This is a genomic window from Nonomuraea basaltis, from assembly GCF_005893125.1.
In the GTDB taxonomy this organism is placed as follows: Bacteria; Actinomycetota; Actinomycetes; order Streptosporangiales; family Streptosporangiaceae; genus Nonomuraea; species Nonomuraea basaltis.
The window spans coordinates 1-53,326 of sequence record NZ_VCJS01000077.1 but is presented as its reverse complement, the minus strand read 5'-3'; the positions used below and the strand labels follow the sequence as shown (position 1 = coordinate 53,326).

Sequence of the window (53,326 nt, the reverse complement as noted above, 5' to 3'; positions counted from 1 at the left end):
TGTCTGCGAAGACAGGTTCCAGAGCGTGCCGCTGAGGAAGCACGGCACGGTGGGTCTGCTGTCCTGCGTGAAACGTAGCCATCAAGGATGCACCTCCTTGCCGGTGATGGCTCGGGCTGGTCAAACAGGGCCCACCCGCCTACGGCGCACGGCCGTCCACGCCGGGCAAGGCCCCCGGCCTTAAGGCCGAGGAGCGTTTGACGAGCATAGATTCGCCACGCTCAGAACGGGAGCCGGCGGCCAGAGGGGGTGCGCAGATCGAGCGGTTGCAGCCGTCGTGTGTACTGGGGGCGGCGGATGACCTGGACTCTCTTCACAACGCATTAGGTACCCAACGGATCGCCATGAAGTCATCATCCTTGGGTAGCGTGAAGTCTGATGCTGGCCGAACCGTTCTCGCACCCGGCGCTCATCTACCGGAGCGACCTGGAGTACGTAGCTGCCACCACGGCCTTCGTGCGAGAGGGACTGGCCGCGGGAGAGCCCGTCGCGGTCGCGGTCCCCGGCAGGAATCTCGCCATGATCGAGGCCGAACTCGGCGCGGACGCCGAGGCGGTGCGGTTGCTCGACATGAGCGTGGCCGGGCGCAACCCGGGGCGGATCATCCCCGCCGTGCTGCGCGACTTCGCCGACCGGCATCCCCACGACCGCGTGCGGATCATCGGCGAGCCGATCTGGCCAGGGCGCAGCGCGGCGGAATACCCCGCGTGCGCCCAGCACGAGGCGCTGATCAACCTGTCGTTCGCGGGCCGGCCCGCCACGATCCTGTGCCCGTACGACGCCGTGGGCCTGGACTCCGCCATCATCCGCGAGGCCGCGCGCACCCATCCCGTGCTGCGCGACGTCTCGGGGGAGTGGCACAGCGACGACTACGCGCCCGATCGGGTGGTCGACGGGCACAACAGGCCGCTGGACGAGCCGAAGGAGTGCCTGTCGCTGCGCTTCGACCACACCAACCTGTCGGCGGCGCGGGGCCTGGCCGCGCGGCAGGCCGCCCTGCTGGGCTTCACCGGCGACCGGCTCGACGACGTCCGGCTGGCCGTGGCCGAGCTGGGCGCCAACAGCCTCGACCACGGCGGCGGCTCCGGCACGATCAGGGTGTGGGCGGAGGCCGGCCTGCTGGTGTGCGAGGTCAGCGACACGGGGCACATCACCGACCCGCTGGCGGGCCGCCGGCCGGTCGATCCGCGCAGCGCGGGCTCGCGCGGCCTGCTCATCGTCAACCTGCTCAGCGATCTCGTGCGCGTGCACACCCGGGCCGGCGCGACCACCGTCCGCGCCTACTTCGACGCCCTGTGACCTCAGTGCTCCAGCTCCGTCACCCTCCCGCCGGGGTAGCGTTCGCCGCGCACCGCATCCACCGGCACGGCCGCCGCCAGCGCCGCCAGTTGCCCGGGCGTCAGCGTGATGTCCGCCGCGGCCGCGTTCTCCTCCAGATACTTCAACCGCTTGGTGCCCGGGATCGGCACGACGTCCTCCCCCTGAGCGAGCACCCAGGCCAGGGCGAGTTGCGCCGCCGTGACGCCCGCCGCGTCGGCGATCTTCCGTACCTCGGCCACCAGCGCCGTGTTGTGCTCGGCGTTCTCGCCCGTGTAGCGCGGCATGCTCCGGCGGAAGTCGTCGGCGGGCAGCTCGCCGGCCGGCGGCAGCGCGCCGGTCAGGAAACCGCGGCTGATCGGCGAATACGCCACCAGGGCGATCCCCAGCTCGCGGGCCGCAGGCAGGATCTCCGTCTCGATGCCCCGGGTGAACAGGGAGTACTCGCTCTGCAGCGCGGCGATCGGGTGCACGGCGGACGCCGCGCGCAGCGTCGCCGCGCTCACTTCGGACAGGCCGAGGTGGCGTACCTTGCCCTGCTCGACCAGCTCCGCCATGGCTCCGACCGATTCCTCGATCGGGACCGCCGGGTTGCGGCGGTGCATGTAGTAGAGATCGATGTGGTCGACGCCGAGGCGGCGGAGCGAGGCGTCGCACGCGGCCCTGATGTACTCCGGGCTGTTCTCGACCGAGCGGCTGCCGCCCTCGCGCTTGACGCCGAACTTGGTGGCCAGCACCACCTCGGCACGCCGGTCCTTGACGGCGCGGCCGACCAGCTCCTCGTTGGCGCCCTGGCCGTACATGTCCGCCGTGTCGAGGAAGGTTACGCCGAGGTCGAGGGCGCGGTGGATGACGGCCGTCGACTCCTTCTCATCGCCCTTGCCGTAGAACTCGGACATGCCCATGCAGCCGAGGCCGAGCGCGGAGACCCGAGGGCCGCCGGTTCCGAGAATGCGCCTGTTCATGCGTGTCCCCCGTAGAGGTCGATCTTGTAGTCCAGCACCTTCAGGTCCTGGGTGAGCTCGGCGATCCTGCTCCTGACGCGCTCCCGGTGCAGCTCCAGCATCTGCCGGCGCTCGTCGGCGGTGTGCCCGCCCATGCGGCGCAGCTCCGCGTAGCGGCACATGTCGGCGATCGGCATGCCGGTCGTCCGCAGCTTGGTGAGGAACTCCAGCCACCGCAGGTCCTCCTCCGCGTAGTCGCGGTGCCCGCTGCCGTTGCGGCCGACGGAGTGGATGAGCCCGATGCGCTCGTAGTAACGAAGCGTGTGAGCGCTCAGGCCCGACCGCTGCGCGGCCTCCTGGATCGTCATGTCTTCAGGTTCGCCCTTCGAGTGCGCTCTAAGTCAAATCAAGGGTGGTTCCCGTACCCACCCTGAGGGGGCAGGCCCTACCCAGGGTTACATCCGCACAGGTCAGTAGGGGTCCTCCCAGCCCGTCAAGACTTAAGTATTAGGGGATGCCTCAGGGCCGTTTCGGGCCGATCTCCGATACTCCGGAAGGCCGCGTTCCACGAGCTTTGAGGCATGAAGGCATTGCTTGTCAGTGGATTCGCGGCCATCGGCACCGGGACCGGCGCCATGCTCACCCTGCACGCCGAGGCCGGCCTCGACCCGTTGCACAGCGTCATCAGCGAGTACGCCTTCCACGCGTCCGGCTGGCTGCTGCCCGCCTCGCTGACGCTGTTCGCGGTGGGCTCGGCGCTCATCGCGGAGGCCATGCGCCGGGCGGACATGAACCGCTGGGTCGTGGGGCTGCTGCTCGCGTGGGGCGCGAGCATGTTCCTGATCGGCGCCTTCCCCACCGACCGGCCCGGCGTGCCGCTGTCCCTGTCGGGAGGCATCCACCGGTACGCCGCCTTCGCGGCCTTCCTGGTGATGCCCCTGGCCGGGCTGCTGCTGGCCAGGGCCAGGATCCGGTACGCCAAGGCGATGCGGATCCTCTGCTGGCTCGCGCTCGGCGCGCTGGTGATGGTCGTGGTCCCGTACGTGGTGCGGATGTTCGGGATCCCGCTCACGAACGACGACATCCCGGCCGGGCTGACCCAGCGGGCCGTGGTCGTGACCGAGCTCGGGGTGCTGGCGGTGGCGGGGCTGTCGATGCTGCGCTCATCGCCTCACTCCGTGAGGCTGGCTCGGTCGCCCTATGCCGCGGCCGTCCGCTAGGCGCTCGCTGGTGGCGCGTCCTGTCGTCCGCCAGGCGTGAAGCGGGCCGCTCGGGAAAGAGGGACGATCCGACCTCTTGCTTCGGGAGTGGCCGACATGACGATTCTGATCGCGTACGACGGGTCCGACGACGCCAAGGCGGCGATCGCCTTCGCGGGCCAGATCTTGAAAGGCCGGTCCGCCGTCGTGCTGACGGTGTGGGAGCGGCTGGCGATGACCTCGGCCAGGACCTCGGCCGGGCTCATGACCGCCATGGACGGGGACCCCGCCGCGGACGAGGCGATCGGGGAGGCGATGCGCGAGCTGGCCCGGCACGGCGCGGACCTGGCCCGGCAGGCCGGGCTGGACGCCACCCCGCGGTGCGAATCGGACGCGGTGGCCGTATGGGCGACGATCGTGGACGTGGCCGACGAGATCGACGCCGATCTCATCGTGACCGGGACCCGGGGGCTGGGCGGGGTGCGTTCGCTGCTGCTCGGCAGCACGTCCGACCGGGTGCTGCACCACGCGCGCCGGCCGGTCCTGGTGGTCCCCGCCCCTGAGACCGGCAAGTGAACCGTTCCTGAAACCGGGACCTGATCCGCCCGTGAGACCGGCGCCTGGAGTGTTCGTCCCTACGTAACAGGCCCAGCGTTCGCGTTGTCGATCGGATGCGGCGGAGTGGGTGTCGCAGGCCCAGGACTTCACTCGGCCGCAAAACCCGACCTTACGGTCAACCACCGTATCAGGCAGGTCGCCATTGGGCTGGAGTTCTCCCATGGCCTCGACTTCACCGTGGACGGCGTCGCCGCGGCGGGAGGCGTGGGCAGGGCGAGCGTGGTCCGCCGCTACGCCACCAAGCGCGGCAGCTGCTCGAAGGCGACCTGCGCGTGGTGATCTCAGACGCCCTCGCTCTCTCGCAGCGCCTCGACATCGCGCGCATGGCCAACCAGGTGTACGTCGAGGCCGGCCGGGACCCCACCGACGCCGAGATCGTCCGCACCGGGATACGCATCCCGGAGGAACCAGCCATGGGTGGTGCACGAGCGCGGCGAATTGCCCCTAAATGATGACTATGGTCGCCAACCGACATGTTCGCCGGATTTGTCGCCCACGAGGGCTCCTAGATCTTTCACTGCCCGAACCGGAGGAAGTTGCGCAGGTCCCGCTGCACGGTTTTACGCCGGCTTGATGCCTGTGGTGTTAGTGGGGTGCAAGTGATGGTCAAGTCACCATCCATAATGTTCCCTTCGTTCGCTTTACCTACGAAGGGCATGGAAATGACTCCCCCTCGCCGTCGTCTGGCCGTCGCGGCCGCGACGCTTACCCTTGCCGCTCTCACCACCGCCTGCGGTGCCCTGGGGAACGCCGTTGACTGCAACACCGCCGCCAACGACGCCAGCAAGATCATGACGGACTGGAGCTCGGAGGTCACCAAGAACGCCACCGACACGAAGGCCATCGGGACGGCCTCGAAGACGGCGGCGGACAAGACCAAGGACCTGGCGGGCAAGTACGACGGCGAGGTCGCCGCCGCGCTGAACGAGCTCGCCTCCGGGTTCGAGTCGCTGGAGGGCGGCGACCTGACCAGCGTCTCCGAGTTCACCGGCAAGATGAACGGCTTCTCCACCAAGATCACCGCCGCCTGCACCTGATGAAGCCCGCGGTCGCCGCTCCGCCTGTGGGGGGCAGGCCGGCGCGGCGGCCGCGTCACATTAGTGCGGATTCGTTCTAGTCTTGCTGCCCGTGACGGGTGACACACTTGCGGCGCGACCGGGGGCGAGCGCCGCCGCCTCTTGGAGGATCCGGCTCAATGGCCACCGCATGCGGGTGGGCGCCATGGCGCTCCTCGCCGCGGTGGCCTATGCCGTGCTGGGGCTGGTCAAGCTGGCCTCCTTCCGAGCCACCACGTTCGACCTGGTGATCTTTGACCAGACGGTGCGCAACTACGCCGCCTTCCGGCCGCCGCACGTTCCGGTGCTGGGCATGTTCCACGGGCGCGGCATGGAATACCTCCAGCTCGCCGACCACTTCTCCCCCATCTACGCGCTGCTCGCGCCGCTCTACTGGATCCACGACGGGCCGGAGACGCTGATCGTGGCGCAGGCGGTGCTGTTCGCCGCCGCGATCCCGTTCCTGTGGCGCTATACCAGGCGCGTGCTGGGCGTGGTGCCCGCCTACCTGGTCTCCGCGGCGTACGCGCTGTCGTGGCCCGTGGCCCAGGCGGTCGCGTTCGACGCGCACGAGGTCATGTTCGTCCCCGTGCTCACCGCGATCATGATCGAGCGCTACCACGCCGGGCGGACGCTGCCGGCGTTCCTGGCGATGCTCGCGCTCCTCCTCGTCAAGGAGGACATGGGACTCATGGTGGCCGGGGTCGGCCTGTGCCTGGTCGTCATGGGCGACCGGTGGCGCGGCGTCCTGTGCGCGATGCTCGGCATCGGGGCCGTGCTGCTCACCCGCGGCCTGGTGACCTCGGTCTTCGGGGGCGAGTCCAGGGACTTCTGGGCTTACGGGCACCTCGGGGCGGACATTCCCGGCGCGATTCTGGGGATCATGCGCGATCCGCTCGCCGCCCTGCTGCTGCCGTTCAGCGAGGAGGCCAAGGTCGACACGCTGTTCCTGCTGGCGTGGCCGACGCTGATGCTGTGCCTGCTCTCGCCGCTGTCGCTGGCGGCGCTGCCGCACGTGCTCGAACGCATGCTGTCCGACCGGGCCCAGTGGTGGCAGGCCGACTTCCAGTACGCCGCGTTCACCGTGGTGATCCTCTTCTGCGCGGGCGTGGACGGGCTGTCCAGGCTGCTGCGCCGGCTCGAACGCTCCGACGACGAGCGGAGGAGCTCGGCAGGAGAGAGCGAAGCCAGCCGAAGCGGCCGCGACCATAAGCACGCCGCGCTCAAGCTGGCCTGGTCCGTGGCCGCCTGCGCGATCGCGCTCACGCTGGTCCCCAAGTTCGCGCTCGACCAGCTCTACCATCCGGCCTTCTACAAGGAGCCCAAGGCGGCCGCCGCCGCGGAGGCGGTGAGCAAGGTCCCCTCGGGCGTCACCGTCGAGGCCGCCAACTCGATCGGCCCCGCGCTGACCTCGCGAACGACCGTCCTGCTGTGGTCGCCCACCCCGCACGGCGCGCCGTGGGTGGTGGCCGACACGGCACGCTGGGAGTATCCCTTCGGCTCGTTCGACGACCAGCTCGCCAAGGTCAACGAGCTCCAGGGCCAGGGGTACGTGAAGGTGTTCGACCGCGACGGTTACGTGGTCCTGCGCCGCGCCCTCTCGTAGGCCCGCTCGAACCCTTCCAGCACCGTCGGCCACGAGCCCGCCGCGGGCGGCGTGGCCCGGTTGTACGCGGCGATCGACTCGCGCAGCCCGGCGTCCGCGCACAGCCTGGCCACCGCGCGGGCAAGGTCGCCGAGAGTGCGGCCGAGCAGCCCCTCGGTGCCGTCCTTGACGAAGTCCGCGACTCCGCTCTGCGCCCTGGCCACCACCGGCACCCCCGCCGTGCGCGCCTCCAGCGCCGCGATGCCGAACGACTCCCGCGGGGCCGGCGCCACGAACACGTCCGCCGACTCCAGCACCTTGGCGATCTGCTCTCTCGAGTAGCGGCCCGGCAGGGACACCCAGTCCGCCATGCCGTGCCTGGCCAGAAAGCGGGCCATCTGCCCCCGAGCGGGCCCGTCGCCGACGATCGTGGCCCGCATGGGGATCCGGGCGGGCACGCGGGCGCGGGCCGCCTGGAGGAGCCTGAGCAGGCGTACGGGCTGCTTGCGCGGCGCCAGCCGGCCCACGGCCACGATGTGCACCTCTTCTCGGTGCAGCTCGTCACGCCGGTCGGCGAGCTCCGGCGCGCCCGGGACCGGCGCCCAGCCGGACAGGTCGAGGCCGTTGGAGACCACCCGCACCGGCACCCCCGGCCCGGCCACCGCGCGGATGGGCACCGCGGCGGCGTTGCTGACCGTGGTGGCCACCAGCCCCCAGCGCTGCCAGCCGAACGCCAGCCGCAGCAGCCGGTAGATCCCGCGCGTGGCCGGATCCCACATGCTGTGCACGGTCACCACGCACGGCACGCCCGCCCGCGCCGCGGCCCGCACGCCCATCCAGGCGAACGGCGAGACCGCCCCTGTGTGCACGTGCACCACGTCGGGGCGCGAGGAGGTGAATCTGCGAGTGAGATGCCCTACCCCGAACGGGTGCACCGGCAGGTCGAACGGCATCCTCGCGACGATCCTGTGCACGCCCGGCAGCGGCTCGCCCCTGGTCGCCGTGGCCACCGACACCTCGTGGCCGGCCTCCCGCTGCATGCGCACGAGATCGGCCACCTGGACCTCGATCCCCCCGAGTCGTGGCAGGTAACAGTCACTCACGTGAAAGATCCGCACCCCTCCCAGACTAATCTGGGCGTGTGCCTCCACGTACCGCTGTGTTCTTCCATGCCCACCCCGACGACGAGGCCCTGCTGACGGCGGGCACCATGGCGATGCTCGCGGCCGAGGGACACCGCGTGGTGCTCGTGGTGGCCACCGCGGGCGAGCGCGGCCTGGCCGAGATCGAGCCCGGCGAGGCGCTGCGCGAGACCAGGCTGAAGGAGCTCTACAAGTCGGCCGCCGTGCTGGGCTGCGCCCGCGTCGAGTGCCTCGGCTACGGCGACTCCGGGCTGAGCCCCAAGGGCGGCAGCGCCGAGGAGCGGCCCGACGACGCCTTCATCGACGCCGACACCGAGGAGGCGGCCAAGGCCCTGGCCGCGATCCTGCAGGAGGAGGAGGCCGACCTGCTGGCGATCTACGACCCGGCCGGCGGCTACGGGCACCCGGACCACGTGCAGGTGCACCGGGTGGGCAAGAGGGCCGCGGAGATCGCCGGCACGGAGATCGTGCTGGAGGCGACGGTCAACCGGGATCCGCTGGTCAGGCTGCTGACGCTGGCGGGCAGGTTCTACAAGTTCCCGCCGGAGTTCGACGTGCGGACGTTCGAGAGCGCCTACTCGTCGAGCGAGACCATCACCCACCGGGTGAACGTCAGGAAATACGCGAAACAGAAGCGGGCGTCCATGGCCGCGCACGCCTCCCAGGCCAGCGGCGGCGACAGCGACCGCACGCTCGCCGTCATGCTGAAGGTCCCCCGCCCGCTCTACCGCTTCGTGTTCGGCACCGAGTGGTACGTCCGCCGCGACCTTCCCCCCGGCGCCCGCCTCTCTCACCCGTTCGACGGCCTGTAGAAAGAGCAGGGCCCACGTAATACTTCAGATGGAGGAGGCCGACCGCCGGCACCCGGCAGACTGGACCCCGATGAAGAACAAGTGGCTACAGATCGCCCTGTCCGTGCTGTCGCTCGGACTGGCCGTGCTGCTGGTGGTCTACCTGCCGCAGATCGTGCGGGCCCTCACCGGCAAGCCCGTCTCCTGGACCGAGATCGGCGCGGTGTTCGGCGCGCTCGGCGCGGGCGAGATCGCCCTGATGACCACGCTGTGGCTGCTGAGCCTGCTGGCCTACACGTTCGTGCTGACCAACTCGCTGCCCGGGCTGAACAACCTGCAGGGCCTCGCGCTCAACGCGGCGGGCAGCGCGGTGAGCAACCTGCTGCCGTTCGGCGGCGCGGTGGGCGTGGCGCTGTCGTTCGCGATGACCAGGGGCTGGGGCTTCGCCAACCGGTCGATCGTGGTCATGACGCTGGTCAGCGGCATCTGGAACACCCTGTTCAGGTTCATCCTGCCGGCCATCGGGATCATGGCGTTGCTGATCGCGGGCGAGGCGCCCAACGCGACGGTCGCCAACGCGGGCTGGACGGGCGCGATCTCGATCCTGGCGCTCTGCGCCGTCGTGGCCGCCGCCCTCTACTGGGACCGCGCCGCCGCCGTGCTCGGCCGCGTGCTCGACGCCGTCGCGCGGCTGCTGCGGCTGCGCTTCCACGCCTCCGATGCGTTCCAGCGGCTGCGGGCCGACACCGCCGGAGTGGTCAGGACCCGGTGGCCGGGCCTGTCGCTCGGCATGGTGTTCTTCCTCGGCTTCCAGTGGACGATCATGGCCACCTGCATGTACGCCACCGGCGCCTGGCCGGGCCTGGCCCAGTCGATCGCCGTCTTCGCCCTGTCGCGGGTGCTCACCAGCGCCGTGATCACGCCCAGCGGGGCGGGGATCATGGAGGGCGGGGTGGTGCTTCTGCTCACCACCGCCTTCGCCGTGCCGGCCGCTCCGGCGACCGCGACGGCACTGCTTTTCGGCTTCTGGACTTACACTATCGAGATCCCGTTCGGCGGCCTGGCACTGGGCGCATGGGCGCTCCTGCGCAGGCGCAACGGCCGGAACACCGCCGCGGAATCCCCGTCCGCGATCTCGAAGGCCCCCCAGTGACAATCCCAAACCCATCAAACACCTTGTGCCTGATTCACAGGCCCGCATACCGTGGCGGCTGACATGGTGGCGTTCCGAGTTCTGGGGCCAGTCGAGGCGTACGAACACGACGACGAGCTCGACCTCGGCGGGTTGCGGCAGCGGGCCGTCCTCGCCCGACTCCTCGTGGCCAGGGGTCAAGTCGTACCGGTTGACACGCTTCTTTACGATCTGTGGGACGACGACGCGGCCAAGGGCGCGCAGTCGGGCCTGCAGGTCTACATCTCGCGCCTGCGCAGGGTGCTCGAGCCGGGCCGCCCGCGCGGCGGCCCCAACCGGCTGCTGGTGACGGTGGCGTCCGGCTACGCGCTGCGGGTGGCCTCCGACCAGGTCGACGCGCTCAGGTTCGAGCAGCTCGTCCGCGCGGCGGGCGAGCACCTGGAGGAGGGCGACCCGCAGTCGGCCCGCGGCCGCCTGGAGAAGGCGCTGGGCCTGTGGCGCGGCACTCCTTACTCCGACTTCGCCGACCAGCAGTGGGCCGAGGCCGAGGTCAGCCGGCTGACCGAGCTGCGGCTCGTGGCGCGCGAGCGGCACGGCGACACCGGGCTGCGGCTCGGCATGCACGCCGAGACCGTGCCCGATCTCGAGGCGCTCACCACGGAGCACCCGCTGCGCGAGGAAGGCTGGCGGCTGCTGGCGCTCGGGCTCTACCGCTGTGGCCGGCAGGGCGACGCGCTGGCCGCGCTGCGCAGGGCCAGAAACATGCTGGCCGACGAGCTGGGCATCGACCCGGGCCCGGCGCTGCGCAAGCTGGAGTCCGACATCCTGTCCCAGGCGCCCGAGCTGGAGCTGGCCGTCCCCGCGCGGCAGTCGAGGCCGGCGCCGGTCACCGACACCTGGCCGCCCAGGCGGGCCACGCCGGTCGAGCCGCCGCCGTTGGAGCCGGAGCCGTTCGTCGGCCGCGACGCCGAGCTGTCCAGGATGACCACGGCGGCCTCGCGCACGGGAAGGTTCCAGGTCGCGATCGTCACCGGGGTCGCGGGCGCGGGCAAGACCACGCTGCTGCGCCAGCTCGGGGGCAGGCTCGGCGGCGACGGCTGGATCACCGCGTCCGGCGCCTGCCCCGACTCCAGCGCCACCCCGCCCGGGTGGGCCTGGGTGGAGATCCTGCGCACGCTCATCGGCATGACGGGCGCGGGCGAATACCAGCAGCTGCTCGCGCCGCTGCTGGACGACGCGGCGCCCGATCCCGACGAGGACGAGGTGTCCGGCGGGTTCCGCCTGCACCGGGCGGTCGGCGGCTACCTGGCCGGGGTCGCGCGGCGGGCACCGGTGCTGCTGACGCTCGAGGACCTGCACTGGGCCGACGACCAGACGCTCGCACTGCTGCGCGCGCTGCCGAGCCTGCTCGCGACCAGCCGGGTGCTGCTCGTGGTGACGTGCAGGGAGAGCGAGCTCGACGACCGCCAGTCCGACGTGCTGGCCGCGCTGGCCAGGCTGGGGCCGGTCCGCGTGGGCCTGTCGGGGCTCGATCCGAAGGCCGTGGCCGAGCTGGTCAGGGCGACGTGCGTCCGCGAGATCGACGAGGACGCGGTCGAGTCGATCGTCGAGCGCACCGGCGGCAACCCGTTCTTCGTGCGGGAGACTGTTCGCCTGCTCGACTCCGAGGGCGCGGCCGACCGGGCCAGCGCCACCGAGGTGCTCTCCCAGGTGCCGTCCGGCGTCCGCGACGTGCTGCGGCGGCGCATCTCACGGCTGCCCGCGGGCGCGCAGCAGATCCTGCTGCAGGCCGCGGTGATCGGCCGCGACGTCGATCTGGACGTGCTGGTCAACGTGGCCGACGACGAGGACGCGGTGATCGAGGCGGTCGAGGCGGCGCTGCTGGCCGGGCTGGTGACCGAGCCGGGTCCCGGCATGCTGAGGTTCGACCACGACCTGGTGCGCGACACGATCTACTCCGACGCCTCCCGGCTGCGCCGCACGAGGCTGCACGCGCTCGTGGCGAGGGTGATCGAGCAGCGCGCGCCGTCCGACGTGGCGGCGCTGGCGCACCACTACTTCCTGGCCGACGCGGCGGAGAAGGCGGTCCACTACGCGGGGCTGGCGGCCGAGCAGGCCGAGCGGCGCTTCGCCCACCGCGAGGCGGCCAGCCTGTGGGAGCAGGCCATCGCGGCGTTCGACCGGTCTAGGAACGAGGAGCAGGGCGGCGAGCAGCAGGAGCCGGAGCGCGCCAAGGAGCGCCTGCGGCTCATGCTGCGCCAGATCAGGGCGCTGGCGCTGTGCGGCGACATGCACGCGGCCCGGCTGCTGCGGCGCCAGGCCATGGACGCCGCGCTGCCGCTGGGCGACCTGGAGATCACCGCGAAGGTGGCGGCGTCGCTGGCCGTGCCGCACAAGGGCATGGCGCGCGACTTCACCCGCACCGCGTGGGAGATCGTGGACGTCACCGAGAAGGCGCTCATGGAGCTGCCGGCGGGCGAGCAGCGGCTGCGGGCCAGCCTGCTGACGACGCTCGCCCTGGAGCTGGAGGGCTCCTCCTCGCCCGAGCGGGGGCGGCAGGCGTCGCTGGAGGCGCTGGAGCTGGCCAGGCAGAGCGGCGACCCGACGCTGATCGCGGCGGCGCTGAGCGGGCGGCTGCGGCAGTCGTACGACATCCCGGCCGTGGACGCGCGCGAGAGCATCGGCAGGGAGCTGCTGGAGGTGGCCCAGCTCTCAGGGCAGATGGCCACGCAGGCGCTGGCGCACCTGGTGCTGCTGGAGTGCGCGGCGGCCAGGGGCGAGTTCGCGGTCGCCGACGAGCACGCCGCCGCCGCCGACAGCTTGGCCAAGCAGTACGACCTGTCGGCCCCGGCCGCGGTCGTCGTCTGGTACGCCGGGCAGCGGCTCATGATCGCCGGCGACTACGCGGGCGCCGAGCGGGCCTACCGGGACGCGGCCAGGATGACCGCGCGGGCGGGCATGCTGGAGGGCCGCCAGGACCTGCCGCTGATCACGACTTTCTGCCTGCACCTGGTGGACGGCCGGGCGGCGGAGATGGTCGAGCTGCTCGCCGAGAAGCACCATCGCGGCGCCAAGTGGACGCTCGACGCCTACGCGCTGGCCCTGGCCTCGGCGGGGCACGTCAACGACGCCAAGGCCGTGGCCGCCACGCGTCCGCCGGTGCGCCCCGACTTCCTGTACGAACTGGCGATGACCTGGCGGGCGCTGGCCGGGATGCTGCTGGAGGACCGGGAGCGGATGGTCGACTGCTACGACAAGCTCAAGCCGTTCGCCGACCGGGTGGCGGGCGCGGGCACCGGCGTGGTGGCGCTGTGGCCGGTGGCGCTGACGCTCGGCGACCTCGCCATCCGCCTGGGGCAGCCGGACGCCGCGCGCGACCACTACACGAAGGCCCTGGAGGTGGCCGAGCGGGTCGGCGTGCCGCGCTGGGTGGAGGCGGCGCAGCGGTCGGTCAGCAGCTCACCTGGAAACGGTCGCTCTTGATGGTCTTGGCGCCCTCGGCGGTCACCTCGACGCGGTACCAACCGGGGTTGCCCGAGATCTGCGGCCGCCACTCGACGGTCTTCGTCGCGCCCGCGAAGCCGTCGTGGTGAACGACGTACGTGCGCCAGGCCTTGGTGGCGGGGCTCCAGCGGGCCAGCCGCCAGCCGTAGTGCACGCCCTGGGCGGGGTCGGGGTTGACCAGCACGCTGCGGGCCACGTACGACTTGGCGCATCCGGGGCCGCCGTCGGCCAGAACGCTCACGGTGACCTGGCCGGCCCGGGCGGGCGTGGCCAGTTGCTCGGAGATGGGCAGCTCGCGGGCCGACAGGGTGACGCTCCGCGCGGGCTCGGGGACCGAGCTGGCGTTGCCGTAGGCGGCGAAGCCGACGTACGCGCTGGTGAAGGCCAAGGCGGCCACGAACAACTTGGCCGCGTTCGCGGTACCACTGGCCAGGACGGCTGCGCTTCTCGTCGTCGACATCGTCAACACCCCTTTTTGCTCACCCATAGAGTGAGGCTGGGTGGTTGAGTGGTGGTTGTCGGCCGGTTGCACCTTTTGCCAGGGTGCTTGCAAGCGGGTGTGGCAATCACTTGCACGTTGAACTAAGGTAAGCCTGACCTAAGGCTTCAGGAGGGTGGTGAGCCGCGGATGTGGCCTGCGAGGATCGCCGTCCCCGCCCCCACGGAGCCGTTCTTCCTCGGCCTGCCCTACTGGCTGGTGGGCGCCATCCTGATCCTCGCCCTGTTCGGCGCGTTCCAGATCTACTACTGGGTCGGCCGGAGGCTGGGCGAGAAGCTCTACGACTCGCGCGTCGGCGTCAAGCTGGGCCGCGAGCGGATCGCGAAGATCGAGCGGGTCGTCGAGAAGTGGGGCGCGCTGGCCGTCTACGGGTGCTTCTGGGTGCCCATGCTGCGGCACACGCTGCCGTGGGTGGCCGGTGCGCTGCGGGTTTCCTACCCCTGGTACGTGGTCGCGAGCGCGCTGGGCTGCCTGACCTGGGCGCCCATGTGGTGGTTCGGCCTGACCGCGTTCGTGTGGGGCTGGCTGGAGCTGGCCGCGCGGTCGCCCGTCGCGGCGGCGGCGGTGGCGTTGCTGGCCGTCGCGGGCGGGCCCTGGTTCATGGTGCGGCGCAGGAGGAGGCAGCGCGCCGCGGAGCAGGACGCCCTCGTCTCCTAGCCCTCGCCGCCGCTCTGGTCGTCGATGACGGCCTCCGGGGCGTTCCTGCGTACCGTCTCGATGCCGTTCACGCAGGCGACCTTGGTCGGATAGCCCTCCCCGATCGCCAGCGTCTGCCCGTTGTTCGCGACGAGTGCGAAACGGTAGCCGCCCCGCCCGTCCTCGCTGATGATGAATCTGCCTGCCACGGCCGCCCCCATCGGATCTAGCATTCATTTACCCCGGTCTGATGGGGCTTTATGGCGGAGTTCGGCAAACGAACCCTTGATCTCCTGCCAACATGTTTTCCATGCCAATTGCGGGAATGATCAGCTCTGCCGTACTCGCCGTGGTTGTGGGCATCTCCGTCCCGGCCGCCGCGGCCGACGCGCCCACGGTGAAGGCCGCGTCGGCGTACGTCGTCGACTCGGCGGGAACGATCCACTTCGGCAAGCAGGAGACGCGGCGAGTCCCGGTGGCGAGCCTGGTCAAGGTCATGACCGCGTACGTCGTGCTGCGCGAGGCCCGGCTGAGCGACACGATCACGATCACCGCGACCGACGTCAAGTACGCCGCCCGTGGCGGCGCCACCACGGCGGGGCTGAAGAAGGGCGAGCAGCTCACGGTCAGGGACCTGCTGTACGGGCTCATGCTGCCCTCGGGCGCGGACGCGGCCAACGCCCTGGCCCGCCAGTACGGCCCGGGCAAGACGGCCTTCGTCGCCAAGATGAACAGCACCGCCCGCGCCCTCGGCCTGGCCGGCACCCGCTACACCAACCCGGACGGCATGCCCACGCCGGCCAACGGCGGCTACTCGACGGCCGTCGACCAGGCGAAGCTGGCGCAGCGGGCACTGGCGAGCAGCACGTTCAGGACCGTGGTCGGGGCGAAGGTGCACAAGGTGGCCAAGACGTCGCTGCACCTGGCGCACACCTGGCGCAACTCCAACAAGCTGCTGTCACGCGCGGACGGGGTGCTGGGCGTGAAGACCGGCTACACGAACGCGGCCGGGTACTGCCTGCTGTTCGCGGGTGAGCGGAACGGCAGGCAGGTGGTGGGCGTGCTGCTCAAGGACGAGAACGAGCGCCGTTTCTCCACCGCCGAGCAGCTCCTCGACTACGCCGGGGAACAGATCATGGGGGGCTAGCGTCAGGTGCGCCCTTCCCCCGCTCACCACCCGCGGGATCTTGCACATTTCGTAGGGCGGCGACTAGCCGAACGTGATGCGGCCCGCGCCGGGCAGGTGTCGCATGCCCTGGGTGGCGCAGGTGAGCAGGCCCGTGGCGGGCGTGATCCCGCCGCGGACGCGCTCCCCGTCGAGCGGCCCCGTGGCGACGGTGCCGCTGAGCAGGGTGTCGGCCGGGCTCTGGGTGGCGAGGCGGTCGCCCCGGCTGCGCAGCTTCGAGGTGCCGATGGGGCGCCCGTCCGCGCCGAACCAGGTGATGACGGCGCTGCCGCGGACGCGGCGGGCACTCGTGCACGAGGCGTGCGCCGTGGCCTTCATGGCGACCCAGCCGGAACGCAGGCCGGCGGCCGAGCCGTCGGGGGACATGCAGCCGGTGAGCCGGAGGTAGCCGCTGACGCTGACCTGACGGGGAGTCAGCCCGACGCCGGGCGTGAAGGTCAGCGGCCGGCTCCACGGGGTGGCGACGGAGCAGGTGAGGACGGCCGGCCCGGCCATGGCCATGGCCGGGCCCGGCGGGCCCAGCGCCGTCGCGACTGCGGTGATCCAGGCCAAGTTCATGAGCCCTCCGGCCTACACTGCTGCGAGTAATCGATACGTCACATTGTGCAGCATCACGCGGTGCGGCACGCCGGGTCCAGGCGGTCCGCGGTCCACCTGAGCGAGTACGCCGGCCGGGGCGTGTCCCGGGCCACCGTTTCCTACGCCTTCTCCCGCCCCGACCAGCTCAGCGAGGGGCTGCGGCAGCGGATCCTGGAGGTGGCCGACGAGCTCGGCTACGCGGGGCCCAACCCGACGGCGCGGTCGCTGCGGCTGGGCCGGGCGGGGGCGCTCGGGCTGATCTTCAGCGAGACGCCGGCGTACGCGTTCGCCGACCCGTACTCGATCGGGTTCTTCCAGGGGATGGCCACGGCCGCGGAGGAGGCGGGCTTGGGTTGCTTATCCTGCCGCTGCCGCACGGCGACCGGCGCGGCGAGACCGTCAGGGACGCGGTGGTGGACGCGTTCTGCGTGATGTCGCTGCCCGACGGTCATCCGGCGCCGGCCGAAGTTCTCGCCAGGAAGCTGCCCGTGGTGATCGTGGACGAGCCCTACGTGCCCGGCCACCCGTTCGTCGGGATCGACGAGCCCGCGGCGGGGGCGGCGGCCGCGCGGCACGTGCTCGAGCTCGGGCACCGCCGGATCGCGGTGGCCATGGTGGGCCTGCACGAGGACGGCTACACCGGGTGGGCCGACCTCGATCGTCAGAAGAGCGCGGGGTTCGAGGCCATGCGGGGGCGGCGCGGCGGCTACCAGAGCGCCTGCGAGGAGGCCGGGCTGCACTGGGCGGGGGTGCCGTTCTACGAGGTCGCGCGCTTCGCCGACCGCCCCGCCGCCCTGACCCGGGCAGGCGACCGGCCCGAGCGGAACGACCGGCGCCGTCATCTCCGGCCGCTCGACGAGCGCGTGGCGCGGATTTCCCCGGCGTATCAGGCTTCCTCGACGGCTCCGCAGATAGGGTGGTGTTCTCCCCTTCTGAAGGACGACCTCATGGCGGAATTCATCGAGGTTCGCACGACGATCGACGGCCACGAGAAAGCAGCCGCACTGGCGCACGGCCTCCTGCGCGCGGGCCTGGCGACCTCCATCGACATCGACGAAGTGCCATCCGACGAGAGCACGTGGCAGCTCACGCTCATCACGGCGGAGCGGCAGGCGCACACCGTGGAGCAGCGCATCAGGGAGACCGGCGAGAACGGCCCGATCATCAGCCGGCCGGTCACCCACGACATCGACTGCTACCCCGACTGGCTCACCGACCAGCCGTGACGCCTGGTCCCAAGCCGAGCGGGCACCTCCGGCAGGGGCGGCCGCCATGTGGAGCTGCACGAAGCGCCGCCGCCGCGTCCCGGCGGGTCAGCCCTCCGCCGCGCTCCTGCGCTGGAAGGTCTGCGCGCCCGCGCGGTGCACCGCGGCCTTGACCAGCCCGAAGATCGCTCCCTGCACCGCCGCCGCGACAAGGATCTCGGCCCAGCCGCGCTCCAGGTCGTCGGCGTCCGGCGCGTCGTCCTGACCAGAGGCCAGCTTCCACACCCGCTTGAACAGCGCGGCCGCCAGCGTGGCGCTGAGCATGCCCATTCCCAGCGATACGACCTTCTCTACGGGATGCATCTCATCTCCTCACCACGACATGGTGTCTTTCCGTGCCCCGTGTCACGCCCCTAAACGCCCATGCGCGCCAAAAGGCGATGTCCCTTCCTTGACATGGGGATTGCTCTTGTATGTGCTGACCCCGGGCAGTTCGCCGCTCAAAGGTAGTGAAGATCTTGCCGACAACCGGCAAAGATCGTGGGCCTGCGAGGAGGTCGTTTCACATGCGTGTTGTCATCGCCGGTGCCGGCATCGCCGGGCTGACCGCGGCCCTGAGCCTGCATGCCGCAGGGATCACCGATGTGGTCGTCCGCGAGTCGGTCGACGAGATCCAGCCGCTGGGCGTGGGCATCAACATCCTGCCACACGCCGTGCGCGAGCTCGCCGAGCTCGGCCTGGGCGACCGCCTGGCGGAGATCGGCGTGCCGACGGCGGATCTGACCTTCGTCAACCGTTACGGGCAGGTCATCTGGTCCGAGCCGCGCGGGCTGAACGCGGGCTACAAGTGGCCCCAGTATTCGATACACCGGGGAAGGCTGCAGTTCATGCTCCTGGACGCGGTCAGGGAGCGTCTCGGCCCGGAGGCGGTGGTGACGGGGTCGCCCGTCACCGAACTCGATCACGATGCCGACGTGCTCGTAGGCGCCGACGGCATCCGCTCCGGCGTCAGAGCCGCCCTGTTCCCCGACGAGGGCGCGCCGTTGTGGAGCGGCGAGGTGCTGTGGCGCGGCACCACGTACAGCAAGCCGTTCATGACCGGCAGGTCCATGCTCATGGCCGGTGACGACGTGCAGAAGGTCGTCGTCTACCCCATCGCGCCGCCGGACCCCGACGGCAACGTGCTGATCAACTGGGCCATCCAGCGCCGGGCTCCCGAAACCACACCGCGAGGCGACTGGAACCGGCCGGTGGACATCGGCAAGTTCATCCACCACGTGGCGGACTGGCGGTTCGACTGGCTCGACGTCCCCAAGCTCATCTCGGCCGCGGAGGCGGTGTACGAGTATCCGATGGTGGACCGGGACCCGTTGCCGTATTGGTCGACGGAGAAGGTCACCCTGATGGGCGACGCCGCGCACCCCATGTACCCCACCGGCTCCAACGGTGCCGTACAGGCCATCATCGACGCTCGCGTCCTGGCCTACGCCCTGGCGACCGGGCGCGGCCTGGACTTCTACGAGAGCCGGCGCCGGCCGGTCACGAGCAAGATCGTGCTGGCCAACCGGCAGGACGGGCCCGAGGTCATCTTGAGGACGGCTCACCAGCGAGCCCCGCGGGGTTTCAGCGACATCGAGGAGGTCATGCCGCTGGCCGAGCGCGAGGAGATCGCTCTGCATTACAAGCAGATGGCCGGGTTCGTCCCGGAGGTGCTGAACGAGCGTCCAAGCTGGTCGGTACGCGCAGAGGAGCACACCGACGCCCCTTCGCAGTGAACGGAGGCAGCCGCCGATCTGAAGATCGCGCCGACGACGACCACACGGGCGCTACCAGGCCCATCCGGGGCGGCGAGCGGATACTCCTGCAGAGGAGAGCAGGAGCCGGCCGCCTTCGAGAACGACTCTCGTCAGATATTCATTACCGTCAGAGTCAGAGGGAAATCGCACCCTCGATACGCTTGAGACTATGCCGGGCAAGCGCGAGATTGGCGCGGTCCCGGTCGAGGACGATGTACAGGAAGAGCTGGCCGCCAGGAGCCGAGAGCAGCCGGATGACGTGATACTGCTTCCTCAGTGTGATCAGGATGTCCTCGATCTCTTCGTCCATGTTGAGCGTGGCCAGGGTGCGCAGCTTGGCCCGTACGACGTCAGTGTTCCCGGCAGCCGCGAGCTCCAGGTCGAGATCGCGGCCGCCCCCGACGGCGCCCAGAGCCATGCCGCTGCCGTAATCGACGAGCGCCGCACCCAGCGCACCCTCAATGGTCATTGCTTCTTTGAGCGCAGTATCGATGTTCATTTGGCCCTTTCTGATCTTTTGCACCTACAGGGACATAAAGTACTCTTGTGGCTCCAGATAGTGAAGGGCCGTAAGTGTCAGCGCAAGAGGTCGAAGACTTGAGCCCTGTGGGCTCAATGCTGCGATACGGCACGCAAGTGATGCCCTCCGGTCGGCTGCGGGTCGACGGCAGCCCCGGCGGCGTCGTCCACTTGCGAAACGGCCTTGTGATCGCCGCCACCACCCCGGCGTCGCCCGGCCCGGAGTCGCTGCTCATCCGGTCGGGGCGCGTCAGCGAGTCCGCTTGGAACGCCGCATTCACGGCCGGCGCTCCCGCTGGACGGGTCGGTCCCGAGCTCATCGCGCGCGACAGCGTCGGCATCGCCGGGCTGGAGGCGGTGTGCCTCTCGGCCACGTTCGACGCCCTCTTCGCGATGGCCCTGTTCGGCGCCGGGCCCGGGGCGATGGAGCCTCTGGGCCCCGACGACCTCCTGCCTCAGCTGCTGGTACTTCCCGGCATCCCCGTCGAACGCCTGGATCGCGAGACCGCACGCCGCCTGGAGATCGCCTCCAGCTGGGAGGACGCAGGTGTGACACCTCAGTGCAGGCCGCTGGCCGTGCGGCCGGCGGCTGCCCCGGCGATCCAGGCTGCCGCGTTACGCCACTCCGTACTCGCCAAGGCCACGGGCCGCCGCACCCCCCGCGACATCGCCTTCTCTCTCGGCCAGGGCCTCTTCGTCGTCATGCAGGAAATCGCGCATATGGTGCAGGAAGGGCTGCTCGACCCGAGCCCGACCGCGGCGGACGCCGATGACCATCCCACCGACACTTCGTTGCGCCTCCCGCTGCTACCACGCCGCAGTGCGGCAGCAGGCACGATCGCAGGAGCGCTGAACACCGATGACCACAGTAATTAGCAGCGAGGAAGTCGTGATCATGGCGCAGAACCCGATTCTCACGGAGCTTCACCTCCTTCGAGAGCAGGTGACGGGGGTGATGGAAACCGCTGTCGCAACGGTGGACGGACTGCTCGTCGTCGCCGATACGGACGGCGCCCGGCCCGAGGTGGTGTCGGCACTGGCCGCCGCGACCCTCGGTCTCGGGAAACGCACCGGGGCGGAGGTGGGCATGGGAGACCTGCGCGAGGTCGTGATCCGGTGTCGCGGCGGCTACATCGTCGTGTACGCCGTGGGGCGGATGGGCCTGCTCGCCGTACTGGCCGACGAGGGGCTGGACGTACCGCGGTTGCACGTGGAGTCGCGCCCCACGGTCGAGCGGCTGGACATCCTGCTCACGAAGGGAAGCCTCAACTGAGGGGAGACCGCCAGGGAGCGGGCGGGTGTCAGCGGCACCGGCCACTCCACTCGCCGTCACGCCCGCCTTCGGCCGGCATGGCTGTCACATCTGGAGTCGACGACGTCATTGACGCCAGGATTTGGCGTACTTGCTGCGGTATTTGAGGTCGTCCTCGGTCTCGATGAGCGCCTGTGCCCGTCGCTCGATCGTCTCATCGCCGGTGGCCTTGTGCAGGTTTCGCAGTCCGACGACGATGTCGTTCCGGATGAGGGTGGAGTTCTTCTCCGGCGCGCAATCGGCGAATCGAGCGGCCAGCGCGCCGACCACGGCCGTCCGCTGGGCGGGTCCGGCGAGCCCGATCTTCCACAAGGACTGCAGGCAGTGCCGCGCCGTCACGAACCGCTTGTCCCTGGTCACTTCGATCAGCGGGGCGAGGCCGTCCAGAATGCGCTGCTCCGGGTCGCTGAGAGCCAGGTTGCAGAGGATCTGCGCCGCGATCGCGCGGTTGTGATTGTCCTCATGGGCAAGGTTGCCGACCACCTCGTCCCACACCTCGTAAGCCCAGGAAACCGGCTCCCCGGTCGCCTTCATCATCTCCTCATAGGCGGCGTTCTGCCGCTCCCGGTCCTCCGACCAGAGGTCGCTGAACCCTTGCGGCGCCGAACTGCTGATCACAAGCTCGTCTCCCATCTCGAACGGCAACAAGCGTGATCACTTCACGCCCATCAAACCACGGCAGGCGATCGCGGCGGCGGCCACCACGTTGAGCGAGCCCACGCCGTTGGACAACGCCGCCGCGCTCCAGATGTTCACCGCAACTTTGCGACGGCATCCTTGAGCCTGATCACGTCGCGTTTGCGCGCCTCATAGGTCGCGCCCACCACCAGGAGCAGCAGCCCGCCGACCGCGATCGGCATCCACCTCGGCACCACGCCCACCAGCTCCGCGATCCATGGCGCGAGCTCCCGCAGCGTCACCGCCGCCAGCGTGAGCCCGCCGAGCACCGCCGGGGCCTGCAGCCTGCCCTTCGCCCCGGCAAGGGTCACGGCCAGCGCGGCGATCCCCAGCAGCAGCGAGCGGAGCGAGCCGGCCTCGGCCAGCAAGCTCGGCGCGAACGCCAACGCCAGGCCCGGCCCGTAGACCGGCCAGGACGAGATCTGCCTGCCCCTTGTGCGCCACCAGCCGAGCGCGAGCAGCACCAGCGCGAAAGGCAGCGTGTAGGCCTCGATCGCCTCCACCCCCATGGCCCGCGCGACCGCGACCGCCTCCCCGGCGACGAGCAGGCCCGAGACGGCCATGGCGGCGAACCTGGCCCTGCCCAGCACGGCCGACGCTCCGGCGACCAGCGCCAGCGCGGGCAGCACCGCCAGCGTCGCCCACTGGAACGCCAGCGCCCAGCCGATGGCGAGCGAGCCCAGCCAGAGCGCCGCACCCGCACCCATCCGGTTCCTGGTGGCCACGGCCGCGGCTGCCGCCGTTCCCGCCACCAGCAGGACCAGGACCAGCGGGTACGGCATGGGCACCGTGACCGGGACCACCGCGACCACGACGGACCCGATGATCACCGCCGCGAACGGGCGGGTGACGAGTGTCAGTACCGCTCCTGACAGAGCGAGGGCAGGCGCGACCAGCAGGCGCTGTTCGGCGAGTTGCGGCAGGCCCCGCCAGGGGGCGACCGCCGGAACGTAGGAGCCGAGCACGGAGGCGACGGCGTCGATGACCGGCAGAACGGACAGTGTCGCGAGAACGACGGCCAGTCCATGGCCGAACGTCCTCGGCGACCAGACCCCCGGCTGTGCGGACGGCGTATCGTCGTCGTGCTTTGCGGGCGGCGTGCCGTACCCGGCGGCAAGGGCCAGGGCGGCCGCCACGGCCAGCCCCACCGCGCAGGAGTCCAGCACGGGCAGGCCGGCTCCGGCGAGCAGCGCCCACAGCAGTCCGCCGCCGCTCAGCACCGCTCCGGTCAGCGCGGCGGGCCTGCGGTAGAGGATCGCCCACGCGGCGAAGAGGACCCCGAGCGTCACGTAGGTCGCACCCTCCATGGCCAGCGACCAGGTGACGGCCTGAACGGCAGCGAACCCGGCCGCCCAGGTGGCGGCCTGATACCTCGTCGCGACCGCCGTGAGCAGCAGCGCGAGAGCGACGAACACGGCGACCGCCGGTACGTAGCCGAGCCCGTAGGCCACCGGCACCAGCACGACCGCCGGCGTGCCGAACACGAATGCGCCCGGATTCCGCCTCCACCTGGCGAGTACGGCGCAGGCCAGCGCCAGCAGCGCAAAGGCGATCGTGGCGGGGCGCGCGATCCCGACCGGGGCCCATGGCCAGGCAGGGCCGGCCCAGACCTCGTCCAGCCGGCTGAGCGGGCTGAGCAGGACGATCACCGCCTCAGGCGTGAGCGGCAGCGCGGACACCAGAGCGAGCACACCGCCGGAGGCCACACCCGCCGTGCGCAGGCGGCTCGGCAACAGCACGGCGAGAGCCATCACGGCCAGGGCGGCGGCGGTGTACGGCAGGACCTGCCAGTCGTCTCGCAGCAGCGGGCGGATCGGCGCGGCCAGGGCGAGGGTCAGAGCCGTCGCCGCCAGGACGACGGGAAGCGCGCGAGTGGAGCCGTCCACACGCAGGGCGATGAACATGCCGACGGCGGCGAGCACGACCAGCGCTCCCGCGTGCGGCAGGGCGGCAATGACGGTCTCGGCGATCACCGTGAGGAAGCCGGCCGTCATGAGGGCGATCGTCCCGGTGCTGCCGAGGCAGACGGCCGCGGTCACACGGAGCCCCCGCGTCCGTGCTGCCGCGGCCCGGCGGGCGGCGATCCAGACGCCCGCGTCCAGCACGGCCGTGGTGGTGAGGGCCACGGTCAACCAGGTACGGCCCGCGTCGATCGCCAGCAGCGGCAGCGGGATCTGGATCAGCACGATCGCGATGGGCATCGGCAGCGTGAGCCGGAGGAGCCTGGCATACGCCGCCGCCACGAGCGCCGTCAGCCCGATCGCCCCCGCTGCGTAGTCCGCCCCCGACAGGCTGTCGAGCAGGCCGACGCGGCGGGCCGCATAGCCGTCGAGCAGCATCAGCGCCAGACCCAGCGCCCCGACCGTCTCGGCGGTCGAGGTGAGGCCCCGCCTGAGCAGGAGCGCGGGTACGGCCAGCGTCACCCCGGTGATCGCCACGAGGACCGCGCTCCGCCCGGCGATACCGAGATGGCCCCAGCTCACCAGGATGAACACGACCGCCGCCACCGTGAGCAGGAGGCCACCGAGGATCAGCAGCAGGTTCTGCGTGGTCCTGCGCGAGACCTCCTGAGCGGGCCACGGCCGGCCCGCAGAAGCACGGTCACCAGCGCCTGAACCGGCAGCACCGCCGGCCCACCCGCGGGCCCCGGCCACCACCGGCTGCTCGTCGGCCCCGGCACCCTGCCGCCCTTCTGCCTCGGCCTCCCCCGGACCGCCGCTCGACCGGGAGCCCGTAGCGATACGTTCGCGGTCCACCCTGAGCAGGCTGAGCAGATACCCGCGTCGCCCGAGCAGTTGGGCCTCGCGCGCCCGCAGGCTTGCCAGCGCGCCGTCCACCTGCCACAGCTCCGCCGCGACGGGCCCGCTCAGCGGCAGGCCGCAGCGCGGGCACGCGCGTACGGGCCCGCTGAGCGCACTGCCACATTCAGGGCAGGACGGCCTCAGCCCAGCAGCCGGAAATTGCGCGCTATCGGAATGCATAGAGAGAACAATGCCGTCTCCGGAGGACCGTTCGCTTGGGCCGAGCTACTCACCCACGCCTGAGCGCATCGACTCAGGCCCGCCGAAGCGACACACACCGAGCACGCTGTTGCGCAGCCATCGGTGAGCCGGGTCTGCGTCGAGTCGGACGTGCCACAGCAGCGACACCGTCACTTCGGGAGCGCTGAAGGGCAGCTCGAAGGAGCGCATCCCTCGCCGCAGGTTCTCGGTGTGACGCTCCGGAACCGTGGCAACCAGGTCCGAAGCCTTCGCCAGGGCCAACGCGGCGCTGAAGCCGTCGACGACCGTCACGATTTCCCGCCGGCGGCCCGTCGGGCGAAGAGCCTCATCCACCAGCCCCTCCGTCAGACCGCGCCGCGAGACGTGCACGTGTCGCGAGGAGGCATACCGGGCCGTCGTCACCTTCCCGGTGCTCAGCGGGTGCTCGCTCCGCACCACCCCGATGAACCGGTCGGTGAACAGGGGCTTGCTCAACACGTCCGGAGCCAGAGCGTGCTCGACGACGCCCGTCTCCAGGTCGACCATGCCCTCTCGCAAGGGACCTGCGTCCTTCTTGGTCTTCTGCAGGAACCGCAGTCGCACGCCAGGGGCCTCTCTGCCGACCTTGGCGACCAACGCGGGACCGAATCTTTCCACGAATCCATCGCTGCTGCGCAACGCGAAAGTCCTCTCCAGCGTCGCCAGGTCCAGCTTCTCGGCCGGCCGCAATACCTCTTCGGCGTCCTGGACCAAGCCATGCACGCGCTCGCGCAACTCCAAGGCGCGGGGCGTGGGCACCAGCCCTCGGCCGGCCCGCACCAGCAGCGGGTCACCCGTGGCTCGCCGCAATCGCGCGAGCGCGCGACTCATCGCAGACGGACTGAGCGCAAGCCGTTCTCCCGCCCGCGTCACGCTGCACTCCTCGAGCAGGACGTCCAGCGTGACCAGCAAATTCAGATCGGGCCGGGCCATGCGAACACGATCTCACAGAAAAACCAGACATGGCGCTTCATACACAAATGGCTTTCCATCATTGCGCCTTCCGCCAGGTCGGAACCGAGACCTACGTTCATTGCGACCCCGGACTCCAGGAAGAGGCCATCATCTTGAGACCAGCAACCCCTGCGGGCACCGAGCCTGAGCAGACATCGCCTGCACGCCGTCCACCACTGGCCTGGGCGCTCACCGCACTGTCGCTGTCCATGCTCCTGCCCTCACTGAGCATCAGCAGCGCAAACGTCGGCCTGCCGAACATGGCTGCGGCCTTCGACGCGGCCTTCAACGAGGTCCAGTGGGTCGTGATCGCCTACCTTCTGGCCATCACGACACTGATCATCGGAGTCGGCCGACTCGGCGACCTCGCCGGCCGACGTCGCCTCCTGCTGAGTGGCATCGCCGTGTTCACCCTCGCGACGCTGCTGTGCGGTCTCGCCCCGAACCTTCCCCTCCTGGTCGCCGCCCGGGCACTCCAAGGAGTCGGCGCCGCGTGCATGATGGCGCTGACCATGGCCTTCGTCGGCGAGACGGTGCCCAAGGGCCGTACCGGCAGGGTCATGGGACTGCTCGGAACGATGTCAGCAGTCGGCACGGCGCTAGGACCCTCCCTCGGTGGAGTCCTGATCGCGGTCTTCGGCTGGCGTGCGATCTTCCTGGTCGGCGTGCCGCTCGGCCTTCTCACGCTCGCGCTCACATTCCAGGTGCTGCCCGGCTCCGCACCAGCGACGAGCTCCGCACGCCAGCGGTTCGACACCGTGGGCGCGGCGTTACTGGCGATCACCCTGGGCGCGTACGCGCTGGCCATGACGGTCGAAGGGAACTCGTTCGGCCCGCTGGCCATCGGATTGCTCATCATCTCGGGGGCAGGCCTCGCCCTGTTCGTCATCACCGAGAGCCGGGTCTCATCCCCGCTGCTCACCCTTTCGACGCTCCGCGACCCCGTCCTCACCGCCGGCCTGACGACGAGCGCCCTGGTCTCGACCGTCATGATGACCACTCTCGTCGTGGGGCCCTTCCACCTGGCCGGGGCACTCGACCTCGACCCGGCCATTGTCGGTCTGGTGATGTCAGCGGGCCCCGCAGTGTCCGCCCTCACCGGCGTCCCGGCAGGCCGCGCCACCGATCGCTTCGGAGCCGAGGCCATGGTGGTCGTCGGGCTCATCGGCATCATCGGCGGCGCCGTAATGCTCTCCTTGATGCCCACGGCAGCCGGTGTGATCGGATATGTCCTGCCCCTGGTTGCCGTCACCGCCGGCTACGCGCTGTTTCAGGCAGCCAACAACACCGCGGTCATGAAGGATGTCTCCTCGCGCCAGCGTGGCCTGGTGTCGGGCATGCTGAATCTCTCCCGGAACCTGGGCCTCATGACCGGCGCGTCGGTCATGGGGGCGGTCTTCTCCTTCGCCGCCGGCACGAGTGATGTGACCACAGCCGCGTCAGCGGAGGTGGCTCGCGGGACCCACTGGACTTTCGCCGTCGCGGCCCTGCTCGTGACCTTCGGTCTGGCCGTGGTCCTGGGGCTTCGGCTGCGTTCTCGGCTCTCGCCGGGCCACAGCGCTGACACCTAGAGGCTTGGCAGGGCGAGCAGTACAAGATGGGCAGTCCGCCTAAAGGGCGCCTTTGTGTTCGGGAACATCGGCGCGCCCTGAGGTCACGGCGGGATCGCCGGCCGTATGGCAGCATGAACGGCGGGATAGGCCACGCGAGCCCTGTGCAGTGTTTCACGAACTACCTCGGCGGAAATACGGGCAACAGCAACCGAGTTTGGAGGATGCTTTGTATAGCAAGAAAATCCTGATCCGCAAAGCTGCCGCACGGGCGCTCGTGCTCACGACAATCGCTTCGTTGTTCACCGTCACGGCGCCCTCCGCCCGGGCCGAGCCAAGCGGCTACTACTTGCAGTGCAGCATGAACGGGTGGGTCTTCAGCGTTGACGACCCGGGCCAGTGTTACGACGGCGTCGTCTCGGTAAAGAGCCTTCGGGACAATTCGGTCTATTACCGGATCGACGTTTACAAAGCCCGTTGGAACCAGAAACAGTTCCAGACCTGGGAACAGGTGTACGACGGCTGCACATCGCACTGGATCTGCAGCGCGGTCGCCACTGCGGTGCTCGCGAAATTCATCAAACCGCTGAAATTGCTGTGGGTCTGGCTCAAGAAACAGCCCTAGACGGATTTTCGTCCACAAAGTGGAGCATTGGTCAGTCCTGCTCAGAGGAGAAGTCCGCTGATCGCATCAGCCCATGGCAGGCGATGGCCGCCGCAGCCACAACGTTCAGCGAGTCCACGCCGGCGGCCATCGCCCCCGCGCTCATCGGGATGCACACCGCCTGGTCGGCTTCCTCCAGCCAGTGCGAGGACAGCCCGTCGCCCTCGGAGCCCAGCAGCAGCGCCACTCGATCTCGCAGCTTGACGGCATCCATAGGTGTGGCTGTTTGATCCGGAGTCAGAGCAAGCGTCTGGAAGCCCGTCTCACGAAGCTGCTCCAGGCCCGTGTACCAGTGGTCCATCCGCGCGTACGGGATCGAGAACACCGCCCCCATCGACACCTTCACGGCACGCCGGTACAGCGGATCGGCGCAGCGCGGCGACAGGATGATCCCGTCCACCCCCAGCGCGGCGGCCGACCTGAAGATCGCGCCCACATTCGAGTGGTCGACCAGGTCCTCCAGAACCAGCAGGCGCCGGGCCCCGCCCTTGAGCAGGGTCTCCACGGCGGGCAGCGGGAGGCGCTCCATCGAGGCGAGGGCGCCGCGGTGGACGGGGAAGCCGGCGATGCTCGACATGATCTCGTCGGTCACCACGTAGACGGTGGCGTCGCCGAGGACGTCCGTCAGCTGGGTCAGCCAGCGGCGGGTGGTCAGGACCGAGCGGATCGGGTAGCCGGCGCCGATGGCGCGCCTGATGACCTTCTCGCCCTCGGCGAGAAAGAGGCCGCGTTCGGCCTCGAGGCTCTTGCGCAGCTCCACGTCGCGCAGCCGGGTGTAGTCGGAGAGGCGCGGGTCGTCGGCGTCGGTGACGTACTCAAGCACCCTCCCGATACTGCCAGTGCTCAGACACGTCCCGATACTGCCATGCGCCGCCTGACCTGCCAGGCCACCGCGTAGCACGCGAGCACCAGGCACAGCCCGATCACCGTGCCGGCGCCGGTCTTGGTGATGACGCTGGGCAGGCCGAGGGCCGGGCTGGGCTCGTCCACGAGGGGCCAGAGGAACGCGCCGGCGACGACGCCGGCCGAGGCGGCCGCCATGACGACCCGCCGCAGGCGTGGGGAGATCTTCAAACGGTCGGGTACGGCCATCGGCGCCATTCTGGACAGCTCTCGCCACCCCCACCACACCACGGCGGCCAGGCCGATCACGGACGACGTGTACTGCAGAAGGCGGAAGAGCCTGATCACACCGAAGACCGAGACGGACAGCCAGGGACCCCACTCCGTGGGGCCGGTGGAGTGGGTGAAGGAGTCCCACAGGACGTGCGAGGCCGCGCCGATAACGGCGCCCGCGGCGATGGGGAGCGGCCGGAGCCGGTCGGGGGCCAGCAGCGCGGCGCGGCCGGCCAGCGACGGCGGGAGCAGGGAGATCAGCGGATCCCTGAAGACGGCGTGGAACAGCGGCACCAGCACCAGCACCGCGAACAGGTCGATGGTGACGACGCCGGCCCAGGAGTGCCAGTTGGTGTAGTCGGGCAGAAACGGCAGGAAGATCGGCAGATCCGGGACCATCGCCCCCATCGCCAGCGCCCACGGGTCGACGAACCGGCGTACACGCGGCGACGAGATCAACGGCACGACGGCGGCCATGTGACTGGGCGTGAACGGCACGATCCTTCTCCCCCCGAACGACCCGAATGCCACGAAACTACCCCGAATCGACCCCCGACGATCATCGCTGATCATATGCGGGGAATCTTGACCATCCTTTGCCGACGCCTTCCGAAGCCACGATCCGTGATGGGTACGTTACGTATCGCTGTCGACGGCCGGATAGCCGGGAGTTCGGGGGTTCACGGTGCCTGACCAGCGGATTCATGAGCGTCCGGCCGCGTCAGCCGACTGGCTGCGCGCCGCCCGCTCGGCGCGCGCGCTCTCGGTGGTCACGCTCGCCTGGCTGGGTGTGGAAAGCACGCTCGGCCTGGCGGCGGGCTTGTCCGCGCACTCGGTCGCGCTGATCGGGTGGGCGCTGTCCGCGCTGGTGGAGGCGGCGGCAAGCCTGATCGTCCTGTGGCGGTTCACCGGGAAGCGCACGCTGTCGCCGAGCGCGGAGAGCTCCGCCAGGCGGGCGATCGCGCTGAGCTTGTGGCTGCTCGCTCCCTACCTCGTCGTGCACGTGGCGCACGATCTGGGCGAGGGGCACCGGGCGGCGCCGAGCGTGCTGGGGATCGTGGTGACGACGTTCAGCCTGGTCAGCATGCCGATTCTGGGGATGGCCAAGCGGCGGCTCGGCCGGCGGCTGGCCTCCACGGCCACGTCCGGCGAGGGCACGCAGAACCTGATCTGCGGGGCCATGGCGGCCGGCGTACTGACAGGGCTGTGGCTCAACACCCTGGGCTGGTGGTGGGTCGACCCGGCCGTGGCGGTGGCGCTGGCGGCGGTCGCGGTACGGGAGGGGAGGCGGGCCTGGCGCGGTCACAGCTGCCATCATTGAGCACCGGCCATCATGAAGGACCGGCCGCAATGGAGCGCCGGCCGTCATTGAGCGCCGATGGTTTCACCTGCCGCCGCAAAACACGACACACGCGCATTTGCCGACATTTCTCGCAATGTTGATGTTGAACGCATCGCATTAGAGAGTGCCGCCATCGCCGGCATCCGGTCACGCTTGCCGCCAACCGCCGCAACGCAGCGTAATCGTGGCACCAAAAGGGCTGTTTTGCACCACTGACCGCACCGAGTATCGTTCCCGGAGTAATTGCGGAGCATCTCCCGCTAGGGTCTCCGGAAGGTCTCAACACACCTAAGAGGACATCGTGGGGCGACACCGCACAGACGAGCTCGACGGCGGATACAGAGCCAGCGAACCCCCCTCCCGCAGGCGGTCACGGGGCGGCCGTGGCCGCGTGCTCGTGCCGCTGGCCGGGGCCGTCGCCCTGGCCGTGCTCCTCGGTGTGGCCGCGTTCGTGATTTTCAACCGCGACCACGACTGCTCGGGCGGCAAGCTGCCGCTGCGCGTCGTCGCGACCCCCGACATCCAGCCTGCGCTCAACAAGATCGCCGGCAACTACAACAAGGCCATGCACTCGATCGACAGCAAGTGCGTCGACGTGACGGTGGCCAAGGAGGCGGCGGCCAGGACCGCGAACGCGCTGGCCGCGGGCAAGGCCACCGCCGACTTCTGGGTGGCGGACTCCAGCCTGCTCATGGAGACCATGCGCACGACGCCGGCGGGCAAGGCGCTGCCGGAGACGGAGGGCTCGATCGCGACCTCCCCCGTCGTGCTGGCGGCGGCCAAGTCCGCCGCGGCGAAGCTGTCGGGCAGCCTCACGCCGAGCTGGTCCGGCATGATCGCGGCGGCGAACGTGGCAAACGTGGACGGGCCCGGCAAGAAGGTGCGCGTGCTCGCCCTCGACCCGCAGAAGAACTCCGCCGGCCTGGCCGCGCTGCTGGCCGCGGCGGGCACGGCCAAGGAGGCCGGGCAGGACAAGGCGCTGGTGGGAGCGCTGAAGGAGCTGTCCGGCCAGATGGCGTCCGACTCGACGGCGCTGCTGGCGAGCCTCACCGTGAAGTCCGGCAGCAAGGTCCCGGTGGGCGTGACCTCCGAGCAGGCCATCTACGCCCACAACACGAAGAAGCCGGAGGCTCCGGTGGTCGCCCTCTACCCGGAGGAGGGCACGCTCAGCCTCGACTACCCGGTCACGATCCTCACCAAGGACGCGGCGACGCTGAAGGCGGCGGCGGACTTCAAGCAGGCGCTGACCACGGAATCGGCCGTGAAGATCCTGCACGAGGCCGGTTTCCGCACGACCGACGGCAAGGCGGGCGCCACGCTGTCGAAGGAGAAGGGGTTCACTCCGGAGACCCCGCCGGCGCTGAACCCGCCGGACGGCGCGACCGTGGCGCGGATGGTGCAGACCTGGTCCAGGCTGAACCTCGGCACCCGGCTGCTCACCCTCCTCGACGTCTCGGGGACGATGGCGCTGCCGGTGACGGGCACGGGCATGACCCGCATGCAGGCCATCGGTAAGATCGCCACGGAGGGCCTCAGCCTGTTCCCCGCCGACTCCGAGCTGGGCGTGTGGACGTTCTCCACGCATCTGGACGGCCGGGGCAAGGACTGGAAGGAGCTCGTCCCCGTCGGCCCGCTGACCGAGAGCCTCAACGGCACGCTCCGCAAGGATCTCCTGGTCAAGCAGCTCACCACGACCCAGGCCAAGGCGACGGGCGACACCGGGCTGAACGACACGCTCAAGGCCGCGTACACGGAGATGATCAAGACGTACCAGCAGGACAAGATCAATACGATTTTGATCCTCACGGACGGCGCGGGCAACGACGACCCCGACGGCGGGATCAAGAACCCGGCGATCCTGAAGTTCCTGCAGGAGACGTACAACCCCAAGCGGCCGGTCAGCATCATCCTCATCGCCTTCGGGCCGGACGCCGCGCCAGGCAAGCAGCAGATGGACGCGCTCGCCAAGGCCACCGGCGGCGAGGCGTACATCGCCAAGAACATCCTGCAGGTCCGCGACTTCTTCCTGCAGGGCATGGAGCGCCGCCTCTGCTCCCCGAACTGCGACGGCTGAGCCCCGGCGCCAGCCGGCCTCCACGGAGCGGAGGCAATAAGCAGAGTCATGCCTGTTGGGCATGGCGGGCGAACCTGCCAGAGCAAGGCGGCGTCCTCTCCGCGTGGGGCTTCAGTGCCCGTCGCACCTGCGGGGAGGGAATCCGTGCCTGGATGGCCGACCGTCGATCGCGCCGACGACCAAGAGCTCGTCGAGGCTCTGCGGCGCACGGACGCCGACGCTCCCGCCACGCTCTTCGACTCCTACGCCGAACGGCTGCACGACTACGCGTTTTTTATTGACTCGGGAGCTCCGCGCCCTTCGTACTCCCTGGCCGGGGAGCGCGACCTGGCGGCGGACGCCGTTCACGACGCCCTGGTCACCGCGCAGGGGTACGTGTCCCGGCTGAAGGAGCCGGGCCGGCTGCGGGCCTGGCTGTACGCGCTGACCAGGTTCCAGGTGCGGGCCAGGATGGCGCACAGGAGCGGCACCCCGGCGCAGGGCCTGCCGCTGCCCGAGCCCGAGGAGCAGGAGGACCCCGAGCTGGCCGACCTGGTCCACGAGACGCTGGGCGAGCTGGGCGGGACCGAGCGCGAGGTCCTGGTGCTGTCGCTGCGGCACGGCCTGACCCCGTCCGAGGTCGGCGCGGTGCTGGCGCTGACCTCGCGGCAGGCGGCCGCCAAGCTCGGCCGGGCCCGCGACCAGCTGGAGATCGCCGCCGCGGCCGTGGTGCTGGCCAGGACGGGCCGGGCGCACTGCCCCGATCTGTCGGCGATGGTGGACTCCTGGGAGGGGCCGCTCACCCCGCTGCTGCGCCGGCGGTTGTCGGGGCACATCGGCGGGTGCGAGGTGTGCACCGAGGGGCGGCACCGCCAGGTCAAGGCCGGGCGGCTGCTGGACCTGGTGCCGGTCTCGTTCCCGCCGATCTCGCTGCGCCGCCGGGTGATCGACACGTGCGTCAGCCCGGAGCGCGACCAGATCCGTACCCTGATCATGGATCGCGGGGACAACTTCGACCGGACCGGGTTCCCCGTGACGGCCGGGCGCCGCTCGCGCCGGCGGCGGCCGCGCCGCCTGGCGCCGGTGGTGCTGGCGGGGGCGTGCGTGCTGGCCGCGACCGGTGCCATGGTCGTGATGAACGGCGGCGAGGCCTCGAACGGCACCGCGCCGCGTCCGACCCCCTCCCCCGCGCTCGCCACCGAGGAGAGCCCCACGCCCGAGGCCGTGCCGGAGCAGGACGACCTGACGCCGTCACCGACGCCGACCGCGAGCCGCACCCCGTCGCCCAAGGTCACGCCGAGCGGGCGGCCGGCCGCCTCGCGGCCGAGCACCAGACCCGCGGCCGTGCCCACGAGCACGCGCCGCCGGGCCGCGCCGGGCGCCAGGCTCGGCGTCTCGTGCCCGCCGGAGCTCGGCGGCATCGACGGCGCGGCCAAGATCGGGCTCAGCGCCCGCAACGCCTCGGTGTCCTGGGTCGCGACCGCCGCGCAGGGACTGGACGTGTTCCCGGCGAGCGGGTCGATCAAGGCCGGCGGGTCCGTGCAGATCTGGGTGACGATCATCGACCCGAACAGCGGAGGCGACGGCCGGGTCTCGTTCACCTCGAACGGCGGCACCGCGAGCTGCTCGCTGTCATGGAACGGCCGCGAGCCGCAGACGTCCGGCCCGCCGACCGACGATCCGACGGCGTCGCCCGAGCCGACCGAGTCCGCCACGGGGATGGAGTCCTCTTCTGTGGAGACCATGGAGGAGTAAAGCCGGGGTCGCGTCACAGTAGACTCTCGTTTACCCGACAAATGCGGGTAAATCGGACCCTGGCTCGAAGATGCCAGGTCCATAGGGCATCCTGGTGTGCTTGGGGACCACGTCGGGGCCGGAGATCGCTGACCGTGTGTTGAACGTCACACGAGAAATCTCTTCCTGCCGGTGAACCGGAGCGCGTCACCAAGCGTCGGCATTGACGCGCCCATGCGCGGATTGGTCCCATGAACTGCGATCAATCGTCCTTGACCAGTAAGAGCAGGAGAAAAACAGGAGATGCTCAAGCAGCACCGCAGAGCCCTCGCCTGGCTGGTGGGGCTCGCCTGCATAGCGGGAGCAGTCGTCGCGTTGTTCGACATCGAGACGCCGCTGCGCCCGTTCTTGATCTCTCTGTTCCTTCTGGTGGTTCCTGGGGCGGCTGTGGTGGGACTGTTGCGAGATCGTGATCCTCTTGCCGCACTATCAGTAGGAGCCGCGGCAAGTCTCGTACTGAACGTGCTCCTTGCCCAGGCCATGTTGCTGTTCGGTGCGTGGTCGCCACGTGCCGGCGTGGCGACGGTCGCCGTGCTCGGAGGGTTCATGTACGTGCTGCGGGTGTTGTACCGGGGGAAGAGCATGCAGACCGAACAGGGGGCCAGGGCAAGGTGAACATCCAGGTAGTTCGGCCGGGAGAGCTCGGGACCTCCGAGCGGGCCCGTTGGCGTGAGCTGCAGAAAGCCGACCCCAGTCTGGACAACCCGTTCCTGTCGGTCGAGTTCGCCGTGGCGATGGACCGCTTGCGCGACTACGTGAGGGTGGCGGTCCTCTCCGACGGAAGCGGCATCAAGGGGTTCTTCCCGTACGAGCGCCACAGCTTCGGCATCGGCAAGCCGCTCGGCGGCTTCCTCACCACCTGTCACGGTCTGATCTCGATTCCGGACCTGGAGCTCGACGCGAAGGCTCTGCTGCGGGCCTGCAAGCTCAGCGTGTTCGACTTCGATCATCTGGTGGCCGGGCAGCCGACGTTCGCCCCGTACGAGACGGACGTGCGCCCGGCGCCGGTCATGGACTTCACCGCCGGCTTCGAGGCCTGGATCGAGCAGGTCAAGGCCAACTCGCCGAAGAACCTCAAGACCGTCCGCTACAAGGAGCGCAAGCTCGGCCGGGAGCACGGTGAGCTGCGCCTCGAGTGGACCTCGCCCGACCCCGAAGTGCTGCGCACGCTCCTGGCCTGGAAGTCGGACCAGTATCGCCGCACCGGCCGGGTCGACAGGTTCGCCCAGCCGTGGATCGTCGAGCTGACCGACATGATGCATGCCGAGAACTCATCGGACTTCGCAGGCGTCCTGACCATGCTTTATGCCGGTGACGTGCCGGTCGCCGGACATTTCGGCCTCCGTACGGCCACCACGCTTGTAGGGTGGTTCCCCGCCTACGACACGGAGTTCGCCCGTTATTCGCCCGGCATCGTGCACCATCTCCAGATGGCCGAGGCCGCCGCGAACGACGGGCTGCACATGGTCGACATGGGCAAGGGCGGCAAGGAGTACAAAGACTGGCTGAAGAGCGGTGTTCTGTACGTTGCCGAAGGCCGTATCTCGCGACCGTCCGCGACGGCGGCGGTTCACTGGATGGGCCGAACTCCTTTCAACAAAGCCCGAACAATTGTGATGGATCGACCGTCTCTCTATAGAGCAGCCGATCGTGTCCTCAAGGGCTTTGGTCGGGTGCGCACCTCGATGCAGCAGCAAGAGCCACCCAACGCAGTAGTCAAGGAACCGACCGGAGCACGCTGAGCGCTCCCCTAAGCCCCCGGCAACACCCTCACTCCACAGGACCCTTCGAATGCACCGTTCACCGGCTTCGCCATTCCCGCAGCACCCGGGGGCGGCTCCGCCCGGTCCGCATGAGGAGGGCCCCGGAAGGATTTCCCTCGCCATGAGTCCCGAGATCACCAAGCACAACGGCAAGGTCCACTCCTCACCCCTCCGTTCGATGCCGCCACCCACGAGCTTCACGCCCGTCACACCTCACCTGGCCATTTCCCCGACGGTGAGCGTGGTCGTGCCGGCGATGAACGAAGCCGAGAACCTGCCTCACGTCTTCGCCACGATCCCGCAGTGGATAGACGAGATCGTGCTCGTCGACGGCAACTCCGTCGATGACACGGTGGCCGTGGCCAAGCGGCTGCGTCCCAACGTCAAGGTGGTCATGCAGACGGGCAAGGGCAAGGGCGACGCCCTGGCCGCCGGTTTCGCCGCGTGCACCAGCGACATCATCGTGATGATCGACGCCGACGGCTCGACCGACGGCCGCGAGATCATCAACTTTGTGGGCGCGCTGGTGACGGGCGCCGACTTCGTCAAGGGCTCGCGCTACGCCTCCGGGGGCGGCAGCGACGACCTGACGCTGAACCGGCGTCTCGGCAACAAGGTCCTCACCGGCATCGTCAACGTCATGTACAGCACCAAGTACACCGACCTGTGCTACGGCTATAACGCTTTCTGGGCCCGCCACCTGGACGTGCTCAACCTCGACTGCGACGGCTTCGAGGTGGAGACCCTGATGAACGTGCGCGCCGCCAAGGCCGGGCTGAAGGTGCACGAGGTGCCGAGCCATGAGCGCAACCGCATCCACGGCGAGAGCAACCTGCGCGCCGTGCGAGATGGCTTCCGCGTGCTCAGGACCATCCTGAAGGAGTGGCGTCGCCAGCCCACTCAGTCCCAGCCTGAGCCCACCGCCACTCCTGCCGCTGACCGAGGCGTCGCTTAAAAAAGGATCGTTGTGAACACGTCTGTTGTCATCTGCGTCTACACCGAGGAACGGTGGGAGGACATCAGGCAGGCAGTCGAGTCGGTCGAGAACCAGACACGCCCGGCACACGAGCTGATCCTGGTGGTCGACTACAACCCCGACCTGCACCTCAAGCTCAAGCGCGAGTACCCGCAGGCCATCGTGGTGGAGAACAACCACGAGCAGGGGCTGTCCGGCGGCAAGAACACCGGTGTGGCCACGGCCAGCGGTGAGATCGTCGCCTTCCTCGACGACGACGCGGTCGCCGATGCCGGATGGCTGGAGGCTTTGGAGGAGGGCTTCCAGGAAACCGGCGTGGTGGGCGTGGGCGGCCGTACCGACCCCTTGTGGGCCTCGGGACGGCGGCCGCGCTGGTTCCCGTACGAGTTCGACTGGACGGTCGGGTGCACGTACCGCGGCATGCCCGCGGTACGCGCGCCGATCCGCAACGTGATGGGCGGCAACGCCGCCTTCCTGCGCGACGTCGTGTCCGAGGTGGGCGGGTTCCACAGCGGCATCGGGCGGAGCGTGCAGGGACGTAAGTCGCGCCCGCTCGGGTGCGAGGAGACGGAGTTCTGCATCCGGCTGAGCCAGCGCAAGCCCGGCTCGGTCATGCTGTTCGAGCCGCGCGCGCTGATCGGGCACAAGGTGTCCGCCCAGCGCGAGCGGTTCGCGTACTTCAGGTCCAGGTGCTACGCGGAGGGGCTGTCGAAGGCCCTGGTGACGCAGGAGGTAGGGACTCAGGACGGGCTGGCCAGCGAGCGGGCGCACGCGCTCAAGACGCTGCCGCTCGGCGCGCTGCGCGGCCTCGGCGAGGCGCTGCGCGGCGACCTGGGCGGGCTCGGCAGGGCGGCCGCGATCGTGATCGGGCTGGCCTGGACGACCTGGGGTTACGTGGTGGGTTCCGTACGGCTGAAGGCGGCGCGATCATGATCCGGGTCCCGATCCTGATGTACCACTCGGTCACCGACACGCCGAACGACGAGACGCGCCCGCACTCGGTGCGTCCTTCCGACCTGGCCGAGCAGCTCGCCTACCTGAAGGAGAGCGGCTTCACGCCGCTCGCGCTCGGTGACCTGGTGGCCGCGCTGAACAAGATCGACGGCCGTACGGTGCCGGAGAAGCCGATCGTCGTGACGTTCGACGACGGCTACGCCGACTTCCACAGCCATGCTCTGCCGTTACTCGAGCGCTACAGCTTCCCGGCCACGGTCTTCCTGACCAGCGGCTGGGTGTCCGACGCGGGCGGGGACTCCGCGGGGCGATCGCTGGACGACATGCTGTCCTGGGGCCAGGCCCGCGAGGCCGCGCAGACCGGCATCGAGATCGGCGGCCACAGTCACAGCCACCCCCAGCTGGACCAGCTCCGCACCGAGGACCTGCGGCAGGAGCTGCGCAGGAACAAGGGCCTGCTGGAGGAGAAGATCGGCGCGCCGGTCGCCACCATGGCCTACCCCTACGGGTACTCCAGCGCCCGCGTACGCCGTGAAGTGCGCAAGGCCGGATATTTCGCCGCTTGTGCCGTGAGCAACACGATCGCCGCCGACCGGCACGACATGCTCGCCATCCCCCGGTTGACGGTCGGCAAGGGCACGACCATCAACATGTTCAAGCGCGCCGTCGAAGGCACCGCCGTACCTCTCATCTACCTGCGCGAGCGCATCCTCACCAAGGGATACGCGGTCGTGCGGCGCACGAGGTACGGGCTGCAGCGGGTGCGCCGCAATGTCTAGGGTCTGGGGGAAGATCCTCGTCGACCTCCGCAACCCGCTGTTCCGCCAGGGCTACTCGCTGATGGCGAACACCGTCATCACGGGTGTCCTCGGCATGGGCTACTGGTTGCTGGCCGCCCATTACTACTCGCCCGAGGAGTTCGGCCGCGGGCAGGCGGTGATCACGGCGATGCGGCTGTTCGCGTCGCTGACCGCGCTGGGGTTCGTGGGGGCGCTCGCGCGCTACCTGCCGGTGGCGGGCCGCCGCACCCCCGAGCTGATCCTGCGCGGGTACGGCCTGGCCGCCGCCACGGGCGGGGTCGCGGCCGTCGGCTTCCTGCTGACGCTGCCGATGTGGGGCAAGACGTACTCGGTGCTGGCCGGGTTCGGACCCGGGCTGTTCTTCCTGGCGGCCGTGATGGTGTGGGCCGTGTTCACGCTGCAGGACGTGGTGCTGACCGGGCTGCGCCGGGCCACGTTCGTGCCCATGAACAACCTCGTCTTCGGCCTGGTCAAGATGGGGCTGCTGGTCGCGCTGGCGGGCGCGCTGCCCGAGGGCGGGATCTTCGTCTCCTGGGTGATCCCGACCGCGCTCGCGCTGATCCCGGTCAACTGGCTGATCTTCGGCGTGGTCGTGCCGCGGCACGTCAGGCAGGCCGATCCCGTCCAGGAGCCTCCTCGGCTGCGCGAAATTGGAAGGTTCCTGGCCGGGGACTTCCCGGGGACGCTGTCCATCCTGGCCATCGTCTACCTGGTGCCCGTGGTGATCGCCACGCAGGTGGGCGAGGCCACGTTCGGGCGCTTCTCGATGGCGCACACGCTGGCCAGCATGATCGAACTGCTGGCCATGAACATGGCGGTGTCGCTGACCGTCGAGGGCTCCTTCGACCGGGCCAAACTGGCCCTGAACTGCCGGCGGGCGCTGCGGCGCGCCTTCATGATCGTCACTCCGCTGATCGCCGTGGCGATCCTCGGGGCGCCGCTGATCCTCACCATCTTCGGCTCCGCGTTCGCCGAGGAGGGCACGATGCTGCTGCGGCTGATGGCACTTGCCGTGCTGCCGCGGGTGCTGATCGAGGTGTACCTGAGCGCGCTGCGGGCCCAGAGCCAGGCGCGGATGCTGGCGATCGTCCAGATCGGGCTGGCCGTGCTGGTGCTGGTGTCCGTCCTTGCGCTGTTCCCGTTCGCCGGTGTGAACGCGGTGGGGTACGGGTTGCTCTTCAGCGAGCTTCTCATGGCACTTTTGATCTTCGGAAATCTACGTAAAATTCTCAAAGTCGGCGAAACCGGCAAGGCGACTGTCACCCAGGGGTCGTCCGGGGCCGCATGATGGTCAACGTGAGGCAACGGGACGGCGATGGCATGACCACGGGGATCACCGGATCCTCTGACGTGCGCGGGGACAAGGAGGAGTCAGACGTGCCTTTCGATCCGGAGGCTACCGGGGTCATCCCGAAGCTGACGTTCGACAAGGAGCCCTCCACGACGGAGGGGGCCGAGGGCGCGGCTGAGAGCTCTTCGACGGGGGCCAAAGAGGCGAAGGCGGAGGCGACCACGTCCTTCCGCATCCCTGGGCCCGTTCACATCGGCCACCCGCCGAACGTGGAGGACGCCGATCCGGCGGTCGCGGGGACCGTGTCCATGCCCGTCCAGCGGCCTGACGACGAGACGTCCGGCACGCCTGGCACGCCTGGCACGTCCGGCGCCAAGGGCGGGGCCGAAGGGGCGGAGGGCGCCGAAGGGGCTGAGAGCGGCCCCACGACGCCTAGGACGCCGCGGAAGACCGGCACGCCCGAGCCCAAGAAGACCGGGACGCCCGGGGCTCCTGAGCCCAAGAAGACGGGCACCTCGAAGACGGCCACGCCGGCAAAGGGGGACGCTTCCGGCGCCTCCACGCCAGAATCTGCGGCGCCGACGCAGCCCGCGGATGCGGACGCTCCGCCGAAGGACGGCGGCACCGCACCGGCGAAGGCGGGTGAGGCTCAGTCGTCGGCAGTGCCGGACACCTCCCCGACCAAGCCGGGCCTGCGCTTCCAGCCACCCAGCGGCCCTCAGCCCGCCGGTGCTGCCCAGCCGCCCACCAAGGCGATGCCGGCCACCAAGGGGACGTCCAGCACCAAGAAGCCGTCGGGCGGAGCGCCACCAGCCGGTGGGCCGCCCTCCGGCGCGCCTGCCGCCAGTGGGTCGGCAGCTCCCGTTGGGGCGCCGCCGCACAGCGGTGGCGGGGCTCCGGCCGGGGCGCCACCGCAGCAGGCGCTTGCCCAGCAGGCCGTCCCGCAGCAGGCGCTTGCCCACCAGGCCGTCCCGCAGCAGGCGGCGCCCAAGCCGCGCCCCGCCCGCGGCCGCGTCGGCGCGCTGATCGCCAGTGCGCCCACGTGGCTGCCCGTCCTGCTGGTCCTCGAGGGCCTGCTGATGTACATCCTCGCCATCAAGGTCGCTCCAGGGCCGCTGCGTGGCGTGGATCCCAACGACATCGACGGCCTGGGCCTGATCTCGGCGCTCCCGGCCACGGCCTTCGTCGCCATCCTGATCATGCTCGTGTCGTTCTTCGTCACGGTCGCCCAGAGCACGGACCGCAAGTTCCTGCTCCTGTTCCAGATCGCCGCCATCACGTTCGCCCTGCACGGCGCCGGTGCCCTGGTGGCGACCGAGCCGCGCTTCCCCACCGCGTACATCCACGCCGGTTTCGTCGATTTCATCAGCAGGACCGGCGAGGCGGCGATCAGCATCGACGCCCGCATGGGGTGGCCGGGCTTCTTCGCGTTGTTCGCCTTCGTGACGAAGTCCGCCGGCATCACCGACCTGTCGACGATCCTCATGTGGACGCCGCTCCTGTCGAACCTGCTCTACCTGCTCCCGTTCGTGCTGATCCTGCGCCAGGTCGTGGCGACCACGCGGGCGCGGTGGTTCGCGGCGCTGCTGTTCGTGCTGGTGCAGTGGATCGGGCAGGACTACTTCTCGCCGCAGGGCTTCACGTTCGCCCTGTATCTGGCGTTCGTGGCGATCCTGTTGCGCTGGTTCGGGCGGGTGGAGCCGCGTACCAAGCCGATCGCCCCCAAGGGCCTGCGCAAGCTGCTCGGCAAGCTGGACGCGATGACGCCGGGCGAGTTGGCCAACACCGGCACGTACCGCGCCGACAAGCTGCTCATGCTGATGATGCTGCTGGCGCTGTTCATCGCGTCGGTGGCCTCGCACCAGATCACGCCGTTCATGATGCTCGGCGTCGTGACCGCGTTCCTGATCTTCAAGCGCACGTCTCTGACGTGGGCGCTGCCGTTCGCCCTCGGGCTGGTGGTGCTGGCCTGGATCAGCTACATGACGGTCGGGTTCTGGTCGAGCCAGATCGACACGATCTTCGGCGGCCTGGGCAACGTCTTCCAGAACCTGCAGCGCAACACCGGCGACCGGATCGAGGGCAGCGACCCCGCGCACGCGATGGTGCTCCAGGCGCGCCTCGGCATCCTGGTCGTGATCCTCGCCCTGGCGGCGGTCGGCCTGTTCAGGCGGCTGCGGCGCGGGGTGTTCGACCGGTCGGCGCTGATCCTGCTCTGCGTGCCGGTGCTGGCGCTCGGCCTGCAGAGCTACGGCGGCGAGATCGGGCTGCGGATCTACATGTTCGCGCTGCCCGGCGCCTGCCTGCTGGCCGCGTACGCGTTCTTCCCGAACATGCCGGCCGACAGCGCCGACGTGCGCGAGGAGACCGTGCCGCTGCGCAAGCGGAACGTGCGCTTCAACCCGCAGGTCACCAGGAAGATCTCGGTCGTGCTCGCCGCCTGCTTCGCGGTGCTGTTCGCGATGGCGTTCCTGGTGGCCAGGTACGGCAACGAGAAGTTCGAGCGGGTCACCACCGGCGAGGTGGCCGCCATGCACTACGTCTACGAGCACGACCAGCCGAGCGCCCAGGTGCTCTACCTGGTGCCGAAGGTGGGCCCGGAGGTCACGCCCACCATGCCGTGGGGCGAGCGGGACATTGAGCGGGTCAGCTTCAACGTCCAGGCCCTCGTGTACAAGGACCCGACGAAGATCGACGCCGCGGTCCAGAAGCTGAGGGAGTCGTCGCGGAACTCGTACCTCATGGTGAGCCGCGGCCAGGTGAGCTACCTGCAGCTCAACGAGGGCTACCCGGCGGACTGGGGCGAGAGGTTCCGGGCCACGCTGGACGCCTCGCCGGACCTGAAGCGGGTCTACTCGAACGAGGACGCCGCGCTCTACACGTGGAAGAAGTTCGTCCGCGGCACGGAGATCCCCGAGCCGAGACCGTATACGGGGCGCGGCGACCCCACCTCGCCCTGGACGCCGGTGGGCATCGGCGCGCTGGGCGTGACCTGGGTCACGCTGTTCGGCTACGAGATCATCCGGCTGAACGGGCCGAACCGGGCACGGAGGGCGCGCAAGCGGCTGCTGTTCGTGGCGGTGCCGGCGTTCGTGGTGGCCTTCGCGGTGATCGTCGAGCGGTTCATCTATATCGCACAAAATAACTGAATTCACAGGAAACACTCAGGATGTGCGGAATGATGGTCTTCGATGAGGACGCAGAAGACACTTCCCGCCATCCCGATCGAACTACCAACCGCCACGGCGAGGATCGCTTCTGTTGACGCCTTAAGAGGCTTCTCACTGCTGGGCATCCTCGTCGTGAACATCGCTTTCCTGGCCTCCGGATACCGGATGGCCGGGATGGCGGAGCCCGCCTTCGGCTCGTCGCTGGACTGGGGCGTGCGATGGACCGTGACGCTGCTCATGGAGAACAAGTTCTACCTGCTGTTCTCCTTCCTGTTCGGCTACAGCTTCACGCTCCAGCTCGACTCGGCCGCACGGCAGGGCCGGCCCTTCGTGCCGATGTTCCTGCGGCGGCTGAGCGGGCTGTTCCTGCTCGGGCTGGCGCACGCCGTGCTGCTGTTCCCCGGGGACATCCTGACGACGTACGCGGCCGTGGGGCTGGCGTTGCTGGTGCTGCACAGGATCACACCGAGGGCGGCGGTGCTGCTGGCCGTCGCGCTGACCGCGCTGCTGGCGCTCGGCTTCGTGCTGCTGGCCCTGATGGCCATGGGCGGCCTGGACATGTCGGGGCAGGTCGCGGACACGGCGGCGGAGGCCACCAGGTCCGACGCGGCGCTGGGCGGGAGCGTCTCGCAGATCATCTCCGAGCACGTACGGAAGCTGTCCCTGGTCATCGTCCTGCGCGTCTTCTTCCAGGGACCCGCCGTGCTGGCCGCGTGCCTGATCGGCCTGGCCGTCGGCAAGCTCGGCGCCCTCGGGAACCTGTCGGCCCACACGGCGACGCTGCGCAGGCTGCAGTGGACCGGCTTCACGGTAGGGCTGGCGGGCGCGCTCTTCTACACCCTGTCAGCCTGGAACGGCACCGTGCACAAGTTCTGGGGCGAGGCGGTGGACCTGGTGACGGCCCCGCTGCTGGCGGCCGCGTACGGGGCCACGTTCCTGCGGCTGCTGCCGTACCTGCCGCGCCTCGGCCGCGCCCTGGCCGCGCCGGGGCGGATGGCGCTGTCCAACTATCTGGCGCAGTCGCTGATCTGCGCGTTGATCTTCACGGGGTACGGGCTGGCGCTCGTGGACCGCGTCAGCCCGCCGGTGGAAGTGGTGATCGCGCTCGGCATCTTCGTCGCGCAGGTCTTCTACAGCCGTTGGTGGCTCAGGAGCCACCGGTACGGGCCGGTGGAGTGGTTCCTGCGCTACCTCACGTACTGGAGCAAACCCAGCACCACCCACCGACCCCGCCACGGCGCGTGAAAGGCGATCGATCTCAGGTGGCGGGTGTCCAGCGCTCGCCCGGCGGCAGGTCCACGACCCGCACATCCGGCCCGGCCAGCGCCACCGCGTCCGCAGCGGTGCCGCTGGGCCGGAACAGCACCGACAGCGGATCGTGTCCGTGGGCATCGTGCACCGGGACCAGCACCTCCGCACCCAGCACGGAGGCCCCGGCCACCGCGCGGGCGGGATCCATCACCAGGCGCGGGCCGAACACCGGGCGGAGCCCGTTGACCGGCAACAGGGCGAGGTCCACCGCCTGGTGCTCGGCCCGGTAGCGCTCCAGCGGACCCACTTCGGCGATCTCCCCGCCGAAGAAGACCCGGGTGCCGGCCGCGCCGAAGACGTAGGCGTTGTTGGGCCACATCAGCGTGCGCCCCGCGGGCACCACCCGCATCTCCACGCCCGGCGCGATCTGCCGGGTCTGTCCCCAGCGCAGCCGCTCGGCACGCCGGAAACCGAGCGCTCTGGCCTGGCGAGCCATGTGCGGGATGGGGACGTACACGGGGATGTCCTTGTCCGGCAGCATGCGCAGCGCGCGCAGGTCCCAGTGGTTGGTGGCCGGGTTGGTGACGACGACGGCGGCCAGTGGAGGCAGGTCCGCGATCCGCAGGCCCAGCGGCTCGCCACGGCGGAGCCACCATCGCTCGGTGAACCAGGGGTCGGTGAGCACCGGGTGACCGTCCAGTTCGAGCAGCACGCAGGAGTTCACCACGCGGGTGACGGCGATCGATTGCTTGATCATGCCGCCACGGTGCCGGTTAATGTATGGATGAAGTCAAGCGACGACCTGACGATCGGCGAGCTGGCCCAACGGTTCGGTCTGCCCACGCATGTGCTGCGGCACTGGGAGAGCGCGGGCCTGCTCCGGCCGGCCCGGCGGGCGGGCGGCCAGCGGAGTTACGGGCACGCTGATCTGGAGCGGGTGGCGCTGATCCGTATGGGCAAGGAAGCCGGATTCACCCTGGGGGAACTGCGCGCGCTCCTGTCCACGCCCAACCCGATGGATCACCGGGACCTGTTGCACCGCCAGGTCGCGGAGCTGGAAAGACGCATCTCGCGGGCACGCGCGGCCAAGGAGCTCATCGAGCATGCCCTGGCCTGCCCGCACAGCTTCGCCGAATGCGAGCACGCCCGCGAGCGGATCGCGGCACACATCCCGCCCGCGCCCGGCTAGTGTCGCCACTGGCGAGCCGCCGCCCACGTGGGCGAGCGGCACTCTCACCGCCGGGCCAAGACACTGATGCGCTCGATTCGGCGAGCCGTCCGGATCCTCGCCACGGCGCCCGCCCGGCCGGGATCGGCGGGGATCTCTCAGGGGCGATGCTTCGCGGGCCGGCCGGTCTTCGCCGGCGTCCGGCCGGTGGAGGCGGCCGGCTCGGGGGCGTGGTGTCCCAGCTCGACGGACATCGCCTTGGTGGTCTCGAGCAATTCGGCGGTCACGGTGCGCAGCACGGCCTGCGTCGCGGCCCGCGCGGGCAGGGCGATCGCGACCGCAAGCGGCAGCGACTGCCCGGTGGTGAACACGGGGGCGGCCACGGAGGTGACCCCCGGGATCACGCCACCCGAGGTGATGGCGACGCCGTCGCGACGCACGCCGGCCTTGATGCCCTCGATGTCCTCGTCGGTGAGCCGCTGCTCGAACGTGGCATCCTGGGCGCGGATGACCGGGTCGGTCAGCGTCTTGGGCAGGTGGGTCAGGTAGACGCGGCCGACCGAGGAGGCAAGAACGGGGAGCGTCGCGCCCACCCGTACGGTGATGGGCAGCGCGTAGGAGCCGTAGTCCCAGCGGACGATCACCGGGCCGTGGTCGCCCCACACCGCCAGGTTGACCGCGTGCTTGGTCCGGTCGCGCAGGCCTGGCAGGTATTCCGAGGCCAGGCCGACCTCGTCCATCCTGCGCAGCGCCTCCGCGCCGAGCCGCCGCATCGCCGGGCCCAGGTCGTACAGGCCGGAGCTGGGCGACTGGGAGACCAGTCCGACCCGGCTCAGGCTCACCAGGTATCGGTGCACCTTGCTGGGTTGCATGCCGCTGAGCGCCGCGACCTGCGTCAGACTCGCCGGCCCGGCATTCTGCTCCAGGGCCAGCAGCACCGTCATCGCGATCTCGACCGACTGGATGCCCTGACGGGACGGGGACGGGGACGGGCCTGAGCTCTCCTCGGCGCCGTCGTCGTCGGCATGCTGGTGGTCATCCAACGCCAAAACGCCCTGCCCCACGCGAAAGTGGTCCCCTCATACGCCGAAGACTATACGGATCGCCCGGCGCCCCGATCCGGCGTGCGAGCCACGTCCAGCACGAAGTCGAATTCCATGGTGGAGAAGGCCCTGTCGAGGACCCGCCCGCCGGGAGCGGGGCCGGGGTCGTGCCGCGCGAAGGTCCGCACCAGCGAGTCCGTCTCCCCGAAGACGGCGTCCGAGCCGAGGTACGGATCGCCTGCCACGAAGACATGGGTGGTGAGCGTGGCGAAGCCGGGGGCGCTCACCCTGAAGTGCACGTGCGCCGGCCGCATCGAGTCGCGTTTCGCGGCGTCGAGCAGCTCTCCCACCGGCCCGTCGTGCGGGATCGGGTACGGCACCGGCAGCACCGAGGAGAACCGGTAGCCGCCGTCGGCGCCGGACCGCAGGCGTCCCCGGCCCTGGGCCCCGTCGAGCTCCGGATACTGCACGTCGTAGTTGCCGTCGTCGTCGGAGTGCCAGACGTCGATCCGCGCGTCCGGGATGGGCGCTCCCGTCGCCGAGAGAATCCGCCCGGAGTAGAAGCACGGCTCTCCGGCGGCGCCACCGGAGATGTCGTCGCCGTCGGCGAACTCGGGCGCGTTCTCGACGAAGAACGGGCCGACCACGGTGGAGGCGGTCGCGGCCGCGCTCACCTCGTGGTTGATCCCGACGACGAGCATGGACAGGCCCAGCACGTCGGAGAGCAGGATCAACTCCTGGCGCCGGTCGTCGCTGATCTGGCCCGCCCGGGTGAGGAACGAGACCGCGGTGGCCCACTCCTCCTCGGTCAGCCGCACGTCGGAGGCGAAGGCGTGCAGATGAGCCACCAGGCCGCGCATGACCTCGCGGAGCCGGGCGGAGGGGGCCGCGTCGAAGCTGGCCAGCACCCGATCGGTGAGCGCCCGGTCGGCCGTGGGCAAGCGGGCGGGGTCGTCCGGCTGGGTGGTCGCGTTCATCCCGATCCTCCTCGTGTCGCGGCCGGGAAGCCACCGTACAGGGCGTCGCGCAGGATCCCGCGTATCTCGGGCTCTCCCACGTGCCGGGGGTTGTCGCTGAGATCCTTCTCCAGCACGAGCCGTACGGCCACGTCCAGATCGTCCTCCGCCAGCCCGATCTGCGCCAGCGACATGGGCGCGCCGATCCGGGCCGCGAGCCGGTTCAGCCCGCCGGCGACGTCGTCCGCGCCGAGGGCCGGAGCCACCCGCGTGCGCAGGGCGGGCACCGCGGACTCGTTGAAGGCCGCCACGTGGGGAAGCAGCACCGTGTGGGTCTCGGCGTGCGGCAGGTCGAACGCCCCGCCGAGCACGTGACAGATCTTGTGATGCAGACCGGACCCCGCGCCGGCGAACGCCGACCCGGCCAGGTAGGCGCCGTACAGCAAACCGCTGCGCCCGGCCACTCCGGCGGGGTCGGCCACGGCGGCGGGCAGCGCGCCGGCGATGACCCGGACGCCCTCGGTGGCGACGAGATCGGTGATCGGATTGGCGCCGGGCGCGTAGAACGCCTCGACGCAGTGCGCCATCGCGTTCATCGCGCTGGCGGCCGTCATCGCCGCGGGCAGCGTCATGGTCAGGGCCGGGTCGTACAGCACGGTCTTCGGCACGACGGCCGGGGACCGGCCCGTGGTCTTGCGGGCGCCCTCGGTCGTGCCCCAGACGGGGGTCACCTCGGAACCGGCGTACGTGGTGGGCACGGCCACGATGGGCAGCGACATGCGTAGCGCGATCGCCTTGGCCGTGCCCGTCGTGGAGCCACCCCCGACGCTCAGTAGCGCGTCCGCGCCGGCCCGCGTCGCCAGCGCGACCGCGCGGTCCACCGTGTCCACGGGCACGTGCGGTCGTACGCCGTCGAAGGTGGCCACGATCGGCAGCGGCTTGGCCAGCGTCGCGGCGAGCGGGGCGGTGCGCGGCGTGGTCACGATGAGCAGGCGGCGCGCCCCGAGCCGCCCGATCTCCTCGGCCAGCGCCCGCTCGGCGCATCCCGTGCCGAAGACGATGCGGACCGCGGGCGTCTCGTAGGTGAAGTCCCTCATCTCGCACCCTCCGGCACAGCCTGGTGGGCGCCGCGGGCGGCGCGAACCAGGGGCACGAGCGCGACCGCCGTCGCGCCGATCAGGCCGGGGATCGCGAACAGGTAGAAGTTCCACTCCACGCCGAGCTGCGACGAGAGGATCCAGCCGCCCATGGAGGGGCCCAGGATGGCGCCGAGCCGCCCGACCGACAGCGCCCAGCCGATCCCGGCTCCCCGGACGTCCTCTGGATACCGGCTGACGATGAAGGCGTTGGTCATCACCTGCGAGCCGATGAACCCCAGCCCGCTGACGAACATCAGCAGGAACAGCAGCACGATCGCCGGCCGCATGCTCATCGCGATCAGGCTGATCGATCCGACGAGGAAGGCGGTGGACACGACCGGCTTGATCCCGATCCCGTCGGCGATCCGCCCTCCGGCGATCATGCCGAGCCCCGCGCCCACCCACATCGCGGCGGTCTGCAGCAGCGCGGAGCCGAGCGAGTAGCCGCTGTTCCTCATGATGGTGGGCAGCCAGGTGCTGATGCCGAAGACCAGCAGCAGCCCGCAGAAGGACGCCACCCAGAACAGCACGGTCACCGTGCGCGTCCCGGGGGCCAGCAGAGGTCGCAGGCCGAACATGTCGTTGCGCCGTTCCGCGCGCCGGGCGCTGCGATCGGCGTGGACGGGACTCTCCGGGAGGATCCGCGCGGCGAACGGGAGCAGCACCAGGGCGGGTGCCGCGCCGATGACGTAGATCCAGTGCCACGACGCGTACGGCAGCAGTCCCGCGCCCAGCAGCGGCGCCATGAGGGCGCCGAGGGCGTACCCCGACATCATGAGCCCGACGTTCCGGCTGCGCCGCCCAGGGTCGGACAGGTCCGCCACGTACGCGGTCAGGGTCGGCAGCACCACCCCGAGCCCCACTCCGACGAGCAGGCGCGCCGCGCCGAAAACGGCGAAGCCGGGCGCCACGGCGCACGCGAGCATGCCGGCGGAGAACACTCCGGCCCCGGCCAGCAGCAGCCGGCGCGGACCGAGGCGGCCGATCGCCGCGCCGGCGAGGGCGGCGCCGATCATCATGCCGACGGCCACCAGGGATCCGACCGTGCCCGCCGTGGCCGGGTCGCCGCCCATGTTCCGGTCGGCGAGCATCGAGGGCACCGTGACGCCGTAACAGGCGAGGTCGTAGCCCTCCAGTGCCGCGAAGATCGCGACCACGATGAGCATGGTCTTTTCGGAAAGCGTCCGTCGGGCGGTTGTGGGGTTGGACTGCATGGCCGCTCCAGCCGTTCGTCGCAGGATGGGGGTGTTGTGGAGATCAGAGGCTGTGGGATGCGCCTGCTGGTACGGCCGTCCCGGCGCTGAGGGCGCCGACGAGCTCCCGGGCGAGATCCAGGGCGGCCGCCGCGTCGCGGGCGGTGCCGTAGACGTAGAAGTCGGGGCGGACGGCGACGGCCGCGCAGTCATGCTCGGCGAACCATTCGCGGTACGTGCCGTCCACGTCGGACACGACATCGCCGCCGGTGACAGGCTGCCAGGTCAGCGCCACGACGCGCACGCCGGCCGCCTCCAGCGCGGCGACTTCGCCGTCGAGCTCCCGGCGCACCGCTTCGGTCACCAGCAGGCGGAACCCGTGGCCGGCGATCTCGTCGAAGCGTCCACGGCGAGCCCCGTCGTCGATCACGCCTTGGACCGACAGCTCTCCCCGCCCGGCCGTCGAGGTCCGCGCCAGGAAGCCGGACGCCAGGCCGGGAAAGCGGATCTTCTCCTGCTGCCGCCCCTGAGCCCGCCGGGCAAGCAGCTCCTGGTTGCGTACGGCGGCTCGCTCCGGGTCGCGAATCGTCTGCAGTCGGCCGAGCTCGATCCCCTTCTCGACGACCGCGCGCACGTGCGGCTCCCGCTCGACCTGGTAGCTGTCGAGCAGTTCCTCCCCCGCCCGCCCGGTCAGGACCAGGTCCAGCTTGAAGGCCAGGTTCTGCGCGTCCCGGATGCCCGAGCACATGCCCTGCCCGAGGAACGGGGGCATCTGGTGCGCGGCGTCCCCGGCGAGCAGAGCCCGCCCGACCCGCCACCTGCGTGCGATCAGCGAGCGGAAGGTATAGGTGGCCACCCTGATGAGGTCGGCGTCCTCCGGGCCGAGGTACGCCGCGACCCGTGCCCACACCAGCTCGGGGTCGCGCTGGACCGCGAAGTCGTCCTCCGAGTCGAGCATGAAGCTGAACCGGTGGTGCACCGGCCCGAGCGAGATGATCGAGGTGGGCTGCCGGGGATCGCCGACCTGCCGCGCCATCGGCAGCTCGACGGCGCGGCGCAGCCGGAAGTCGCAGACCAGCCACGGCTCGGAGAACCCGTAGTCGTCCTGGTCGACGCCGAGCGCCTGGCGGACGAGGCTGTTGCCGCCGTCGCACGCCACGACGTGGCGCGCCGAGACGGTGCCGCCGCCCTCGACGGTGAGGATGACACCGGACTCGGTCTGCTCCAGCCCGGTCACCGGTGTCCCGTGCCTGATCTCCACGTGGGGAAAGCCGCGGCAGACGCGATCGAGCGCCTCCTCGAGGTCGGGCTGGTACATCATGTACCACTCGGCCCAGCCGCTGCGGCCGACCTCGGCGAAGTCGACATCGATGAGCAGCTCGCCGTCGGCGTCGCACCATTCGTAGGTGCGCTGCACGTGCACCTTGGGCAGCAGTTCCTGCGCCACGCCGAGCTTGTCCAGCGTGCGCATGGTCTCGTCGTCGAAGATCGCGGCGCGGGGCAGGTTGTACAGCCCGGCGTACCGCTCCAGCACGACGACCCGGTGCCCGGCCTGTGCCAGCAGGGCGGCCGTCACCATCCCGACCGGCCCGTATCCCACCACTGCGACATCGGCGTTCATGGCCTCTGACCTCCGGTCACCACGCGGAAACAGCGTTGTGAGCTTGACATGCGGTCAACGTACTTTCCATCATTAATGAAGTCAATGCACAATGATGAAAACACTCGAGCAGCCGGGAGGCACGCGAATGCGCAAGATCGGCCTGGAGGAGCACTTCGTCACCGAGGAACTGGTCGCCTATGGAGCGGGCACGTCCTCGGTCGCCCGGCCCGAAGCGTGGCGGGAGGCCTCGCGGCGGCTGCTGGACCTCACAGACGAGCGCCTGTCGGCGATGGACGCGGCAGGCGTCGACGTCCAGGTGCTGTCCCTCAACTCGCCCGGCATCCAGGCCGAGGCCGACCCGGCGGTCGCGGCGTCGCGGGCGGCGGCGGTGAACGACTTCCTCGCCGGCGTCATCGCGGAGCACCCCACGCGCTTCGCCGGCTTCGCGGCCCTGCCGTTGCAGGATCCGCAGGCGGCCGCCAAAGAGCTGGAGCGCGCCGTCACCCAGCTCGGCCTGCGCGGCGCGCTGGTCAACGCGCACACCCAGGGCCGGTACCTGGACGATCCGTCGCTGCGCGCGGTGTGGGAGCACGCTGAAGGGCTGGACGTGCCGCTGTACCTGCACCCGGCCAACGGCTTCGACGTCCCGCACGTGTTGTCGGGCCATCCCGAGCTCATCGGGCCCATGTGGAGCTGGGGCACCGACACCGCCGCGCACGCGCTGCGCCTGATCTTCGGCGGCGTCTTCGACGACTTCCCCAACGCGAAACTCCTGCTGGGACACATGGGCGAGGGCTTGCCGTACGCGCTCTGGCGGCTGGACTCGCGCTGGGGCTTCCACAACCACCACGGCATCGAGCTGGCCCTGGGCAAGCCTTCGGCGTACCTGCGCCGCAACCTCTACATCACCACCAGCGGCGTCTGCTCGGCCCCGCCCCTGTTGTGCGCCATGCTGGCCCTCGGCGCCGACCACATCCTGTTCGGCAGCGACTACCCCTTCGAGGACATCGCCGAGGCGGCGGCCTTCCTGGACACCGCCCCGATCAGCGAGTCCGACCGGGCCAAGATCAGCCACCTGAACGCCGAGAGGTTGCTCAAGCTCTGAGCACTTTGGTGTAGCGGTGGGACGGTACGGAGATGGGCCCGGCGGGGCGTGTGCGGGATAGTCGAACGCCCCGCCGTCGCTCCACCCGTGCCGCTCGTCGAACCTGCGGGGCCCGACGCTATGCGATCATCATCGCAACTACATTCCGCGCGAAGAGGGTGGGCCATGACAGACCTGTCGGTATTCACCGAGGATGAGCTCAACCAACTGCTTCACGTACCACGGCAGGTGGCATGGGCGGCCATGCTCGCCGAGAACGACGGCATCATCGGAACCGCCCAGGAGCTCTACGCCGGCGGCAAGGTGCTCGTGGAGGCCGAGCAGTACGACAGCGAGTTCATCAGGGAACTCGCCGCACGCACCCCTGAGGGCGAGACTATCGGTTCGGACCCGGACGAAGCGATCGCTGATGCGCTCGCCAAGGCACCGGTGGCCATCGCCGTGCTTCGCGCCAAGGGCACTGAAGACGACGTCCATGCCTACGGACAGTGGCTGATCGAGATCGCCGTCAAGGTCTCCGACGCCGCCAAGGGGATCTCCTCAGCCGAGCAGAGCTTTGTCGCCCGGCTCACCGAAGCGATCAAGGGCTGACAGGTCGCGATTCACGGGTGTGCCAGGCACTTGGCGCCGGCGATTCCCACGGAGAGTTCCTTGCCTGATCTGCCCTGCACGCTGATGGAGTTGGTGTCGCCGGTGTAGGCCACCTCGGCTGCCGAGTCGCAGA

At 70.1% G+C, this 53,326-nt stretch carries 52 protein-coding genes; 33 read left to right on the top strand and 19 right to left on the bottom strand.

Annotated elements, in window-relative coordinates:
* The first annotated feature begins 378 nt into the window (after positions 1-378).
* Positions 379-1,299: an anti-sigma factor RsbA family regulatory protein gene (locus tag EJK15_RS32020; protein ID WP_138714208.1), complete on the top strand. Its 921-nt coding sequence runs from the start codon at positions 379-381 to the stop codon at positions 1,297-1,299.
* 2 nt (positions 1,300-1,301) lie between these two features.
* Here EJK15_RS32020 and EJK15_RS32015 read toward each other — a convergent pair whose 3' ends face one another.
* Together EJK15_RS32015 and EJK15_RS32010 are read right to left on the bottom strand one after the other, a co-directional pair.
* Positions 1,302-2,282: an aldo/keto reductase gene (locus tag EJK15_RS32015; protein ID WP_138714207.1), complete on the bottom strand. Its 981-nt coding sequence runs from the start codon at positions 2,280-2,282 to the stop codon at positions 1,302-1,304.
* Entirely contained in the window at positions 2,279-2,629 is a 351-nt protein-coding gene (locus tag EJK15_RS32010; RefSeq protein WP_138714206.1) for a MerR family transcriptional regulator, read from the bottom strand. Before EJK15_RS32010 ends, EJK15_RS32015 begins: the two co-directional genes overlap by 4 nt.
* Positions 2,630-2,842: 213 nt before the next feature.
* Here EJK15_RS32010 and EJK15_RS32005 point away from each other — a divergent pair, with 213 nt between their 5' ends.
* From EJK15_RS32005 to EJK15_RS31980, 6 genes are all read left to right on the top strand, one after another.
* Complete coding sequence (locus tag EJK15_RS32005) at positions 2,843-3,481, top strand: DUF998 domain-containing protein (RefSeq protein ID WP_138714205.1); 639 nt, start codon at positions 2,843-2,845, stop codon at positions 3,479-3,481.
* A 96-nt stretch (positions 3,482-3,577) separates the two neighbouring features.
* Complete coding sequence (locus EJK15_RS32000; RefSeq protein ID WP_138714204.1) at positions 3,578-4,036, top strand: universal stress protein; 459 nt, start codon at positions 3,578-3,580, stop codon at positions 4,034-4,036.
* 105 nt (positions 4,037-4,141) lie between these two features.
* Positions 4,142-4,357 carry a hypothetical protein gene (locus EJK15_RS73065; protein ID WP_206061210.1) on the top strand — a complete coding sequence of 72 codons (216 nt, stop codon included), beginning with the start codon at positions 4,142-4,144 and terminating at the stop codon, positions 4,355-4,357.
* Entirely contained in the window at positions 4,351-4,530 is a 180-nt protein-coding gene (locus EJK15_RS31990) for a hypothetical protein (protein ID WP_138714203.1), read from the top strand. The genes EJK15_RS73065 and EJK15_RS31990 overlap by 7 nt, the downstream gene beginning before the upstream one ends.
* A gap of 210 nt (positions 4,531-4,740) precedes the next feature.
* The gene (locus tag EJK15_RS31985) at positions 4,741-5,115 is read left to right on the top strand and encodes a hypothetical protein (RefSeq protein WP_138714202.1); all 375 of its coding nucleotides are present in this window, start codon (positions 4,741-4,743) and stop codon (positions 5,113-5,115) included.
* A 91-nt stretch (positions 5,116-5,206) separates the two neighbouring features.
* Positions 5,207-6,739 (top strand): DUF2079 domain-containing protein, encoded by a 1,533-nt coding sequence (locus EJK15_RS31980; protein WP_240777352.1) that lies wholly within the window; start codon positions 5,207-5,209, stop codon positions 6,737-6,739.
* Here EJK15_RS31980 and EJK15_RS31975 read toward each other — a convergent pair.
* Complete coding sequence (locus EJK15_RS31975) at positions 6,709-7,836, bottom strand: glycosyltransferase (RefSeq protein WP_171074651.1); 1,128 nt, start codon at positions 7,834-7,836, stop codon at positions 6,709-6,711. The two genes, EJK15_RS31980 and EJK15_RS31975, sit on opposite strands and share 31 nt — an antisense overlap.
* A gap of 23 nt (positions 7,837-7,859) precedes the next feature.
* Here EJK15_RS31975 and EJK15_RS31970 point away from each other — a divergent pair, with 23 nt between their 5' ends.
* The 3 genes from EJK15_RS31970 (at position 7,860) to EJK15_RS31960 (ending at position 13,266) form a co-directional block, all read left to right on the top strand.
* Positions 7,860-8,672: a PIG-L deacetylase family protein gene (locus EJK15_RS31970; protein WP_240777351.1), complete on the top strand. Its 813-nt coding sequence runs from the start codon at positions 7,860-7,862 to the stop codon at positions 8,670-8,672.
* A gap of 28 nt (positions 8,673-8,700) precedes the next feature.
* Positions 8,701-9,804 (top strand): lysylphosphatidylglycerol synthase domain-containing protein, encoded by a 1,104-nt coding sequence (locus tag EJK15_RS31965; RefSeq protein ID WP_240777350.1) that lies wholly within the window; start codon positions 8,701-8,703, stop codon positions 9,802-9,804.
* A 63-nt stretch (positions 9,805-9,867) separates the two neighbouring features.
* The gene (locus tag EJK15_RS31960) at positions 9,868-13,266 is read left to right on the top strand and encodes an ATP-binding protein (protein WP_138714201.1); all 3,399 of its coding nucleotides are present in this window, start codon (positions 9,868-9,870) and stop codon (positions 13,264-13,266) included.
* Here EJK15_RS31960 and EJK15_RS31955 read toward each other — a convergent pair.
* On the bottom strand, positions 13,235-13,747 hold the full coding sequence (locus tag EJK15_RS31955; RefSeq protein ID WP_138714200.1) for a hypothetical protein: 513 nt from the start codon (positions 13,745-13,747) through the stop codon (positions 13,235-13,237). The two genes, EJK15_RS31960 and EJK15_RS31955, sit on opposite strands and share 32 nt — an antisense overlap.
* 168 nt (positions 13,748-13,915) lie before the next feature.
* On the opposite strand from EJK15_RS31955, the gene EJK15_RS31950 reads away from it, so the two are divergent.
* Positions 13,916-14,443, top strand: a complete 528-nt coding sequence (locus tag EJK15_RS31950; protein ID WP_138714199.1) for a DedA family protein — start codon at positions 13,916-13,918, stop codon at positions 14,441-14,443.
* Here the strand turns inward: EJK15_RS31950 and EJK15_RS31945 are convergent.
* Complete coding sequence (locus EJK15_RS31945; RefSeq protein ID WP_138714198.1) at positions 14,440-14,631, bottom strand: YegP family protein; 192 nt, start codon at positions 14,629-14,631, stop codon at positions 14,440-14,442. The genes EJK15_RS31950 and EJK15_RS31945 overlap by 4 nt on opposite strands.
* 101 nt (positions 14,632-14,732) lie before the next feature.
* Between EJK15_RS31945 and EJK15_RS31940 the strand changes: the two genes are divergently transcribed.
* On the top strand, positions 14,733-15,569 hold the full coding sequence (locus tag EJK15_RS31940) for a D-alanyl-D-alanine carboxypeptidase family protein (protein ID WP_240777349.1): 837 nt from the start codon (positions 14,733-14,735) through the stop codon (positions 15,567-15,569).
* A 63-nt stretch (positions 15,570-15,632) separates the two neighbouring features.
* Here the strand turns inward: EJK15_RS31940 and EJK15_RS31935 are convergent, their stop codons facing one another.
* Positions 15,633-16,166, bottom strand: a complete 534-nt coding sequence (locus EJK15_RS31935; RefSeq protein ID WP_138714197.1) for a hypothetical protein — start codon at positions 16,164-16,166, stop codon at positions 15,633-15,635.
* 60 nt (positions 16,167-16,226) lie between these two features.
* Here EJK15_RS31935 and EJK15_RS31930 point away from each other — a divergent pair, with 60 nt between their 5' ends.
* Together EJK15_RS31930 and EJK15_RS31925 are read left to right on the top strand one after the other, a co-directional pair.
* Complete coding sequence (locus tag EJK15_RS31930; RefSeq protein ID WP_171074650.1) at positions 16,227-16,619, top strand: LacI family DNA-binding transcriptional regulator; 393 nt, start codon at positions 16,227-16,229, stop codon at positions 16,617-16,619.
* A complete protein-coding gene (locus EJK15_RS31925; RefSeq protein ID WP_171074649.1) occupies positions 16,541-17,413 on the top strand; it encodes a type 1 periplasmic-binding domain-containing protein in 873 nt (290 codons plus the stop codon). The genes EJK15_RS31930 and EJK15_RS31925 overlap by 79 nt, the downstream gene beginning before the upstream one ends.
* Positions 17,414-17,500: 87 nt before the next feature.
* Here the strand turns inward: EJK15_RS31925 and EJK15_RS31920 are convergent, their stop codons facing one another.
* Positions 17,501-17,755, bottom strand: a complete 255-nt coding sequence (locus tag EJK15_RS31920; RefSeq protein ID WP_138714194.1) for a DUF4235 domain-containing protein — start codon at positions 17,753-17,755, stop codon at positions 17,501-17,503.
* A gap of 203 nt (positions 17,756-17,958) precedes the next feature.
* Between EJK15_RS31920 and EJK15_RS31915 the strand changes: the two genes are divergently transcribed.
* Positions 17,959-19,167, top strand: coding sequence for a flavin-dependent oxidoreductase (locus EJK15_RS31915; RefSeq protein ID WP_138714193.1), 1,209 nt, complete (start codon positions 17,959-17,961; stop codon positions 19,165-19,167).
* A gap of 154 nt (positions 19,168-19,321) precedes the next feature.
* Here EJK15_RS31915 and EJK15_RS31910 read toward each other — a convergent pair whose 3' ends face one another.
* Complete coding sequence (locus tag EJK15_RS31910; protein WP_138714192.1) at positions 19,322-19,687, bottom strand: hypothetical protein; 366 nt, start codon at positions 19,685-19,687, stop codon at positions 19,322-19,324.
* A gap of 137 nt (positions 19,688-19,824) precedes the next feature.
* Between EJK15_RS31910 and EJK15_RS31905 the strand changes: the two genes are divergently transcribed.
* Positions 19,825-20,583: a hypothetical protein gene (locus tag EJK15_RS31905; protein WP_138714191.1), complete on the top strand. Its 759-nt coding sequence runs from the start codon at positions 19,825-19,827 to the stop codon at positions 20,581-20,583.
* A complete protein-coding gene (locus EJK15_RS31900; RefSeq protein ID WP_240777348.1) occupies positions 20,567-20,980 on the top strand; it encodes a roadblock/LC7 domain-containing protein in 414 nt (137 codons plus the stop codon). Before EJK15_RS31905 ends, EJK15_RS31900 begins: the two co-directional genes overlap by 17 nt.
* Before the next feature lie 105 nt (positions 20,981-21,085).
* On the opposite strand, the gene EJK15_RS31895 is transcribed toward EJK15_RS31900, so the two are convergent.
* From EJK15_RS31895 to EJK15_RS31885, 3 genes are all read right to left on the bottom strand, one after another.
* Complete coding sequence (locus EJK15_RS31895; RefSeq protein ID WP_138714190.1) at positions 21,086-21,652, bottom strand: hypothetical protein; 567 nt, start codon at positions 21,650-21,652, stop codon at positions 21,086-21,088.
* A 119-nt stretch (positions 21,653-21,771) separates the two neighbouring features.
* Complete coding sequence (locus EJK15_RS31890; RefSeq protein WP_138714189.1) at positions 21,772-24,678, bottom strand: SCO7613 C-terminal domain-containing membrane protein; 2,907 nt, start codon at positions 24,676-24,678, stop codon at positions 21,772-21,774.
* A gap of 45 nt (positions 24,679-24,723) precedes the next feature.
* Positions 24,724-25,650: a LysR family transcriptional regulator gene (locus EJK15_RS31885; protein WP_138714188.1), complete on the bottom strand. Its 927-nt coding sequence runs from the start codon at positions 25,648-25,650 to the stop codon at positions 24,724-24,726.
* A 230-nt stretch (positions 25,651-25,880) separates the two neighbouring features.
* Here EJK15_RS31885 and EJK15_RS31880 point away from each other — a divergent pair, with 230 nt between their 5' ends.
* Positions 25,881-27,242, top strand: coding sequence for an MFS transporter (locus EJK15_RS31880; RefSeq protein WP_206061209.1), 1,362 nt, complete (start codon positions 25,881-25,883; stop codon positions 27,240-27,242).
* Positions 27,243-27,450: 208 nt separating this feature from the next.
* Entirely contained in the window at positions 27,451-27,846 is a 396-nt protein-coding gene (locus EJK15_RS31875; protein WP_138714186.1) for a hypothetical protein, read from the top strand.
* Positions 27,847-27,877: 31 nt separating this feature from the next.
* On the opposite strand, the gene EJK15_RS31870 is transcribed toward EJK15_RS31875, so the two are convergent.
* The gene (locus EJK15_RS31870) at positions 27,878-28,708 is read right to left on the bottom strand and encodes a TrmH family RNA methyltransferase (RefSeq protein ID WP_138714185.1); all 831 of its coding nucleotides are present in this window, start codon (positions 28,706-28,708) and stop codon (positions 27,878-27,880) included.
* Positions 28,709-28,728: 20 nt separating this feature from the next.
* Positions 28,729-29,499 carry a DUF4184 family protein gene (locus EJK15_RS31865; RefSeq protein ID WP_138714184.1) on the bottom strand — a complete coding sequence of 257 codons (771 nt, stop codon included), beginning with the start codon at positions 29,497-29,499 and terminating at the stop codon, positions 28,729-28,731.
* Positions 29,500-29,686: 187 nt separating this feature from the next.
* Here EJK15_RS31865 and EJK15_RS31860 point away from each other — a divergent pair, with 187 nt between their 5' ends.
* The 11 genes from EJK15_RS31860 (at position 29,687) to EJK15_RS31810 (ending at position 44,389) form a co-directional block, all read left to right on the top strand.
* A complete protein-coding gene (locus EJK15_RS31860) occupies positions 29,687-30,322 on the top strand; it encodes a cation diffusion facilitator family transporter (protein WP_240777347.1) in 636 nt (211 codons plus the stop codon).
* A gap of 412 nt (positions 30,323-30,734) precedes the next feature.
* Positions 30,735-32,417: a substrate-binding domain-containing protein gene (locus EJK15_RS31855; RefSeq protein WP_138714183.1), complete on the top strand. Its 1,683-nt coding sequence runs from the start codon at positions 30,735-30,737 to the stop codon at positions 32,415-32,417.
* Between the two features lie 144 nt (positions 32,418-32,561).
* Entirely contained in the window at positions 32,562-34,151 is a 1,590-nt protein-coding gene (locus EJK15_RS31850) for a hypothetical protein (RefSeq protein WP_138714182.1), read from the top strand.
* A 282-nt stretch (positions 34,152-34,433) separates the two neighbouring features.
* Positions 34,434-34,805, top strand: coding sequence for a hypothetical protein (locus EJK15_RS31845; protein WP_138714181.1), 372 nt, complete (start codon positions 34,434-34,436; stop codon positions 34,803-34,805).
* Positions 34,802-35,932 (top strand): GNAT family N-acetyltransferase, encoded by a 1,131-nt coding sequence (locus EJK15_RS31840; RefSeq protein ID WP_138714180.1) that lies wholly within the window; start codon positions 34,802-34,804, stop codon positions 35,930-35,932. The genes EJK15_RS31845 and EJK15_RS31840 overlap by 4 nt, the downstream gene beginning before the upstream one ends.
* Before the next feature lie 142 nt (positions 35,933-36,074).
* Positions 36,075-36,908, top strand: coding sequence for a glycosyltransferase family 2 protein (locus EJK15_RS31835; RefSeq protein WP_138714179.1), 834 nt, complete (start codon positions 36,075-36,077; stop codon positions 36,906-36,908).
* Positions 36,909-36,920: 12 nt separating this feature from the next.
* Positions 36,921-37,862: a glycosyltransferase family 2 protein gene (locus EJK15_RS31830; protein ID WP_138714178.1), complete on the top strand. Its 942-nt coding sequence runs from the start codon at positions 36,921-36,923 to the stop codon at positions 37,860-37,862.
* Positions 37,859-38,662 (top strand): polysaccharide deacetylase family protein, encoded by an 804-nt coding sequence (locus EJK15_RS31825; protein ID WP_138714177.1) that lies wholly within the window; start codon positions 37,859-37,861, stop codon positions 38,660-38,662. Before EJK15_RS31830 ends, EJK15_RS31825 begins: the two co-directional genes overlap by 4 nt.
* The gene (locus EJK15_RS31820) at positions 38,655-39,971 is read left to right on the top strand and encodes a lipopolysaccharide biosynthesis protein (RefSeq protein WP_138714176.1); all 1,317 of its coding nucleotides are present in this window, start codon (positions 38,655-38,657) and stop codon (positions 39,969-39,971) included. Before EJK15_RS31825 ends, EJK15_RS31820 begins: the two co-directional genes overlap by 8 nt.
* An 89-nt stretch (positions 39,972-40,060) precedes the next feature.
* The gene (locus EJK15_RS31815; RefSeq protein WP_138714175.1) at positions 40,061-43,123 is read left to right on the top strand and encodes a hypothetical protein; all 3,063 of its coding nucleotides are present in this window, start codon (positions 40,061-40,063) and stop codon (positions 43,121-43,123) included.
* A 153-nt stretch (positions 43,124-43,276) separates the two neighbouring features.
* Positions 43,277-44,389 (top strand): DUF418 domain-containing protein, encoded by a 1,113-nt coding sequence (locus tag EJK15_RS31810; RefSeq protein WP_240777346.1) that lies wholly within the window; start codon positions 43,277-43,279, stop codon positions 44,387-44,389.
* Between the two features lie 13 nt (positions 44,390-44,402).
* Here EJK15_RS31810 and EJK15_RS31805 read toward each other — a convergent pair whose 3' ends face one another.
* The gene (locus EJK15_RS31805; RefSeq protein WP_138714173.1) at positions 44,403-45,152 is read right to left on the bottom strand and encodes an MBL fold metallo-hydrolase; all 750 of its coding nucleotides are present in this window, start codon (positions 45,150-45,152) and stop codon (positions 44,403-44,405) included.
* Between the two features lie 27 nt (positions 45,153-45,179).
* Between EJK15_RS31805 and EJK15_RS31800 the strand changes: the two genes are divergently transcribed.
* The gene (locus tag EJK15_RS31800; protein WP_138714172.1) at positions 45,180-45,584 is read left to right on the top strand and encodes a MerR family transcriptional regulator; all 405 of its coding nucleotides are present in this window, start codon (positions 45,180-45,182) and stop codon (positions 45,582-45,584) included.
* A 137-nt stretch (positions 45,585-45,721) separates the two neighbouring features.
* Here the strand turns inward: EJK15_RS31800 and EJK15_RS31795 are convergent, their stop codons facing one another.
* The 5 genes from EJK15_RS31795 to mhpA form a co-directional block, all read right to left on the bottom strand.
* Entirely contained in the window at positions 45,722-46,606 is an 885-nt protein-coding gene (locus EJK15_RS31795; RefSeq protein ID WP_206061208.1) for an IclR family transcriptional regulator, read from the bottom strand.
* A 50-nt stretch (positions 46,607-46,656) separates the two neighbouring features.
* Positions 46,657-47,583, bottom strand: coding sequence for a dioxygenase family protein (locus EJK15_RS31790; protein ID WP_138714171.1), 927 nt, complete (start codon positions 47,581-47,583; stop codon positions 46,657-46,659).
* Positions 47,580-48,659 carry a maleylacetate reductase gene (locus EJK15_RS31785; RefSeq protein WP_138714170.1) on the bottom strand — a complete coding sequence of 360 codons (1,080 nt, stop codon included), beginning with the start codon at positions 48,657-48,659 and terminating at the stop codon, positions 47,580-47,582. Before EJK15_RS31785 ends, EJK15_RS31790 begins: the two co-directional genes overlap by 4 nt.
* Positions 48,656-49,867 (bottom strand): MFS transporter, encoded by a 1,212-nt coding sequence (locus tag EJK15_RS31780; RefSeq protein ID WP_206061207.1) that lies wholly within the window; start codon positions 49,865-49,867, stop codon positions 48,656-48,658. The genes EJK15_RS31785 and EJK15_RS31780 overlap by 4 nt, the downstream gene beginning before the upstream one ends.
* Positions 49,868-49,958: 91 nt before the next feature.
* On the bottom strand, positions 49,959-51,515 hold the full coding sequence (mhpA, locus tag EJK15_RS31775; protein WP_138714168.1) for a bifunctional 3-(3-hydroxy-phenyl)propionate/3-hydroxycinnamic acid hydroxylase MhpA: 1,557 nt from the start codon (positions 51,513-51,515) through the stop codon (positions 49,959-49,961).
* 127 nt (positions 51,516-51,642) lie between these two features.
* Between mhpA and EJK15_RS31770 the strand changes: the two genes are divergently transcribed.
* Positions 51,643-52,602, top strand: coding sequence for an amidohydrolase family protein (locus EJK15_RS31770; RefSeq protein WP_138714167.1), 960 nt, complete (start codon positions 51,643-51,645; stop codon positions 52,600-52,602).
* A gap of 165 nt (positions 52,603-52,767) precedes the next feature.
* On the top strand, positions 52,768-53,193 hold the full coding sequence (locus EJK15_RS31765) for a hypothetical protein (RefSeq protein WP_138714166.1): 426 nt from the start codon (positions 52,768-52,770) through the stop codon (positions 53,191-53,193).
* Positions 53,194-53,326: the final 133 nt, after the last annotated feature.

Excerpts from the sequence above, each read along its gene's own strand:
- EJK15_RS32020 (WP_138714208.1), top strand. The coding sequence starts at position 379 with ATGCTGGCCGAACCGTTCTCGCACCCGGCGCTCATCTACCGGAGCGAC.
- EJK15_RS32015 (WP_138714207.1), bottom strand. The coding sequence starts at position 2,282 with ATGAACAGGCGCATTCTCGGAACCGGCGGCCCTCGGGTCTCCGCGCTC.
- EJK15_RS32010 (WP_138714206.1), bottom strand. The coding sequence starts at position 2,629 with ATGACGATCCAGGAGGCCGCGCAGCGGTCGGGCCTGAGCGCTCACACG.
- EJK15_RS32005 (WP_138714205.1), top strand. The coding sequence starts at position 2,843 with ATGAAGGCATTGCTTGTCAGTGGATTCGCGGCCATCGGCACCGGGACC.
- EJK15_RS32000 (WP_138714204.1), top strand. The coding sequence starts at position 3,578 with ATGACGATTCTGATCGCGTACGACGGGTCCGACGACGCCAAGGCGGCG.
- EJK15_RS31985 (WP_138714202.1), top strand. The coding sequence starts at position 4,741 with ATGACTCCCCCTCGCCGTCGTCTGGCCGTCGCGGCCGCGACGCTTACC.
- EJK15_RS31965 (WP_240777350.1), top strand. The coding sequence starts at position 8,701 with ATGGAGGAGGCCGACCGCCGGCACCCGGCAGACTGGACCCCGATGAAG.
- EJK15_RS31960 (WP_138714201.1), top strand. The coding sequence starts at position 9,868 with ATGGTGGCGTTCCGAGTTCTGGGGCCAGTCGAGGCGTACGAACACGAC.
- EJK15_RS31955 (WP_138714200.1), bottom strand. The coding sequence starts at position 13,747 with ATGTCGACGACGAGAAGCGCAGCCGTCCTGGCCAGTGGTACCGCGAAC.
- EJK15_RS31950 (WP_138714199.1), top strand. The coding sequence starts at position 13,916 with ATGTGGCCTGCGAGGATCGCCGTCCCCGCCCCCACGGAGCCGTTCTTC.
- EJK15_RS31940 (WP_240777349.1), top strand. The coding sequence starts at position 14,733 with ATGCCAATTGCGGGAATGATCAGCTCTGCCGTACTCGCCGTGGTTGTG.
- EJK15_RS31935 (WP_138714197.1), bottom strand. The coding sequence starts at position 16,166 with ATGAACTTGGCCTGGATCACCGCAGTCGCGACGGCGCTGGGCCCGCCG.
- EJK15_RS31920 (WP_138714194.1), bottom strand. The coding sequence starts at position 17,755 with ATGCATCCCGTAGAGAAGGTCGTATCGCTGGGAATGGGCATGCTCAGC.
- EJK15_RS31915 (WP_138714193.1), top strand. The coding sequence starts at position 17,959 with ATGCGTGTTGTCATCGCCGGTGCCGGCATCGCCGGGCTGACCGCGGCC.
- EJK15_RS31910 (WP_138714192.1), bottom strand. The coding sequence starts at position 19,687 with ATGAACATCGATACTGCGCTCAAAGAAGCAATGACCATTGAGGGTGCG.
- EJK15_RS31900 (WP_240777348.1), top strand. The coding sequence starts at position 20,567 with ATGACCACAGTAATTAGCAGCGAGGAAGTCGTGATCATGGCGCAGAAC.
- EJK15_RS31895 (WP_138714190.1), bottom strand. The coding sequence starts at position 21,652 with ATGGGAGACGAGCTTGTGATCAGCAGTTCGGCGCCGCAAGGGTTCAGC.
- EJK15_RS31890 (WP_138714189.1), bottom strand. The coding sequence starts at position 24,678 with ATGCATTCCGATAGCGCGCAATTTCCGGCTGCTGGGCTGAGGCCGTCC.
- EJK15_RS31885 (WP_138714188.1), bottom strand. The coding sequence starts at position 25,650 with ATGGCCCGGCCCGATCTGAATTTGCTGGTCACGCTGGACGTCCTGCTC.
- EJK15_RS31880 (WP_206061209.1), top strand. The coding sequence starts at position 25,881 with ATGCTCCTGCCCTCACTGAGCATCAGCAGCGCAAACGTCGGCCTGCCG.
- EJK15_RS31845 (WP_138714181.1), top strand. The coding sequence starts at position 34,434 with ATGCTCAAGCAGCACCGCAGAGCCCTCGCCTGGCTGGTGGGGCTCGCC.
- EJK15_RS31835 (WP_138714179.1), top strand. The coding sequence starts at position 36,075 with ATGAGTCCCGAGATCACCAAGCACAACGGCAAGGTCCACTCCTCACCC.
- EJK15_RS31825 (WP_138714177.1), top strand. The coding sequence starts at position 37,859 with ATGATCCGGGTCCCGATCCTGATGTACCACTCGGTCACCGACACGCCG.
- EJK15_RS31820 (WP_138714176.1), top strand. The coding sequence starts at position 38,655 with ATGTCTAGGGTCTGGGGGAAGATCCTCGTCGACCTCCGCAACCCGCTG.
- EJK15_RS31805 (WP_138714173.1), bottom strand. The coding sequence starts at position 45,152 with ATGATCAAGCAATCGATCGCCGTCACCCGCGTGGTGAACTCCTGCGTG.
- EJK15_RS31800 (WP_138714172.1), top strand. The coding sequence starts at position 45,180 with ATGAAGTCAAGCGACGACCTGACGATCGGCGAGCTGGCCCAACGGTTC.
- EJK15_RS31790 (WP_138714171.1), bottom strand. The coding sequence starts at position 47,583 with ATGAACGCGACCACCCAGCCGGACGACCCCGCCCGCTTGCCCACGGCC.
- EJK15_RS31785 (WP_138714170.1), bottom strand. The coding sequence starts at position 48,659 with ATGAGGGACTTCACCTACGAGACGCCCGCGGTCCGCATCGTCTTCGGC.
- EJK15_RS31780 (WP_206061207.1), bottom strand. The coding sequence starts at position 49,867 with ATGCTCATCGTGGTCGCGATCTTCGCGGCACTGGAGGGCTACGACCTC.
- mhpA (WP_138714168.1), bottom strand. The coding sequence starts at position 51,515 with ATGAACGCCGATGTCGCAGTGGTGGGATACGGGCCGGTCGGGATGGTG.
- EJK15_RS31770 (WP_138714167.1), top strand. The coding sequence starts at position 51,643 with ATGCGCAAGATCGGCCTGGAGGAGCACTTCGTCACCGAGGAACTGGTC.
- EJK15_RS31765 (WP_138714166.1), top strand. The coding sequence starts at position 52,768 with ATGACAGACCTGTCGGTATTCACCGAGGATGAGCTCAACCAACTGCTT.